The 57671-nt window shown below is 74.0% G+C and carries 43 protein-coding genes and 1 pseudogene (1 of these 44 only partly in view); 25 read left to right on the top strand and 19 right to left on the bottom strand.

Annotated elements, in window-relative coordinates:
- A protein-coding gene (gene hutI, locus MET2598_RS0119720) for an imidazolonepropionase (protein ID WP_018262054.1) crosses the window boundary here: on the bottom strand, positions 1-765 show its 5' portion. Its footprint begins 438 nt before the window's first position; the window shows 765 of its 1203 coding nt (coding positions 1-765); the start codon lies at positions 763-765; its stop codon lies beyond the left edge, outside the window.
- Positions 766-896: 131 nt separating this feature from the next.
- On the opposite strand from hutI, the gene MET2598_RS0119715 reads away from it, so the two are divergent.
- From MET2598_RS0119715 to MET2598_RS0119695, 5 genes are all read left to right on the top strand, one after another.
- Positions 897-2270 (top strand): formimidoylglutamate deiminase, encoded by a 1374-nt coding sequence (locus MET2598_RS0119715; protein WP_018262053.1) that lies wholly within the window; start codon positions 897-899, stop codon positions 2268-2270.
- The gene (gene hutC, locus MET2598_RS0119710; protein WP_012331560.1) at positions 2267-2974 is read left to right on the top strand and encodes a histidine utilization repressor; all 708 of its coding nucleotides are present in this window, start codon (positions 2267-2269) and stop codon (positions 2972-2974) included. Before MET2598_RS0119715 ends, hutC begins: the two co-directional genes overlap by 4 nt.
- 152 nt (positions 2975-3126) lie before the next feature.
- Positions 3127-3750 carry a uracil-DNA glycosylase gene (locus MET2598_RS0119705; protein ID WP_018262052.1) on the top strand — a complete coding sequence of 208 codons (624 nt, stop codon included), beginning with the start codon at positions 3127-3129 and terminating at the stop codon, positions 3748-3750.
- A gap of 161 nt (positions 3751-3911) precedes the next feature.
- The gene (locus tag MET2598_RS0119700; protein ID WP_012331562.1) at positions 3912-4982 is read left to right on the top strand and encodes a lysylphosphatidylglycerol synthase domain-containing protein; all 1071 of its coding nucleotides are present in this window, start codon (positions 3912-3914) and stop codon (positions 4980-4982) included.
- A gap of 92 nt (positions 4983-5074) precedes the next feature.
- Complete coding sequence (locus MET2598_RS0119695) at positions 5075-6376, top strand: ATP-binding protein (RefSeq protein ID WP_012331563.1); 1302 nt, start codon at positions 5075-5077, stop codon at positions 6374-6376.
- Between the two features lie 143 nt (positions 6377-6519).
- Here MET2598_RS0119695 and MET2598_RS0119690 read toward each other — a convergent pair whose 3' ends face one another.
- The gene (locus tag MET2598_RS0119690) at positions 6520-7218 is read right to left on the bottom strand and encodes a DUF1007 family protein (RefSeq protein ID WP_018262051.1); all 699 of its coding nucleotides are present in this window, start codon (positions 7216-7218) and stop codon (positions 6520-6522) included.
- A 188-nt stretch (positions 7219-7406) separates the two neighbouring features.
- Between MET2598_RS0119690 and MET2598_RS0119685 the strand changes: the two genes are divergently transcribed.
- Positions 7407-9869 carry a heavy metal translocating P-type ATPase gene (locus MET2598_RS0119685; RefSeq protein WP_018262050.1) on the top strand — a complete coding sequence of 821 codons (2463 nt, stop codon included), beginning with the start codon at positions 7407-7409 and terminating at the stop codon, positions 9867-9869.
- A 136-nt stretch (positions 9870-10005) separates the two neighbouring features.
- On the opposite strand, the gene MET2598_RS0119680 is transcribed toward MET2598_RS0119685, so the two are convergent.
- Both MET2598_RS0119680 and MET2598_RS0119675 read right to left on the bottom strand, forming a co-directional pair.
- A complete protein-coding gene (locus MET2598_RS0119680; protein WP_018262049.1) occupies positions 10006-10479 on the bottom strand; it encodes a PAS domain-containing protein in 474 nt (157 codons plus the stop codon).
- 66 nt (positions 10480-10545) lie between these two features.
- Positions 10546-11472, bottom strand: a complete 927-nt coding sequence (locus tag MET2598_RS0119675) for a pseudouridine-5'-phosphate glycosidase (RefSeq protein ID WP_018262048.1) — start codon at positions 11470-11472, stop codon at positions 10546-10548.
- Between the two features lie 117 nt (positions 11473-11589).
- On the opposite strand from MET2598_RS0119675, the gene MET2598_RS0119670 reads away from it, so the two are divergent.
- A complete protein-coding gene (locus MET2598_RS0119670) occupies positions 11590-12429 on the top strand; it encodes a universal stress protein (protein ID WP_012331568.1) in 840 nt (279 codons plus the stop codon).
- Between the two features lie 483 nt (positions 12430-12912).
- On the opposite strand, the gene MET2598_RS41350 is transcribed toward MET2598_RS0119670, so the two are convergent.
- From MET2598_RS41350 to MET2598_RS0119640, 5 genes are all read right to left on the bottom strand, one after another.
- Positions 12913-13671: a hypothetical protein gene (locus tag MET2598_RS41350; protein WP_157182212.1), complete on the bottom strand. Its 759-nt coding sequence runs from the start codon at positions 13669-13671 to the stop codon at positions 12913-12915.
- Positions 13672-13756: 85 nt separating this feature from the next.
- A complete protein-coding gene (gene nudC / locus MET2598_RS0119660; protein WP_018262046.1) occupies positions 13757-14674 on the bottom strand; it encodes an NAD(+) diphosphatase in 918 nt (305 codons plus the stop codon).
- Positions 14675-14755: 81 nt separating this feature from the next.
- Positions 14756-15169: an HIT domain-containing protein gene (locus MET2598_RS0119655; protein ID WP_012331571.1), complete on the bottom strand. Its 414-nt coding sequence runs from the start codon at positions 15167-15169 to the stop codon at positions 14756-14758.
- 28 nt (positions 15170-15197) lie between these two features.
- Complete coding sequence (locus MET2598_RS0119650; RefSeq protein WP_012331572.1) at positions 15198-15827, bottom strand: cyclic nucleotide-binding domain-containing protein; 630 nt, start codon at positions 15825-15827, stop codon at positions 15198-15200.
- A 243-nt stretch (positions 15828-16070) separates the two neighbouring features.
- Entirely contained in the window at positions 16071-16286 is a 216-nt protein-coding gene (locus tag MET2598_RS0119640) for a hypothetical protein (RefSeq protein WP_012331573.1), read from the bottom strand.
- Between the two features lie 157 nt (positions 16287-16443).
- Between MET2598_RS0119640 and MET2598_RS0119635 the strand changes: the two genes are divergently transcribed.
- The 8 genes from MET2598_RS0119635 to MET2598_RS0119600 all read left to right on the top strand — a co-directional run bounded on the left by MET2598_RS0119635 (position 16444) and on the right by MET2598_RS0119600 (position 24888).
- A complete protein-coding gene (locus tag MET2598_RS0119635; protein ID WP_012331574.1) occupies positions 16444-17535 on the top strand; it encodes a CgeB family protein in 1092 nt (363 codons plus the stop codon).
- 2 nt (positions 17536-17537) lie between these two features.
- Positions 17538-18341, top strand: a complete 804-nt coding sequence (locus tag MET2598_RS0119630) for a sugar phosphate nucleotidyltransferase (protein WP_012331575.1) — start codon at positions 17538-17540, stop codon at positions 18339-18341.
- Between the two features lie 15 nt (positions 18342-18356).
- Positions 18357-19436 (top strand): glycosyltransferase, encoded by a 1080-nt coding sequence (locus MET2598_RS0119625; RefSeq protein ID WP_018262044.1) that lies wholly within the window; start codon positions 18357-18359, stop codon positions 19434-19436.
- On the top strand, positions 19372-20439 hold the full coding sequence (locus tag MET2598_RS0119620; protein WP_012331577.1) for a GNAT family N-acetyltransferase: 1068 nt from the start codon (positions 19372-19374) through the stop codon (positions 20437-20439). Before MET2598_RS0119625 ends, MET2598_RS0119620 begins: the two co-directional genes overlap by 65 nt.
- Positions 20430-21311, top strand: a complete 882-nt coding sequence (locus MET2598_RS0119615; protein WP_018262043.1) for a class I SAM-dependent methyltransferase — start codon at positions 20430-20432, stop codon at positions 21309-21311. Before MET2598_RS0119620 ends, MET2598_RS0119615 begins: the two co-directional genes overlap by 10 nt.
- 299 nt (positions 21312-21610) lie before the next feature.
- The gene (gene crcB, locus MET2598_RS0119610; RefSeq protein ID WP_012331579.1) at positions 21611-21985 is read left to right on the top strand and encodes a fluoride efflux transporter CrcB; all 375 of its coding nucleotides are present in this window, start codon (positions 21611-21613) and stop codon (positions 21983-21985) included.
- Between the two features lie 65 nt (positions 21986-22050).
- On the top strand, positions 22051-22359 hold the full coding sequence (locus MET2598_RS0119605; RefSeq protein WP_012331580.1) for a SelT/SelW/SelH family protein: 309 nt from the start codon (positions 22051-22053) through the stop codon (positions 22357-22359).
- Positions 22360-22365: 6 nt separating this feature from the next.
- Complete coding sequence (locus MET2598_RS0119600) at positions 22366-24888, top strand: sensor histidine kinase (protein WP_026190824.1); 2523 nt, start codon at positions 22366-22368, stop codon at positions 24886-24888.
- Here MET2598_RS0119600 and MET2598_RS0119595 read toward each other — a convergent pair.
- From MET2598_RS0119595 to MET2598_RS42235, 3 genes are all read right to left on the bottom strand, one after another.
- A complete protein-coding gene (locus tag MET2598_RS0119595) occupies positions 24844-25281 on the bottom strand; it encodes an acyl-CoA thioesterase (protein WP_012331582.1) in 438 nt (145 codons plus the stop codon). The genes MET2598_RS0119600 and MET2598_RS0119595 overlap by 45 nt on opposite strands.
- A 175-nt stretch (positions 25282-25456) precedes the next feature.
- The gene (locus MET2598_RS42240) at positions 25457-25615 is read right to left on the bottom strand and encodes a hypothetical protein (protein WP_018262042.1); all 159 of its coding nucleotides are present in this window, start codon (positions 25613-25615) and stop codon (positions 25457-25459) included.
- Between the two features lie 124 nt (positions 25616-25739).
- Positions 25740-25883: a hypothetical protein gene (locus tag MET2598_RS42235; protein ID WP_012331584.1), complete on the bottom strand. Its 144-nt coding sequence runs from the start codon at positions 25881-25883 to the stop codon at positions 25740-25742.
- A gap of 364 nt (positions 25884-26247) precedes the next feature.
- Here MET2598_RS42235 and MET2598_RS0119580 point away from each other — a divergent pair, with 364 nt between their 5' ends.
- The 3 genes from MET2598_RS0119580 (at position 26248) to MET2598_RS0119570 (ending at position 30756) form a co-directional block, all read left to right on the top strand.
- Positions 26248-27690 carry an amidase gene (locus tag MET2598_RS0119580; protein ID WP_018262041.1) on the top strand — a complete coding sequence of 481 codons (1443 nt, stop codon included), beginning with the start codon at positions 26248-26250 and terminating at the stop codon, positions 27688-27690.
- A gap of 99 nt (positions 27691-27789) precedes the next feature.
- Positions 27790-29076 (top strand): PQQ-dependent sugar dehydrogenase, encoded by a 1287-nt coding sequence (locus MET2598_RS0119575; RefSeq protein WP_018262040.1) that lies wholly within the window; start codon positions 27790-27792, stop codon positions 29074-29076.
- A 243-nt stretch (positions 29077-29319) separates the two neighbouring features.
- Entirely contained in the window at positions 29320-30756 is a 1437-nt protein-coding gene (locus tag MET2598_RS0119570; RefSeq protein ID WP_020493664.1) for a phospholipase D-like domain-containing protein, read from the top strand.
- Here the strand turns inward: MET2598_RS0119570 and MET2598_RS0119565 are convergent.
- The 6 genes and pseudogenes from MET2598_RS0119565 to ligA all read right to left on the bottom strand — a co-directional run bounded on the left by MET2598_RS0119565 (position 30689) and on the right by ligA (position 38087).
- Positions 30689-31414 (bottom strand): endonuclease/exonuclease/phosphatase family protein, encoded by a 726-nt coding sequence (locus MET2598_RS0119565; RefSeq protein ID WP_018262038.1) that lies wholly within the window; start codon positions 31412-31414, stop codon positions 30689-30691. The genes MET2598_RS0119570 and MET2598_RS0119565 overlap by 68 nt on opposite strands.
- A 253-nt stretch (positions 31415-31667) precedes the next feature.
- Positions 31668-33050 carry a UDP-N-acetylmuramoyl-L-alanine--D-glutamate ligase gene (gene murD / locus MET2598_RS0119560; RefSeq protein ID WP_018262037.1) on the bottom strand — a complete coding sequence of 461 codons (1383 nt, stop codon included), beginning with the start codon at positions 33048-33050 and terminating at the stop codon, positions 31668-31670.
- 188 nt (positions 33051-33238) lie between these two features.
- On the bottom strand, positions 33239-33637 hold the full coding sequence (locus MET2598_RS0119555; protein ID WP_018262036.1) for an MAPEG family protein: 399 nt from the start codon (positions 33635-33637) through the stop codon (positions 33239-33241).
- A gap of 136 nt (positions 33638-33773) precedes the next feature.
- Complete coding sequence (locus MET2598_RS0119550) at positions 33774-34862, bottom strand: catalase family protein (RefSeq protein WP_018262035.1); 1089 nt, start codon at positions 34860-34862, stop codon at positions 33774-33776.
- 175 nt (positions 34863-35037) lie between these two features.
- Positions 35038-35571 (bottom strand): annotated as a pseudogene (locus MET2598_RS0119545) (3'-5' exonuclease); the annotation flags it as partial.
- A 32-nt stretch (positions 35572-35603) separates the two neighbouring features.
- Positions 35604-38087, bottom strand: a complete 2484-nt coding sequence (gene ligA / locus MET2598_RS0119540) for an NAD-dependent DNA ligase LigA (RefSeq protein WP_018262034.1) — start codon at positions 38085-38087, stop codon at positions 35604-35606.
- Between the two features lie 296 nt (positions 38088-38383).
- Between ligA and MET2598_RS0119535 the strand changes: the two genes are divergently transcribed.
- From MET2598_RS0119535 to MET2598_RS0119515, 5 genes are read left to right on the top strand one after another with little or no spacing between them, the layout of a single operon-like run.
- Positions 38384-39982 (top strand): ABC transporter substrate-binding protein, encoded by a 1599-nt coding sequence (locus tag MET2598_RS0119535; RefSeq protein WP_018262033.1) that lies wholly within the window; start codon positions 38384-38386, stop codon positions 39980-39982.
- Between the two features lie 45 nt (positions 39983-40027).
- Positions 40028-41038, top strand: coding sequence for an ABC transporter permease subunit (locus MET2598_RS0119530; RefSeq protein ID WP_012331595.1), 1011 nt, complete (start codon positions 40028-40030; stop codon positions 41036-41038).
- Between the two features lie 20 nt (positions 41039-41058).
- Entirely contained in the window at positions 41059-41970 is a 912-nt protein-coding gene (locus tag MET2598_RS0119525) for an ABC transporter permease subunit (RefSeq protein WP_012331596.1), read from the top strand.
- 4 nt (positions 41971-41974) lie between these two features.
- A complete protein-coding gene (locus MET2598_RS0119520) occupies positions 41975-42997 on the top strand; it encodes an ABC transporter ATP-binding protein (protein WP_012331597.1) in 1023 nt (340 codons plus the stop codon).
- The gene (locus MET2598_RS0119515; RefSeq protein WP_012331598.1) at positions 42994-43998 is read left to right on the top strand and encodes a peptide ABC transporter ATP-binding protein; all 1005 of its coding nucleotides are present in this window, start codon (positions 42994-42996) and stop codon (positions 43996-43998) included. The genes MET2598_RS0119520 and MET2598_RS0119515 overlap by 4 nt, the downstream gene beginning before the upstream one ends.
- 118 nt (positions 43999-44116) lie before the next feature.
- Here MET2598_RS0119515 and MET2598_RS0119510 read toward each other — a convergent pair whose 3' ends face one another.
- The gene (locus tag MET2598_RS0119510; protein ID WP_012331599.1) at positions 44117-45001 is read right to left on the bottom strand and encodes a LysR family transcriptional regulator; all 885 of its coding nucleotides are present in this window, start codon (positions 44999-45001) and stop codon (positions 44117-44119) included.
- A 348-nt stretch (positions 45002-45349) separates the two neighbouring features.
- Between MET2598_RS0119510 and MET2598_RS0119505 the strand changes: the two genes are divergently transcribed.
- Both MET2598_RS0119505 and MET2598_RS0119500 read left to right on the top strand, forming a co-directional pair.
- The gene (locus MET2598_RS0119505; protein ID WP_018262032.1) at positions 45350-51667 is read left to right on the top strand and encodes a LamG-like jellyroll fold domain-containing protein; all 6318 of its coding nucleotides are present in this window, start codon (positions 45350-45352) and stop codon (positions 51665-51667) included.
- A gap of 517 nt (positions 51668-52184) precedes the next feature.
- On the top strand, positions 52185-57653 hold the full coding sequence (locus tag MET2598_RS0119500) for a choice-of-anchor I family protein (RefSeq protein ID WP_018262031.1): 5469 nt from the start codon (positions 52185-52187) through the stop codon (positions 57651-57653).
- Positions 57654-57671 lie beyond the last annotated feature (18 nt).

Here is a 57671-nt window from a genome sequence, read left to right as displayed (position 1 = left end):
GAACCGCGCCGCCAGCGCCGCCCCGCCGAGATCGGAGAGCTGGTCGGCGTGCAGCTTCACCGGCAGGCCCGCCGCCCGCGCCGCCTCGAAGACCCGCGCGGTCTGGACGGGCGAGAAGGCGATCCCCTCGCAGAAGGCGTCGACCGCGTCGGCCAGCCCCTCCCGCGCCAGGGCGGGCAGCATCTCGGTGCAGACATGCGCGATGTAGCGGTCCTTGTCGGGCTCCTCCGGCGGCAGCGCGTGGGCGCCCAGGAAGGTCGTGGTCACGGTGACGTCGCGGCTCTCCCCGAGGCGGCGGGCCGCCCGCAGGCTCGCGCGCTCGGAGGCGACGGAGAGGCCGTAGCCGGACTTCACCTCGACCGCGGTCACGCCCTCGGCGATCAGCGCGTCGAGGCGCCGCAGCGCGCTCCCGACGAGCGCGTCCTCGCTCGCCGCCCGGGTGGCGCGCACGGTCGAGACGATGCCGCCGCCCGCCCGCGCGATCTCCTCGTAGCTGGCGCCGGCGAGCCGCGCCTCGAACTCCGCCGCCCGGTCGCCGCCGTGGACGAGGTGGGTGTGGCAGTCGATCAGGCCCGGGGTGATCCAGCGCCCCTCGCAATCGACCGTCTCGCGGGCCGCGAAGGCGGGCGCCGCCCGCGCCGGCCCCGCGTAGAGGATGCGCCCGTCGCGGGCGGCGATCAGCCCGTCCTCCACGAGGCCGAGCCCCGGCCCCCCCTCGGCCAGGGTGGCGAGCCGGGCGTTGCGCCACAGGCGGTCGCACAGCATGGGACGGCTCCTGGCGGGTGGAAGCGGCCCGGCGAATCGGCCGCCGGGTGGCGGTGCGCGCCGAGTATGTATAGACATAATCGGCCGCGCGGACCCTTGTCCACCCGTCCCGCGCGGGGGAGGGACCCGCGATGGCCCGGCTCTGGTTCCGCTCCGCCCTGCTGCCCGAAGGATGGGCGGAGGGCGTCGCCCTCGACGTCCGGGAGGGGCGCATCGCGGCGCTGGAGAGCGGCGTGCCGGCGCGGCCGGGGGACGAGACCGGCGGGATCGCGCTGCCCGGCCTGCCGAACCTGCACAGCCACGCCTTCCAGCGCGCCATGGCGGGGCTCGCCGAGTGCCGCAGCGGGCACGAGGACTCCTTCTGGACCTGGCGCGAGGTGATGTACCGCTTCGTGGCCCGGATGGCGCCGGAGGACGTCGAGGCGGTGGCCGCGCAGGCCTACGTGGAGATGCTGGAGGCCGGCTTCACCCGGGTCGGCGAGTTCCACTACCTGCACCACGCCCCGGACGGGCGCGCCTACGCGGACCCGGCCGAGATGGCCGGGCGGATCGCCGCCGCGGCGGCGGAGGCGGGGATCGGCCTGACGCTGCTGCCGGTCTTCTACGCCCATGGCGGCTTCGGGCCGGGGCAGGGGGCGCCCGCGCTGCCGCCGACCGCGGGCCAGCGCCGCTTCGTCAGCGACCCGGAGACCTTCGCGGCCGTGATGGCGGGCAGCCGCCGGGCGGTGGCGGACCTGCGGGATTGCGTGGTCGGCCTCGCGCCCCACAGCCTGCGGGCCGCGACCCTCGCGGAGATCGCCGCGATCCTGCCCCTGGCGGAGGGCGGCCCGGTCCACATCCACGCGGCCGAGCAGCTGCGCGAGGTGGAGGAGTGCCGGGCGGCGACCGGGGCGCGGCCGGTGGAACTCCTGCTCGACGCGGCGCCGGTCGACGCGCGCTGGTGCCTGATCCACGCCACCCACGTGACGCCGAGCGAGACGCGCGGGCTCGCGCGCAGCGGCGCGGTGGCGGGCCTCTGCCCGATCACCGAGGCCAATCTCGGCGACGGGCTGTTCCCGCTGGCCGCCTTCCAGGGCGCGGGCGGCCGGTTCGGAATCGGCAGCGACTCGAACGTGCTGATCGCGGCGGCCGAGGAGCTGCGCCTGCTCGAATACGGCCAGCGCCTCGCCGGGCGGGTGCGCGGCGTCGCGACCTCGGCGCGCTCCGCCTCGACCGGCCGCGCCCTGATCGAGGCCGCCCTCGCCGGGGGCGGGCAGGCCCTCGGCCGGCCCGCCGGCCTCGCGCCCGGGCAGCCCGCCGACATCGTCGCCCTCGATCCCGACCACCCGGCCCTGGCGGAGCGCTCCGGCGACGCGTGGCTCGACGGCTTCGTGTTCGCGGCCCGCGCCGGGGTGATCGACCGGGTCTGGCGCGCCGGGGCGCGCGTCGTCGCGCAGGGACGGCACCACCGGCGGGAGGCGGTGGCGGCGCGCTTCCGGGCCGCCCTGGCGAGGCTCGCCGCGTGACCGGGGGCCCCAGCCTGACGGCCCGGATCCGCAGCGAGATCGAGGCGCGGATCCTGTCGGGCGACTGGCCGCCGGGCCACCGCATCCCCTTCGAGTCGGAACTCTCGGCGCTCTACGGCTGCTCGCGCATGACCGTGAACAAGGCGCTCGCGGGGCTGGCGGCCGCGGGCCTGATCGAGCGCCGGCGCCGCGCCGGCTCCTTCGTGGCCGCCCCCGCCCGGCAATCGGCCGTGCTGCAGATCCCCGACATCCCGGCCGAGATCGCGGCGCGCGGGGCGCGCTACGGGCTGGTACTCGTCGCGCGCCGGGAGCGGCGGGCGGGGGCGGGCGACCCGCCGGGCGCGGGCTTCGCGCCGGGCCAGCCGCTCCTCGACCTCACCTGCCGCCACCTCGCGGACGGGCGTCCCTTCGCGCAGGAGGAGCGCCTGATCAGCCTCGCGGCGGTGCCGGCCGCGGCGGAGGTGGATTTCTCCGCCGTGCCGCCCGGCACGTGGCTGCTGCGGCACGTGCCCTGGACGGAGGCCTCGCACCGCATCACGGCGCTCAACGCGCCGGGCGCCCTCGCCCGCGCCCTCGACCTGCCGCCGGGGGGCGCCTGCCTCGCGGTCGAGCGCCGCACCTGGCGCGGGGAGGACACGGTGACCTACGTGCGCCAGATCTTCCGGGGCGACGCCTACAGCCTGGGGGCGCGGTTCTCGCCCTGACGGGGCGGGGCGCTCGACCACGAGACAGGCGCCGTGAGGCCGGGCCGCTGATCGGGACGGGCATGGTCCGCGCCCGGACCAACGGGGCGGCTCGTTCGTTCCTCGGCCTGCGACCGCTCCCGAAAGCCTCTCCCGTCAGCGAACACCGTCCCGTGACCGCGCCCACCACGCCCAAGACCCTCGCGGACCCGGCCGCGCTCGCGGCCAGGCGCGCCCTCCTCGGCGCGCCCCATCTCGCGCCGCTGCGCGCCTTCGCCGCCCGCATCGCCGCCGCGCAGGGCGCGCCGGTGCCCGAGCCCGATCCCCTCGACGGGGGCGCGGCGGCCCGGCTGCTCCTGCTCCTCGAGACGCCCGGCCCCGCCACCGGCCGCACCGCCTTCGTGTCGCGCGACAACCCGACCGGCACCGCCGCCAACCTGTTCGGGTTCCTGGCGCGGGCCCGGATCGCCCGCGCCGACACGCTGATCTGGAACGCGGTGCCCTGGGTCATCCACGCCCCCGGCGCCCGCAACCGCGCCCCGCGCCGGGCCGAGATCCGCGCCGCCGCGCCCTACCTGCCCGCCCTCCTCGACCTGATGCCCGACCTCGCCGTGGTGGTCCTGGCCGGCCGCGTCGCCCAGAGCCACGCCGCCGCCCTGCGCGCGCTGCGGCCCGACCTGCCGGTGGTCGGCGTGCCCCATCCGAGCCCGACCTTCGTCTGCACCAGCCCGGAGGTGCGCGAGCGGATCGCGGCCGGACTCGCCGAGGCGGCGGCGCATCTGCGCTTCTGCGCGTGAGGCCCGCTCCCGGGGCAAGACCCGGTCTCGTCTGGTCTTCCGGCGCCGGAGCGCCTACATGGCGGGCGCAAGCGGGGCTCGGTCGGAGTGCCGCCGAAGGTGCCGGGCCGGTGCCCGCGGGGGAGGCCGGTCGGCGGCCAGCGGAGTCGGACGCCGACGAGATGAACTTCGCCAGACAGGATACGCGGCTCGCGCGGGCCGAGCCGACCGCGGCGGGCCGGGACCAGGATCCCGCGCCCGAGGTGCCGGCCCTCGACCGCGCCGGCCGCCGCAAGCGGCGCTACGCCTGGATCGGCACCGCCGCGAGCGCGATCCTGTTCCTCATCTCGCTCGGCGTGCTCTACGAACTCGTCTCGACCGTGACCTGGTCGGAGCTGCGCGCCGCCTTCACGGCCGCCACCGGCGAGCAGGTGAGCCTCGCCGTGATGCTGGTGGCGGTGAGCTACCTGTTCCTCACCTGCTACGACGCGCTCGCCCTGCGCCAGCTCAGGATCAGGGTGCCGTACCGGACCACGGCGCTCGCCTCCTTCACCAGTTACGCGGTGAGCTTCAACCTGGGCTTCCCGCTCCTGACCGCCGGCACGATCCGGTACTGGATCTACTCGGGCAAGGGCCTGAGCCCCGGGCGGATCGCGGCGCTGACCATCGTGGCGGGCTTCACCTTCTGGCTCGGCATGGGGGCGGTGCTCGGCTTCAGCCTCGTGCGGGAGGCCGAGCCCCTGTCGCGCCTGACCTCGGTGAGCAGCGCCATCAACCGGGGCCTCGGCCTCGCGGCCATGGCCGGGGTGCTCGCCTATCTGGGCTGGGTGACGCTGAGGCGGCGCAGCGTGCGGGTGAGGGGCTGGCGGCTCGAATTGCCGGGCCTCGCCCTCTCCCTGAGCCAGATGCTGGTGGGCGCCTGCGACGTCTGCGCGGCGGCGGGCGTGCTCTACGTGCTGCTGCCGCCCGGCCACGGGGTGAGCTTCGAGGCCTTCGTGGCGATCTACGTGGTGGCGGCGATGCTCGGCATCGCGAGCCACGCCCCCGGCGGGCTCGGCGTCTTCGAGGCGACCGTGCTCCTCGCCCTGTCGGGGCTGCCGCGGGAATCCGTGCTCGGCGCGCTGCTCCTGTTCCGGGTCTGCTATTATCTGGTGCCCTTCGTGGTGGCGCTGGCGGCGCTCGGCGCCTACGAGATCGCCAAGCGCGTCAGGCTCACCCCCCGCGAGGCGCCCGAGGGCGACGAGGAGGCGTGACGCCGCCCGGCGCCGCGCCGCCGCCCGGGACCGCCGACGCGACCGTGCCGGGCATCGCGAACCCGTCACGCGATCGGCTTAGGGTTGCACCCATGCCTTCTCTCCCCTTCGACCCGCACAGGGCCGGCGCTGCCCGCCGGGCGGCGTGGCGGGCCGCCCTGATCGCCGCCCTGACGGTCGCCGGGGCGGCCGCCTGGGAGCGCGGCCCGGACCTCTGGCTCGGCCTCGGCACCGCCGCGGCGGTGCTGCTCGGCGGCTGGCTCGCCTCGCCGCGGGCGGAGGAACCGCTGCCCCGCCGGGAGGGCGCGTGCGAGGACCGCCCCAGCCTCGCCGAGGCCCTGCTCGCCAATATCCCGGACCCGGTCATCCTGATCGACCGCCGGGCCCTGGTGATCGAGGCCAACGCGGCGGCCCGCGCCCTGCTGCCGACGCTGCGGCCGAAATACCCGCTCTCCTTCGCGCTGCGCGATCCCGGCGTGCTCGACGGCATCGAGACCGTGCTGCACACGGGCGCGCCCCTCAAGACCCTCTACGCCCCGCGGGTCCCGACCGAGCGCACCTTCGAGGTCCAGATCGGCGCCATGAAGGGCTCGGCCGACGCGGGCGGGCAGCCGAACCTCGTCCTGTTCCTGCGCGACCTCACCTCGGCCAAGCGGCTGGAGACGATGCGGGTCGATTTCGTGGCCAATGCCAGCCACGAACTGCGCACGCCGCTCGCCTCGCTCCTCGGCTTCATCGAGACCCTGCAGGGGCCGGCCCGCAACGATTCCCTGGCCCGGGACCGCTTCCTCGCCATCATGCGCGAGCAGGCCCTGCGCATGACGCGGCTGATCGACGACCTCCTGTCGCTGTCGCGCATCGAGCTGCGCGCTCACGTGCCGCCGACGACCGTGATCGAGGTCGGGCCGCTCGCCCGCCAGATCGTGGATTCCCTCTCCCCCCTCGCCGAGGAGCGGGGCGTCGCGATCGCGCTGGAGGAGGGGCCCGCCCCGCTCGCGGTGCTGGGCGAGCGCGACGAGATCCTGCGCCTCGTGGAGAACCTCGTGGAGAACGCCGTCAAGTACGGCGGCGAGGGCGGGCGCGTGAGCGTGCGCGTGTCGGCCCTCGCGGCCGAGGCGGGCCGGCCGGCCCAGGTCGAGATCGCCGTCGCGGATGACGGCCCGGGCATCGCGCCCGAGCACCTGCCGCGCCTGACCGAGCGCTTCTACCGGGTCGACCCGGCCTCCAGCCGCCAGCAGGGCGGCACCGGCCTCGGCCTCGCCATCGTCAAGCACATCCTGAACCGCCACCGTGGCCGGCTCGTCGTGGAGAGCGAGCCGGGCCGCGGCTCGACCTTCCGGGCCTCGATCCCGGCCGCGGCGGGGGCGGGGCGCGAGGAGACGTCCCCGGGCTGAGCGCCCTTCGCCGACGTGCTCCGGCTCGGTGGACGGCGCGGGAGCGAGACTCGCAGCAGACCCGCTTGGGCTCGCGGCAGACCCGCTTGGGCTCGCGGCAGACCCGCTTGGGCTCGCAGCAGACCCGCTTGGGGCCGCTCCGCTCAGGGGCAGGCCACGAGCACGCGGCCCGTGTAGTCGGCCCCGGCGGCGGCCGCCGCGCCCGGGCGGACGAGCGCGTCCGAATCCGGGATCAGCTGCTCGCCGACCCGCGCCTCCTTGGCCGGATGCGTCACCTTGACGAGGCAGGCGGCGGGGCCCGCGACCCGCGCGGCCTCGTCGCCCGGGGCGAGGCCGAAGGCGACGTAGAAATCCGGATCGGCGGTCGTGACCACGAGGCTGCGCAGGGCGGCCGCGGGGGCGGCCGGCGCGAGGGTGAAGAAGAGGGTGAGCCGCCCGTCCCGGAACTCGGCCCGGGCATCCTGCGGGGCCGCGAAGGCGAGGAGGCGGCCGTTGAGCTTGGCCTGCACGTAGTAGCCGGTCTCGGCGAGGGCGGCGACGCGGGCGCGGGCGAGCTCGGCGAGCTTGTCGGGATCCGGGACGCCGTCGCGCCGCGAATCGAGGTTCAGCACCGCGAAGGCGGAGTAGTCGGGATCGAAGGTCCAGGTCAGGCGCAGGCCCTTGAGGGCGCGGGCCTCGTCGAGGACGATCTCGCTGCGCGCCTGCACCCAGACATGCGGGTGGGCCCGGGCCGCGGCGGGGGCCAGAGCCGACGCGAGGGCCAGCGCGACGGCGCACCCGGCGCGCGGGCGCGGCGAGGGCCGCCCGCCGGTCGGCCCGCTCCGATCTCGGTTGCTGCCCATCCCGTCCCCCGCCTGGTCCCGGCCGGGCCCCGCCCGGCGGAACGCCCCTGGCGCCCAAGCGCGGCGAAACCATGTTGCGGATGCAGGGCTGGCGCGAAGCGCGGCCCTATCACCGCCCGATCCGGCGAATCCCATATCCTGCCGGGAGCGCGGCGCGCGACGGCGGCGCGCTCCCGAGGAGTTCGGCCATGACCGCGACCGCCCGCCGCCTCACCCTGCCCGTGGAGGGCATGACCTGCGCCTCCTGCACGGGGAGGGTCGAGCGCGTGCTCAAGGCCGTGCCGGGCGTCACCTCGGCCTCCGTCAACCTCGCCACCCGCCGCGCCACCATCGAGCTTGCCCCCGACAACCATCCGGGCGCCCTGGCCGAGGCGATCGCGGATGCCGGCTACGCCGTCCCCGAGCAGACCTCGGACTTCCTCGTCGAGGGCATGACCTGCGCCTCCTGCGTCGGCCGGGTCGAGCGGGTGCTCAGGGCGGTGCCGGGCGTCACCGAGGCCAGCGCCAACCTCGCCACCGGGCGGGTCAGCGTGCGCCATCCCGGCGGGCTGGTGGAGGAGGCCGCCCTGGCCCGGGCCGTGGCCGCGGCCGGCTACGCGCTGCGGCCGCTGCCGGCCGCCGCGCCGGAGACCCCCGCCCTGCCCGAGGAGGCGGTCGGGCTGCGCCGCGACCTCGTCGTCGCCGCCCTGCTGGCGCTGCCCGTCGTGGTCCTCGACATGGGCGGCCACCTGATCGGCGCCCATCGTCTGCACGCCCTCGTGCCGGAGGGCTGGAGCAACGGCGTCCAGGCCGTGCTCGCCACGCTCGTCCTCGCGGGCCCGGGCCGGCGCTTCTTCCGGCGCGGCGTGCCGGGCCTGCTGCGCGGCCACCCGGACATGAACGCCCTCGTCGCCCTCGGCACGGGCGCCGCCTACGGCTTCTCGCTCGTCGCCACCCTGGCGCCCGGCCTGCTGCCGGAGGGGACGGCCCACGTCTATTTCGAGGCCTCGGTCCTCATCATCACCCTGATCCTGCTCGGGCGCTTCCTGGAGGCGCGGGCGAAGGGGCGCACCGGCGCGGCGATCGCGCGCCTCGTCGGGCTGGCGCCGCGGACCGCCCGGGTCATCCGCCCCGAGGGCGAGGTCGAGGTCCCGGTGGTGGACCTGCGCCCCGGCGACCGCGTGCGGGTGCGCCCGGGCGAGCGCCTGCCCGCCGACGGGCGCGTCGCCGCGGGCGCCTCCGCGGTCGACGAGAGCATGATCACCGGCGAGCCGGTGCCGGCGCGCAAGGAGGCCGGGGCGCCGGTCACGGGCGGCACCGTCAACGGCACCGGCAGCCTGGAGGTCGCGGTCGAGCGCGTCGGCGCCGACACGGTCCTCTCGCAGATCATCCGCATGGTCGAGGCGGCCCAGGGGGCCAAGCTGCCGATCCAGGCCCTCGTCGATCGGGTCACCGGCTGGTTCGTGCCGGCCGTGATGGGCCTCGCCGCCCTGACCTTCCTGGCCTGGCTGCTGTTCGGCCCCGCGCCCGCCCTGGGCCTCGCCCTGGTCAACGCCATCGCGGTGCTGATCATCGCCTGCCCCTGCGCGATGGGCCTCGCCACGCCGACCTCGATCATGGTCGGGACCGGGCGGGCGGCCGAGCGCGGCATCCTGTTCCGCAACGGCACCGCCCTGCAGGCGCTGGAGGGTGTGCGGGCCGTGGCCTTCGACAAGACCGGCACCCTGACCGAGGGCCACCCCGCGCTCACCGACCTGATCCCCGCCCCCGGGGACGCGGCCGAATCCGCCTTGGCCGAATCCGCCTTGGCCGAGACAGCCCTGGCGCACGCGGCCGCCCTGGAATCCCGCTCCGAGCACCCGCTCGCCCGGGCGATCGTCGCGGGGGCGCGGGCGCGGGGCCTCGCCCTTCCGCCGGTCGAGGCCTTCGAGGCGGTGCCGGGCTTCGGCCTCGTCGGACGGGCGGGCGGGCGCGCGGTCGCAATCGGCGCGGCGCGGCACTTGGCGAGGCTCGGCATCCCGGTCGCGCCCCTCGCGGAGGCGGCGGCCCGGCTCGGCGAGGCCGGCCGCTCGCCCCTCTACGTCGCGCTCGACGGCCGCCTCGCCGCCCTGATCGCGGTGGCCGATCCGGTGAAGCCGGGCGCCGCCGCGGCGGTCGCGGCCCTGCAGGGACGGGGCGTGGCCGTGGCGCTGGTGACCGGCGACGACCGGCGCACGGCCGAGGGCATCGCCCGCGAGCTCGGCATCGCCACGGTGCTGGCCGAGGTGCTGCCCGCCGACAAGCTCGCGGCGGTGCGGGAGATGCGCGCCGCCCACGGCCGCACCGCCTTCGTGGGCGACGGCATCAATGACGCGCCGGCGCTGGCCGAGGCGGATGTCGGCATCGCGCTCGGCACGGGCACCGACGTCGCGGTGGAGAGCGCCGACGTGGTGCTGATGGCGGGGGATCCCGGCGGCGTGGTCGAGGCGCTCCACCTCTCGCGCGCGGTGATGCGCAACATCCGCCAGAACCTGTTCTGGGCCTTCGCCTACAACGCCGCGCTGCTGCCGGTCGCGGCGGGCATGCTGCGCCTCTTCGGCGGCCCGCTCCTGTCGCCCGTCCTCGCCGCCGGCGCCATGGCCCTGTCGAGCGTGTTCGTGGTCGGAAACGCGCTGCGCCTTCGCCGCGCCTGAGGGCCGGCGCCCCGGCTCATCCGCCATCCGGTTGATGGCTTCGCCATCTCCCATGTCGGCCATGCGGATGTCGGCTTCGCTCAGGCGCCGCGCAGTCTCGTGAGACGGGACCCGCTTCGATCAAGCCGATCCCGGATCAGCCGAAGAGCGGCGTGTCGCCGGCCACCATCGGCAGGATCTCGGGGGAGATCGCGACCGGCCGGTAGCGCCCGGCCCCGCCCCGCGCGGGCCGCCCGCGGCGGCGGACCACCTCGCGCTCGAAGGCGATGAAGACCTCCGGGGTGCCGTCCCGGCGGCATACCGGCCGCACGTCGATCTCGCACAGGTAGGCCTCGCCGTCCTTGCGGTAGTTCTGCAGGCAGCCGAGGAAGCGCCCGCTCATCCGCAGCGCGCGATGCACCTGCCGCGTGGCCACCCGGCTGGTGGTCGGGCCCTGCAGCATGCGGGGCGATCGGCCGACGAGCTCGTCCTCCGCGTAGCCGGACATCCGGGCGAAGGCCGGGTTGGCGTAGAGGATCGTCGGTCCCGGCCGCTCGAGGTCGACGTCGGTGAGGACGACGGCGAGATCGAGGGGATCGGCGAAGAATTGAACGAGGCTGACGATGTCCATAGCGGTCTTCCCTAAGGACAGAAGTAAATCAGCATTCGTTAAGGCTTTCTGACCCGCCGCGGCCGGTCAGGGCGCGGGAGCCGGGGCGGCCAGGGCGGCGGCGAGGCGGGCCGCCAGGGCGGCGTTGTGGCGGATCAGCGCGATGTTGGTGGCGAGGCTGCGCCCGCCCGTGAGGGCGAGGAGACGCCCCAGCAGGAAGGGCGTCACCGCCTTGGCGGAGATGCCGGCCGCCCGCGCCTCCGCCACCGCCGTCTCGATCAGGCCGGCGATCTCGGCGGCCGGGATCTCGTCGGCCTCCGGCACGGGGTTGGCCACCAGGATCCCGCCGCCGAGGCCGAGCGCGGCCTTGGCCCGGATCAGGGCGGCGACCGCCTCCGGGGTGTCGAGGCGCAGCGGCGCGGGCAGGCCGCTGTCGCGGCTCCAGAAGGCCGGGAAGCGGTCGGTGCCGTAGCCCACCACCGGCACGCCCCTCGTCTCCAGGTATTCGAGGGTGCGCGGCAGGTCGAGGATGGCCTTGGCGCCGGCCGAGACCACCGCCACGGGGGTGCGGGCGAGTTCGTCGAGGTCGGCCGAGATGTCGAGGGTCTGCTCGACGCCCCGGTGCACGCCGCCGATGCCGCCGGTCGCGAAGACCCGGATCCCGGCGAGCGCGGCGCAGATCATCGTGGCGGCGACCGTGGTCGAGCCGGTGAGCCCCGCCGCCACCGCGTGCGGCAGGTCGGCGCGGCTGAGCTTCAGCACGTCCCGCGCGGCGGCGAGCCCCGCCAGGGTCTCGGCCGGCAGGCCGATCCGGATCCGCCCCGCCACGACCGCGATGGTCGCCGGCACCGCCCCGGCCTCGCGCACCACCGCCTCGACGGCCCGGGCCGTCTCGACGTTCTGCGGGTGCGGCATGCCGTGCGTGACGATGGTGGATTCGAGCGCCACCACGGGCGCGCCCGCCGCGAGGGCGGCCCGCACCTCCGGGGCGATGTCGAGCAGGGAAGGGGGCATGGCATTCCTCCCGCGCCGGCGGCGATCCCGCCGGTCTGGCAGATTTGCCGGGGCCTGGCGAGGGCGCGCCCCTGGACGGCGCAGCGGGGCCGTGGTGCAATCGCCCCGGAGGCCGCCATGAAGACCCTGCTCGTTCCGATCGCGCGCCACACGCTCCTCGATTCCGTGCTGGAGACCGCGCTCCTCACCGCCCGGCGCTTCGGATCCTGCGTGGAGGGGTTCGGCCTGCGCCCCGCCCTCGCCGAGTACGTCCCGGTCGACATGGTGGGCGGCATGACCTGGGTGCGCGACGAGGAGGCCGACCTCGCGGAGGCCCGCGGCTGCGGCAGCCAGTTCTCCACCTTCATGGAGCAGCACGGGGTGCCGCGGGATTCGGGCGAGGCGGATCCCTCCCGCCCGCGCTACCGCTGGCTGCCCGACGCGCCGCCGGGCGACGGGTTCCTGGCGCAATACGCGCGTCTGTTCGGCGCGACCGTGGTGGGACGGCCGGGCGGGGAGGGCGGCCCGCGCATGACGACCCTCGAAGCCGCCCTGTTCGAGAGCGGCCGGCCCCTCCTGATCGCGCCCCCGACCCCGCCCCAGAGCCTCGGCGAGACCGTGCTGATCGCCTGGAACGGCTCGACCGAGACCGCCCGCACGGTGGCCTTCGCGGGCCCGTTCCTGCGGCGGGCCGCCCGCATCGAGGTGCTGGGCGTCGATTCCGGCATGGTGCCGGGCCCGAGCGCCGAGCAGCTGGCGGCGGCGCTCACCCGCGAGGGCCTGACCGCGCGGGGCCGCACCCTGGCGGCGGGGCGGCGCAATCCCGGCGAGGTGTTCCTGGCCGAGGCCGCCGCGCTCGGCTGCGATCTCCTGGTCAAGGGGGCCTACACCCAGAGCCGCCTGCGCCAGATGATCTTCGGCGGCGCGACCAGCCACATCCTCGCCCACGCCACCATGCCGGTGCTGATGGCGCATTGACGGGCGCAGCTGCGGCTGCCGGAACTCCGCCCGCGCTCCGCCGAGGGCGCCGTCTCGGGCGACCGCCCCCGGCGCCGCGCCGGCCCGCGGACGGCCCGGCCGCGCTGCCGGGACCCGCGCATCGACGGCCCGATGCCGCGATTCGTGCCCAGATCACGCCGGTCTCGGCGCCCCGATCCCGCCTGGAATTCCCTGCGCTCCGCCGATCGTAGCGATTGCGCGTTCTCATGTCCTTACGTAATGAGGGAGACCGAGGCTTTCCGAGACTTCGGGAGGGTGATGCACCGGGCCTGCGCCCGCCACAGCCGTGAAGGCCCGCGGATCCCCGAGATGATACCACCGGTCATTTCTCATGACCGGTGGTGCGGCTCTCGAATTTTCGCCAAGCCTCTGGTTCGCCAAGCCTCTGGCTTGAAATCGAAAATTCGAGATGGAGCAACGGCTCGATGCGTCAGCATCCTGAGCCGTTGGTATGATTCATGTTCATGCGCTCATCGGATCGAGGACCGACGGCGCTCTCACGCCATTCGGCAGCGGAGGGAACCGCGGATGAGTTTGCATCAGCTGAGCGAGACGCCGGAGCTGTTCATCACCGACGAGGCTCTGGATCGCATCGAGACGTTCTTTCGATCGGTCGCCCGGATGTATGAACACAGGGGGATGAGGGCCAGCCTCCAGTTCGTGAAGGAGATCTACATCGTGCCGGCCGGCGACGCGCCAGCCAAGTATCCCAGCAAGGAGGAGATGGGCGACCCGGCGGCGTGCAAGGCCTGGCTGGCCGAGCACACCCTGAAGAAGATCAACAACGTCCAGGTCGGGGTCGATTTTCTTGACAAAAGCCCGTGGAGAAACAAGATCACCTTGCGGGGCTTCGATCTCGACCTGCTGACCGACACTTTCGACGATGAGTACGTGAGGACGTTCAACACGATCGATCTGAACGGCGACGGCAAGCTGGTGCTGCGATAGCGCGCATCGGCCCGGCGGACGGGCCGTCCCCGGGCGCGGGACCGGTTCCGCCGGCGGCTCATCCGCCATCCGGTTGATGGCTTCGCCATCTCCGATGTCGGCCATGCGGATGTCGGCTTCGCTCAGGCGCCGCGCGGGCTTGGCATGCGCCATCCGGTTGATGGCTTCGCCATCTCCGATGTCGGCCATGCGGATGTCGGCTTCGCTCAGGCGCCGCGCGGGCTTGGCATGCGCCATCCGGTTGATGGCTTCGCCATCTCCGATGTCGGCCATGCGGATGTCGGCGTCGCTCAGGCGCCGCGCTCAGGCGCCGCGCAGGCTCGCGATCCGGGATCGGCTTCATCAAGCCGATCCCGGATCAGAACCCGTCCGCGAAGCCCCGCACCAGGAGGTTGGCGATCGCCATCGGGGGCGGCGTGAGGAGGCCGTCCGGGTGGCGGCGCTCCAGCATCGCCCGCACCTCCTCGCGGGAGAACCAGCGGGCATCCTCCAATTCGTCGCGATCGAGGGTCAGGGCCTCGTCGAGGGCCTCGCCCTCGCAGCCGATCATCAGCGAGGAGGGGAAGGGCCAGGGCTGGGAGGCCCGGTAGCGCACGGCGCCGACCCGCAGCCCCGCCTCCTCGAAGGTCTCGCGGCGCACCGCGTCCTCGATCGTCTCGCCCGGCTCGAGGAAGCCCGCGAGGCAGGAATAGACGCCGGGGGCGAAGCGCGCCTGCCGCCCGAGCAGGCACCGGTCCCCGCACGTCACCAGCATGATCACCACCGGATCGGTGCGCGGGAAGTGCTGCGCCCCGCAGGCCGCGCAGTCGCGCCGGAAGCCGCCGCAGGAGAGCGCGGTCGGCGCGCCGCACTGGGCGCAGAAGCCGTGGCGGGCGTGCCAGTTCAGGAGCGACTTCGCGGTGGCGAGGAGGCCGAGTTCCGGCGCCGGCACCGCCCCCTCGACCGCGACCGCGCGCAGGTCGAGCAGGCGGTAGGCCGGATCCTCCGCGAAACCCGCGCCGGCCTCGGCCGGCAGGGCCCCGGCGAAGATCGGCCGCTCGCCGATCCGCCCCAGGAAGAGGAGCGGGGCCGGCGTGGGGACGCGCGCGGCGTCGGCGACCGACAGCACCGCGCTCGCCGCGGCCCCGGCCGCCCGCAGCACCGGCACCTCGCCCGCGAAGAGGAGCAGGCCGGCCTCCGGATGGTCGGCGAGCGTCGGGGTCGGGCCGGTGCGCTCGGCGGAGTGGCGCACGAGCAGGCTCTGGGCGAAGCCGAGGCGGTCGAGGGGCGTCGTCACGGGATCTCCTCAGGGCGTGATCCGGCGATGGGTCGACCGCATCGACGCGCACATTGCGGCGAAATCACAGAGGGGCGGCGCTCACGCGGCCGCGAACAGCGCCCGGGCGCGCTCGACGAGCTGCGCGGCGGCGTGGGGCGGGTAGGGCGCGCGGGTGCCGTGGCCCCAGACCGGGCCGGGCCAGGCCGGATCGGAGCGGAACCGCCCGACCACGTGGACGTGGAGCTGCGCCACCACGTTGCCGAGCGCCCCGACATTCACCTTGTCGGGCTTGGCGAGGTCCAGCATGACCCGGGTCGCGACCCGGATCTCCTCCATCAGGGCCGCCGCCTCCCGCGGGGCGAGGTCGGTGAGCTCGCTCACCGCCTCCCGGCGCGGCACCAGGACGAGCCAGGGGAAGCGGGCATCGTCGAGGAGGAGCACGCTGCAGAGCGGAAGGTCGCCCACCGCGATCGTGTCGGCGGCGAGCCGCGGGTCGAGGGTGAAATCCGACATCCAAACCTCTCTCGATGCGCCCCGTGGGTCAGGCGACCTCGGGCTCGGGCGTCGCCCCGCACGGCCCTCCCTGCCCGGTTCCCTGGAACAGCCGCTCGCTCGTCAGCTTCAGGAAATAGAACCCGAATTCGGGGTTCTGGTAGTAGAGCTGCTTGACCTCCGAATAGGGCACGCAGAGCGCGACCCCGTCCTCGGCGCAGACCACCGAGGCGGTGCGGACGTTGCCGGGCGAGAGCATGCCGAGTTCCCCGACGATCGCCCCCGGCGCGATGTCGATGCCGCGCTCCTCGATCCGGAAGCGGCCGCTCTCGACGTAGAACATCTCGCTCGCCGGATCGCCCATCCGGAACAGCACCTCCCCGGCCTTGAAGCGGCGCGAGGTGCCGAAGGGCTTGAGCCAGTCGAGGGAGAGGTCGCCCCCCGCGGCCTTCTCGACGTCCCTGACGAGCCGGATCATCTCGTAGAGGCGCCAGGCATTGAACGGGATCTGGATCACCTCGGTCAGCACCGTCGGCACGCTGCCGACGAGGCAGCCGTAGATGATGACCGCGATGCTGCTGAGGATCGAGACGATCCGCAGCGGGATCATCGTCGTCATCGCCGAGGAGGCCACCGTCAGGGCCGTGCCCAGGTAGCCGATCGCTTCCACCCAATCCATCACGCCCTCGCCCCGCAAAGCCTTGCCCGGCCGATGGCATTCCCGGCGAAGCCTGACAAGGGCGGGGATGGCGCAGGCGCGGCGGCGGCGCGTGATCTCCCGGGCGGGCGCGCCGCCCCTGCGGGAGCTCGCCCGCCGCCGCGCGGCGTGAGGTGACGGCCGGCTTGCCGATCCCGACGCGCGGCACGAGCCGACGCGGCCGCCCGGCCGGCGCGCCCGCGAAGGCGGGGCCCCGCCGCGGGCTCAGGCCGGATCGAGGATCAGCCCGAGCCGGTCCCCCTTGCGGACCATCCCGCCGTCCTCCGGCTCGACCACGTCGAGGATGCTGCGCGCCACCCCGCCCACCGTGACCGGGCCGCCGACCAGCTCGTCGAGGCCGTTCGGGAAGTCCCGCGGCGCCCGCACCCAGATCAGCCCCTGCGCATCCTCCGCCCCCCCGATCACTTCGGCTTCCCACACGGCGCATTCCTCCTCGTCGGTCCGGCCGCGGCTGTCGGGCAAAACCGGCCCGGTGGCAACCGTCGCGAGCGGGAACTCACCGCGGGCAGGAACTCACCCCAGGTATGTGGGTTGGGGTCGCGGCCGGGGCGGGATCCCGGCGGGGGGACGGGGCCTGATGCGGATCGTCGTGTTCGGACTGACCGTCTCGTCGTCCTGGGGCAACGGTCACGCGACGCTCTGGCGCGGGCTGTGCCGGGCCCTCGCGGCGGACGGGCACCGCGTCACCTTCTTCGAGCGCGACGTCCCCTACTACGCCGAGAACCGCGACCTCCACGCCCTGCCGGGCGGGGACCTCGTCCTCTATCCGGACTGGACGCCGGATCTCGCCGCCCGCGCCCGAGAGGCCGTGCGGGAATGCGACGCGGCGATCGTCACCTCCTACTGCCCGGACGCGGTGGCGGCGACCGACCTCGCCCTCGCCGCGCCCGTCAGCGTCTTCTACGACCTCGACACGCCGGTGACGCTGGCGCGGCTGGAGGCGGGCGAGGCGGTGCCCTATCTCGGCCCGCGGGGCCTGCGGGATTTCGACCTCGTGCTGAGCTACACGGGCGGGGCGGCCCTCGACGCCCTGCGCGCGCGGCTCGGGGCGCGGCGCGTGGCGCCCCTCTACGGCCACGTCGATCCCGACGCGCATCGGCCCGGCGCGCCCGCGCCGCACTACGCCTGCGACCTCTCCTACCTCGGCACCTACGCGGCGGACCGGCAGGCCGGGGTCGAGCGCCTGCTCGTCGCGCCGGCGCGCCTGCGCCCGGGGCAGCGCTTCCTCATCGGCGGGGCGCAGTACCCGGCGGATTTCCCCTGGGCGCCCAACATCTCCTTCGTGCGCCACCTGCCGCCGGCCGAGCACCCGGCCTTCTTCGCCTCCTCGCGCTTCACCCTCAACGTCACCCGGCAGGCCATGGCCGCGATGGGCTGGTGCCCCTCGGGGCGGCTGTTCGAGGCGGCGGCCTGCGGCACGCCGCTGATCACGGACGAGTGGGAGGGGCTCGACGCCTTCTTCGCGCCGGGCCGCGAGATCGTGGTGGCGCGCACCACCGCGGAGGCGGTCGCCGCCCTCGACATGGACGAGGCCGAGCGCCGGGCCCTGGCGGCCAGGGCCCGGGAGCGCACCCTCGACGAGCACGCATCCGCGCGGCGGGCCCGGACGCTCGTCGCCGCACTCGAACAGGCGGCGTCCGCGCGCGGCGCCGTCCCGGCGGAGGTCTGACGATGTGGGGCATCATTCCGGCGGCGGGCCTCGGCAGCCGCATCCAGCCGCTCGCCTTCTCGAAGGAGCTGCTGCCGGTGGGCAGCCGCCTCGATCACGGGATCGAGCGCCCCTGCGCGGTGAGCGAGTACCTCGTCGAGCGCATGATCCGCGGCGGCGCCGACCGGCTGCTGTTCGTCATCGCGCCGGGCAAGTCCGACATCCTCGACTATTACGGCGCCGCCTACGGCGAGGTGCCGATCGCCTACGCGGTCCAGCCCGCCGCGTCCGGCCTGTGCGACGCCATCTTCCGGGCCCTGCCCCTGATCGCCGAGGACGAGCCGGTGGTGGTGGGGCTGCCCGACACGGTCTGGTTCCCGGCCGACGCCCTGGCGCAATGCCCCGACGACGTCCTCTCCTTCCTGCTGTTCCCGGTCGAGCGGCCGGAATTCTTCGACGCCGTCGTGCTCGACGGCGACCGCGTGCGCGAGATCCAGGTCAAGCGGGCGGACGCGACCTCGTCCTGGATCTGGGGCGCCTTCAAGATGCCGGGCCGCACCCTGCGCGACCTGCACCGGCTCTGGCTGCAGCGGGGCCGGCGCGACGAGTACATCGGCACGCTCATCAACGCCCACCTGGCGGCGGGCGGCGAGGCGCGGGGCATCCGCGCCGGCACCGCCTACGTCGATGTCGGCACCCTGCACGGCTACCGGGCCGCGATCGGGCTCCTGGCCGAGGCGGCGGCGGGCGAGGCGGATGCGGGCGCCCGCGTGGCTTTGGGCTGGCCGGGCGGCCGCGCGCCGCTCCACGCCGTCCTGCGCGACTAGCCCCGCGACCCGGCGATGCCGCTCAGCATCCTCCACGTCGCCTATCCCCTCGCCCCGGTCGGGCCGGACGCGGCGGGGGGCGCCGAGCAGGTGCTGAGCGCCCTCGACGCCGCCCTGGTGGCGGCGGGCCACCGCTCCCTCGTCGTCGCCTGCGCGGGCTCGCGGGTGCGGGGCGAGCTGATCGCCCTGCCCCGGGAGACGGGGCCCCTCGACGAGGCGGCGATCGCCCGGGCGCGCCGGGCCCAGGCCGAGGCCGTGGCGGCCGCCGTGCGGGCGCGGCCGGAGATCGACGTCGTCCACATGCACGGCATCGACTTCCACGCCGCCCTGCCGCCGCCCGGCCCGCCCGTGCTCGCGACCCTGCACGCCCCCTTCTCCTGGTACGCCCCCGAGGCCCTGCGCCCGGCGCGCCCGCGCACCTTCCTGCACTGCGTCTCGGCTCACCAGCACGGGCTCGCCCCGCCGGGGCTCTCCCTCCTCGACCCGATCCCGAACGGCGTGCCGGCCGAGGCCCTGCGCGGGCGCTTCCCGCGCGGGCGCTTCGCCCTCTTCCTCGGCCGGATCGCCCCCGAGAAGGGCGTCGACCTCGCCCTCGACGCGGCCCACCGGGCCGGGATCCCGCTCGCCGTCGCGGGCGAACTCTTCCCCTATCCGGCGCACCGGGACTTCTTCGACCGCGCGGTGGCGCCGCGCCTCGACCGGCAGCGGCGCTTCCTGGGGCCGGTCGGGTTCCGGGCCAAGCGCCGCCTGCTCAACGCGGCGCGCTGCCTGCTCCTGCCCGCGCGGCTGCCGGAGACGAGCTCCCTCGTCGCCCGCGAGGCGATGGCCTGCGGCACCCCGGTGATCGCCGCGCCGATGGGCGCCCTCGCCGACTTGGTGGAGCCGGGCCGCACCGGGTTCCTGGCCGAGACTCCGGCGGAGATGGCCGCGGCGATCGCCTCGGTCGACCGGATCGACCGGGAGGCCTGCCGCCGGATCGCCGCGGGACATTCGGGCCTCGCCCCGATGATCGAAGGGTACTTTGCCGCCTATGAGAAGCTTCGCCGCGGCGCCGACCGGCCGGCCGCTCCCCATCGCCTCGCCGGCGCGGCGTGAGGCGCCGGCCCTCACCGCGTCCGTCCTCGCCGAGGCGGCCGACCTCGACCGGCTCGAACCCGACTGGTGGGACCTGTTCGGGCGCTGCCCCTCCGCGACGCCGTTCCAGTCCCCGGCCTGGCTCATCCCGTGGTGGCGCCAGTTCCGGCCCGGCGACCTCGCCGCGGTGGCGGTCCGGGCGGGCGGGCGCCTGGTCGGCCTCGCGCCGCTCTACGCGGAGGAGGGCGCGCGGGGCCGGCGCCTCCTGCCGCTGGGCATCGGGCCGAGCGACCATCTCGACCTCCTGCTCGACCCGGAGGCGGCCGGGGCGGGCGCGGCGCTGGCGGAGGGGATCGCGGCCGCGCGGGGCGGCTGCGCCACCCTGGACCTGGAGGACCTCGCGCCCGAGGCCGCCGCCTGGCAGCTCCCGGTGCCGGCGGGGGCCGCCGAGCGCGTCGAGGACCAGGTCGCCTGCCCGGTGCTGCTGCTGCCGCGCGAGGCCGCGAGCCTCGCCGACCTCTGCTCCTCGCAGAAGCGCCGCAAGATCGCGCTCGCCCGCAACCGCTCGCTGCGGCGCGGCGGCTTCCAGGTCGAGGCCGCCACCTCGCCCCGGGAGACGGCCGCCCTGTTCGAGCGCCTCGCGGCGCTGCACGCCGCGCGCTGGGAGAGCCGCGGGGAGGCCGGCGTGCTGGCGGACCCGGCCGTGCAGGCCTTCCACCGCGAGGCGGTGCCGCGCCTCGCGCGCGCCGGCCTCGTGCGCTTCCACGCGGTGCGGCTCGCCGGCGAGGTCGCCGGGATCCTGTACGCCCTGCGCGGCCGGCGGCGGGTCTACACCTATCTCAGCGGCTTCGATCCGGCCTTCGCCTTCGAGAGCCCAGGCGTGACGCTGGTCGCCGCCGCCCTCGACGCGGCCCGGGAGGAGGGCGCGCGCGCCTTCCACTTCCTGCGCGGCCAGGAGCCCTACAAGTACGAGTGGGGCGCGGTCGACATCTGGAACCGCCGCCGGAGCCTGCGATGGAGCTGAGCGGCGAGGCCGCGGCCTGGCTCGACTGGCTCGCCGCCGGCGAGGTGCCGCCCTCCGTCGCCCTGATGCACCTCGCGGCCGGGGCCCCGGGCCCGGAGGCGGTCGAGGCCGCGCTCGCGGCCGCGGCCGGCCCAGCCGACGCGGAGGCGAGGGGCCGGCTCGCGGCGGCGCGCGACCTCTGGCGGGCGAACCCGCAGGCGTGGGGAATCGTCCGGGAGGTGCTCGGCGGCGTCGATCACGGCGAGGAGCTGGAGGGCGCGCGGGCCGTCGCGGCGCTCGCCGCGGCCTTCGACCGGGCGGCGCGGGCCTCGCCCGAGGGCAGCGTCGCTCTCTACGCCCTCGGCAGCCCGGCGCTGCTGCGCGCCGCCACGGAGGAGATCGTCGCGGCGCTCGACGCCTGGGGCCTGCTGTCGCGCGAGGCGCGGCTCGTCGATCTCGGCTGCGGCATCGGCCGGGTCGCGGCGGCGCTCGCCCCCCGCGTCGCCGCGGTGACCGGGCTCGACATCGCGCCGGCCATGATCGCGGCGGCGCGGGAACGCTGCGCCGGCCTCGCGAACGTGGCGCTGCATCTCGGCAGCGGGCGCGACCTCGCGCCGGTTCCGACGGGGGGCGCCGACCTCGTCCTCGCGGTCGATTCCTTCCCCTACCTGGTCCAGGCCGGGCTCGCGGCGGACCACGTCCGCGAGGCCGCCCGGGTGCTGCGGCCCGGGGGCGACCTCGTCGTCCTGAACTACTCCTATCGCGGCGACCTCGCCCGCGACCGGCGCGAGGCGGCGGCGCTCGCCGCGTCCCACGGCTTCCGCCTGATCCGGGCCGGGACGGCGCCGTTCACGACCTGGGACGGGCGGGCCTTCCAGCTGCGCCGCCTGTGATCCGGGATCCGCTTGATCGAAGCGGATCCCGGATCACGCGCCTGAGCGCGGCGCCTGAGCGACGCCGACATCCGCATGGCCGAAATGCGAGATGGCGAAGCCACCAACCGGATGGCGGATGAGTTCGCCCGGCTTGCCCTGGCTTTCCGCCCTGCTCTTGCGTAAGGGCTCGACCCCGACGAGGCTGGCGCGGCGCTCCCCGCCCCGCGGGCCGGCGGGACTGGCGCTCCGCCCCGTCCGCCTCTCGCGCGGCGCCGGCCCGGCGCTTGCTTCTCCTCCCTCACGCGACGGATCGACGGATGCTCAACACGCTCGTGGTCTTCCTCGGGGCCGGCCTCGGCGGTGCGCTGCGGTACGGCGTCAACGTGAGTGCGGCCCGGCTCGGCGGCAGCTTCCCGGCCGCCACCATGATCATCAACGTCTCGGGCTCGCTCGCCATGGGCATCCTCGCCGGCTGGTTCGTGGTGCGGGCCGGCCTGCCCCAGAGCTTGCGCCTCTTCCTCACCACCGGCATCCTCGGGGGCTTCACCACCTTCTCGACCTTCTCGCTCGAAGCTTTCCTGCTGATCGAGCGCGGCGCCCTCGCGCAGGCGGTCCTCTACGTGATCGGGTCGGTGGCCGCGGGCATCGCCGGGGTCGCGGTGAGCTTCGCGATCATCCGCCATTTCGGGTAAGGGCGGGCCCGGGCGGGCGGGCGGCGGTTGACAAGCCGGCCCGAACGGTCCCGAGTCGGGGCACCATGACCGATGCCCCCACCGGCAAGCCCCGGGTCGCCATCACCTACTGCACCCAGTGCGGCTGGCTGCTGCGCGCCGGCTGGATGGCGCAGGAGCTCCTCTCGACCTTCAAGGACGGACTCGGCGAGGTCGCGCTGATCCCGGCCACCGGCGGGGCCTTCGCGATCACCTGCGGCGATGCGCTGATCTGGGAGCGCGTCCGCGACGGCGGCTTCCCGGACGTGAAGACCCTCAAGCAGCGGGTGCGCGACGTCGTCGAGCCGGGCCGCGATCTCGGCCACGTCGATCTCCCCCGCGGCGACCGGGGCTGAGGCGGCGTGGCCGGCCTGAGGACCCGGGTGGCGCGCCTGCGCGAGCGCGGCCTCTCCACGCAGATCTACCTCGTGGCGCTGGCCATCGCCCTGATCGGCCCGGGCCTCCTGTTCACCGCGATCCTGCTCGGGCGCTACGCCGCCCTGGAGCGGGCGCGCTTCGAGCAGGATGCCCGCGAGACCGTGCGCGGGATCGCGCTCACGGTCGACCGCGACACGGCCGGCCTGATCTCGGTGCTGCAGACCCTCGCCACCTCGCCGCGCCTGCGGCGGGCCGAGGAGGCGGCGAGCTTCGAGGACCAGGCCCGGGCGGTGACCGAGGCGACCCAGCTGATGCTGTCCCTGCGCCGGCCGGACGGCACCCAGCTCGTCAACACCGCCCTGCCGCGGGGCGCGCCGCTGCCCCAGGGCGCCCAGCCCTACGACGCCGAGGTGCTGGCGACGCGCGCTCCCCTGGTGACCGGCGTGCAGCCCGGCCCGCCGGGCCGGCCGCCGAGCTACGCGGTGGCGGTGCCGGTGGTGATCGACGGCGAGGCCGCCTTCGTCCTCAGCGCCACCGCCCCGGTCGAGCGCCTGCACCAGATCCTGCTGCGCGACCTCGCGGAGGGCTGGATCACCGCGCTCGTCGACCGCAACGGGCTCCTGCTCGCGCGCTCGCGGGACCACGCGGCGCTCGCGGGCGAGCCGATGCTGGAGGCCCTGCGCGGGCGCGAGGCCGGGACGCCGGGCCTGTGGGAGGGCCTCGACCGCCAGCACCGCCCGGTGCTGTTCGTCGAGACGCGCACGCGCATCACCGGCTGGACCGCCTCCGCCAGCATCCCCCGGGCCCTGGTGGAGGCCTCGCTGCGGCGCTGGATGGCGGCCTTCGGGGGGTTCGGCCTGCTCGCCCTCGCGGTGTCGTCGCTGCTCGCGGTGCGGCTGTGGTCGCGGGTCGCCGAGCCGCTGCGGCTCCTGGCGGCGGCGGGGGGGGCGCTCGGCCGGGGGCAGCCGGTGCCGCGGGTCTCGACCCCGATCCGCGAGATCCGCCAGGTCGCCGACGCGCTGGCGGACGCCTCGGAGACGCTGCGCCAGCGCATCGCGGAGCGCGACCGGGCCCTGGAGGAGCAGAGCCGCGGCCTCGTCGCCCTGCGCGAGAGCGAGGCGCGCTTCCGCCACATGGCCGATTCGGCGCCCGCCCTGATCTGGATGACCGACGAGGCCGGCGAGACCACCTTCGTCAACATGCACTACGAGTACCTGTTCGGCCGCCCCGCCGCGACGCTGGTGGGCCGCCGCTGGCGGGAGGTCGTGCATCCGGACGACGTCGCGGGCTTCGAGGCCGCCTTCGCGGCCGCCTTCGCGGCGCGCCGCCCGCTGCGGGTCGAGACCCGGGTGATCGACGGGAGCGGCGCGGTGCGCTGGCTCCTCTGCGAGGGCGTGCCCCGCCTCGACGACCGCCACCGCTTCCTCGGCTACACGGGCTGCAACGTCGACATCACGGAGGCCAAGCTCGCCGAGGCGGCCCTGCGCGAGAGCGAGGAGCGGCTGCGCCTCGCCCTCGCGGCCGGCCAGCTCGGCACCTGGGAGATCGACCTCGCCACGGGGCAGAACCGGCTCTCGGCCCGCTCGGCGGAGATCGTCGGGCTGCCGCCCCTGCCCGGGGGCTGGATGGGCGCGGTGCACCCGGCCGACCGGCCCGCCCTCGACGCCGCCCTGGCGGCGCTCATCGCCGGGGAGGCCGAGTACCGGAGCGAGTTCCGGGTGCGGCCGGTCGACGGGGTGCTGCGCTGGGTGAGCGCCGAGGCGGTGGTGCAGCGCGACGCGGGCGGGGCGCCGCGGCGGGTGATCGGCATCCACCAGGACGTGACCGAGCGCAAGCGCGCCGAGGACCACCTGCGGCTGCTGATCCACGAGCTGAACCACCGGGTGAAGAACACCCTCGCGACCGTGCAGTCGATCGCGATGCAGAGCCTGCGCCGGCTGCGCGGCCGCGAGGCCGAGGGCGCCCGCGACGCCTTCGTGGCGCGGCTGATCGCGCTCGCGCGGGCCCACGACGTGCTGACGCGGGAGAGCTGGGAGGGGGCGGAGCTCGCCGAGGTGGTGGCGGGCGCGGTGGCGCCGCTCGAAGGCCCCCGGGGCCGCCGCCCGCGCTTCAGCGTGGCCGGGCCGCCCCTGCGCCTGCCGCCCCGCATGGCGCTGTCGATCGCGATGGCGCTGCACGAACTCGCCACCAACGCGGTCAAGTACGGGGCCCTCTCGGCCGTGGACGGGCAGGTCTCGATCGCCTGGAGCGTCGAGGCGGGCCGGCTCACCCTGCGCTGGCAGGAGAGCGGCGGCCCGTCCGTGACCCCGCCCGAGCGGACCGGCTTCGGCTCCCGGCTGATCGGCCAGAGCCTCGCCCGCGACCTCGCCGGCGAGGTCAGCCTCGACTACCCGCCGGCGGGCGTGATCTGCACGATCGTGGCGCCGCTCGACGAGACGGAGGAGGCCCCGGCCGGGGAGGCTTCAGGCCCGCAGCGGCGCGAGCACCGCGCGCAGCGCGTCGGGTAGCGGCACCGGCCGGTTCGTGGCCCGATCGACGTAGACGTGGACGAAGTGCCCCTGCGCGGCGGCCTCGTCCTCGTCCTCGCGGAACAGGCCGACCTCGTAGCGCACGCTCGACCGACCCTGATGCGCCACCCGGAGGCCGGCCGTGACCTGGTCCGGGAAGGCGACGGAGCGGAAGTAGCGGCAGCCGGTCTCGACCACGAGGCCGATCACCGCGCCCGCGGCGATGTCGAGGGCGCCCTCCTCGATCAGGACGCGGTTCACGGCCGTGTCGAAGAACGCGTAGTAGACCACGTTGTTGACGTGGCCGTAGACGTCGTTGTCGCTCCAGCGGGTGGAGATCGGCACGAAGCGCCGGTAGGCGGCGCGGCGCTCGGGGGGAGGGCGGTCCGTCACCGGGCCGCCGGCCGCGGGGGCGTTGCGCGCGTCTCGACCATCGTGGTCTCCCTGGCAGTCCGATCCGGCTCGGATCGGCCATCGAGAGCCGATCATGAGGAAGGATCGGCGCGCCCTCGATCGCATGCCGTTCGGCGGCCGACGGTCGATCGGTGTCCGGCGGCCTGTCCGGTCCTCAGCGCGGGCGGTGCCGCGCGTGCCAGCGGGGGCCGGGACCGCGCATGTAGTGGAGTTCGGGCCGATAGGGGTCTGTCAGCGCCGCCACCGTCGCGCGCCACGCCTGGGCGGGAGCGTGCCACGCCCGGGCGAGGCGGCCGAGAAGGGCCATCAGCATCGCGTCGTCCTCCAGCCACGGATCACAACCGGGACGCACGGATCATGCCGAGTCTCGGGTTTCGGATCCGTTGCGCCAGGATCTCCGCGCCCGGGGGCGTTTCGAGGGCGGCGCGGCGGTGAGATCAGGGCAGGATCCCGGCGAGGGACAGGGCCCCGGCCAGGATCACGAACAGGGCGGCCGCGAGGCATTCGAGCGGCACGCTCTCCCACAGGGCGGGGGCCTCCGCGCGCCCCGGCGAGGCGCGCCCGCGGGCGATCGGCTTCATGGTCACCTCCTGCCGGCCCGTCCCGGGCCGGGACCGCCCGTTCCGGGCCGGGACCGCCGGTTCCAGGGCGGGATCGCCCGTCCCGGGCCGGGATTTCCTCGCGGGCGGCGCCTCTGTCGGGTTGCCGTCCCGCCCCCAGCCTAAGCATCATTCGCCGAAGGAGCCACCGGTTCGGCGGCAAGATTGATGCAAGACCAAGCATCATTCGCCGAAGTGACCACCGGGTCGGCGCCAGACAGGGTTCCGGACCAGGAGTTGAGCAGAGTTGCCCCGCGCAATTCTGCTGAGAGGCCGTGATGGCCCGGGGACAGGGTTGCGGACCGGGAGGCGCCGTGCTCCGCTGGCACGTCCCAGGACCGAGCCCATGTCCCTCTCCCCCGACCTCGTCTCGTCGCGCGCGACCGACCTCGCCCGGGCGATCCGCGACCGCACCGTGTCCGCCCGCGAGGTGATGCGGGCCCATCTCGACCGCATCGCGCGGGCGAACCCGGCGGCGAACGCCATCGTGGGGTTGCGCGACCCCGAGATCCTGCTGGAGGAGGCCGCCTGCGCCGACCGCGACCTCGCCGCCGGGCGCTGGCGCGGGCCGCTCCACGGGCTGCCGCACGCGGTGAAGGACACGTCCCCGGCCGCGGGGCTGATCTGGACGCAGGGCTCGCCCCTCTTCGCCGGCCGCGTCGCCGAGGCGGACGCGCCCCACGTGGCGCGGCTGCGGCAGGCCGGCGCGATCCTGATCGGCAAGACCAACGTGCCGGAATTCGGCCTCGGCTCGCACACGGTCAACCCGGTCTTCGGGGCCACCCGCAACGCCTACGACCCGGCCCGCAGCGCCGGCGGATCGAGCGGCGGCGCCGCGGTCGCCCTCGCCCTGCGCATGCTGCCGCTCGCGGACGGCAGCGACCATGCCGGCTCGCTGCGCAACCCGGCGGCCTGGAACGGCGTGCTGGGCCTGCGCCCCTCGCCCGGCCGGGTGCCCATGCGCACCGACGAGGTCTTCCTGCCCGACCTCACGGTGGCGGGCCCGATGGCCCGCTGCACCGCCGATCTCGGGCTGCTGCTCTCGGTCCTCGCCGGCCCGGATCCGCGCCTGCCCCACAGCCTGACCGAGGATCCCTCCGCCTTCGCCGCGCCGGCGCCCCTCGCGCTCGCGGGCCTGCGGATCGGCTGGCTCGGCGACCTCGGCGGCCACCTGCCGGTCGAGCCCGGCATCCTCGCCCTCTGCGAGCGCGCCCTCGCGGTTTTCGCCGGGGAGGGGGCCCGGGTCGCCCCCCTGGCGCTCGGCTTCGACGCCGAGGCGGTGTTCCGGGCCTGGCGGGTGCTGCGGGCCTGGCAGGCCGGGGCGGCGCTCGCCCCTCACGCGCGCGACCCCGCCGCGCGGGCGGCGCTGAAGCCCGACGCGCTGTTCGAGATCGACGAGGGGGCGCGGCTCGACGCCTACGCGGTGCAGGCCGCCAGCGCCCTGCGCAGCCGCTGGTTCGCCCACCTGCTCGACCTGTTCGCCCGGTGCGACCTGCTGGCGCTGCCCGCCGCGCAGGTCTTCCCCTTCCCGATCGGGGAGATGTGGCCGCGGGCGATCGCCGGGCGCCCCATGGACAGCTATCACCGCTGGATGGAGGTCGCGATCCCGGCCACGATGGGCGGCTGCCCGGCGATCAGCCTGCCGGCCGGCCGCGGCCCCGGGGGGCTGCCGATGGGCCTCCAGCTCATCGCCCCCCACCGGGGCGAGGGGAGGCTGCTCGCCGTCGCGGCCGCCTACGAGGCCGCGACCGGCTTCGACCGGGAGGCCCCCGCGATCACGGCCCTGTGATCGCACGCGCTTGCGCTTGCGGGCTCATCGGCGCGCCCCATACTCCCTGCGCCAACGAAGAGCGGTCGATCGAATCGGCCGCGGGCGAGGGAGGAGACCATGAGATCGGTTCTGAAGGCTGCGCTCCTGGGGAGCGCGGCGCTGGCCGCGGGTGCGTCGTTCGCCGCCGTGAGCCTCGCCCAGGAGGCCGGCGACACGAAGGCCAAGGTCGACAACCTGGAGAAGCTGCAGGGCTTCAAGAGCACCGGCGTGGCCGAGCCGCCGCCGGTGCCCCAGACCGGCCGCAAGGCCGACGCCATCACCAAGACCCTGCAGAAGATCAAGCTGCCGGACGGCTTCAAGATCGACCTCTACGCCATCGTGCCGGATGCCCGCGCCATGGCGGTCGGCCCGAATGCCGGGGTGGTCTTCGTGGGCACCCGCAAGTCCAAGGTCTACACCGTGACCGACCGCGACAAGGACCGGGTGGCGGACGAGGTCAAGGTCTTCGCTCCCGGCATCGACTTCAAGATCCCGAACGGCGTCTGCTTCTCGCGCGACGGCGTGCTCACCGTCGTGGAGCAGAACCGGGTGCTGGCGTTCCCGGCGGCCGAGTTCTTCTACGAGGGGCCGGACGTGGCGGCGGCCGTGGTGGTCAAGCAGGGCGAGCTGATCCCGGTCTCGGAGGAGAGCTACAACCACACCGCCCGGATCTGCCGCATCGGGCCGGACGGCAAGCTCTACATCTCGCTCGGCCAGCCCTACAACGTGCCGCCCAAGGAGAAGGCCGAGCTCTACGCGAAGACCGGCATCGGCGGCATCATCCGGATGGACGCGGACGGCAAGAACCGCGAGGTCTTCGCCACCGGCATCCGCAACTCGGTCGGCATGGACTTCGCCCCCGACAAGACGCTGTGGTTCACCGACAACCAGGTCGACGGGATGGGCGACGACCAGCCGCCCGGAGAGCTGAACCAGGCGACGAAGCCCGGCCAGAATTTCGGCTTCCCCTGGTACGGCGGCGGCGCCGTGCGCACGGCCGAGTACAAGAACGACGCGGTCCCGCCGGACGTGGTCCCGCCGAAGGCGGAGCTGCCCCCGCACGCGGCGGATCTCGGCATGATCGTCTACCGGGGCAAGATGTTTCCCGAGAAGTACCGGGGCGGCATCTTCACGGCCGAGCACGGCTCGTGGAACCGCACCACGCCGCTCGGCGCCCGGGTGATGTTCGTGCCGGTCAACAAGGACGGCGGCGCGGGCAAGCCCGAGCCCTTCGCGGAGGGCTGGCTCAACGAGAACGGCGAGTATCTCGGCCGCCCGGTCGACGTCGCGACGCTGCCGGACGGCTCGCTCCTGGTCTCGGACGATACGGCCGGCGCGATCTACCGGATCTCCTACGAGAAGTAGGGCAGCCGGCCCCGGCGCGTCCCGCCCCGGTCTCCGGGGGAGGGCGCGCCGGGAGGCGGGATCGTCCCGCGCGAACCTGCCGGGCGTGCCGCCTCCTCGCGGCCGGCGCGCCGGCCCCGGCGCGCCGCGCCGAGGTGGTGGCGAGGTGGTGGCGAGGTGGTGGCGAGGTGGTGGCGAGGTGGTGGAAAGAGCGGCCCTCTTCCCCTATCCGCACGGGAGCGTCGGCGTCGTGCGGGTGGTCAGGTGCAGGAACTGGTGAGCGCGTGGTTCGGGTTGCTGAGCGCGATCCGGGTGGAGGGGCTGGCGGCCCTCGGCTTCGTGCTGGCCCTCGCCGTGACCCTGCACGCCCTCCTCAACAAGCGCGAGGTCGCCGCCGCGATCGGCTGGATCGGCCTCGCCTGGCTCTCGCCGCTGGCCGGCAGCGCCCTCTACGCGCTCTTCGGGATCAACCGGGTGACCCGCCGCGCCCGCCGCCTGCCGGTGCTGCCGGTGCGCAAGCCCGGGGTGCCGCAGGCCGATCCCGTCACGGTGCCCGGCCCGTTCCTGCCGCTGGAGCAGGCCGGCGACCGGCTCACCGGCCTGCCGCTCACCGGCGGCAACCGCGTCGCGCTGCTGCGCCACGGGGACGAGGCCTATCCGGCGATGCTGGCGGCGATCGAGGGCGCCCGGGAGACCGTCGGCCTCTCCAGCTACATCATGCGCGACGACGTGAGCGGGGAGGCCTTCGTGGCGGCCCTCGCCCGGGCCAAGGCGCGGGGCGTCGCGATCTGCGTGCTGGTGGACGGCATCGGCAGCGGCTACTTCTTCCCGGCCATCTACCGGCGCCTGCGGCGGGAGGGCATCCCGGCCGGGCTGTTCATGCACTCGGCCGTGCCGTGGCGGATGCCGTTCCTGAACCTGCGCACCCACAAGAAGCTGCTGGTGATCGACGGGCGGACCGGCTTCGTCGGCGGGGTCAATATCGGGGACGAGAACCTCGTGTCGCGCCACCCGCCCGAGCCGGTGCGCGACACGCATTTCCTCCTCGAAGGGCCGGTGGTCGGCCAGCTCGCCCAGGCCTTCGCCCGCGACTGGTCCTTCGTGACGGGGGAGGATCTCGACGGGCCCGGATGGTTCCCGGCGATCCCGCCGGCCGGCGACACGCCCGCCCGGGTCGTCACCTCGGGGCCGGACGCGGATATCGAGAAGATCGAGTACGTGGTGCTGGCGGCCCTGGCGGTGGCGCGGCACTCGATCCGGCTCGCCACGCCCTACTTCCTGCCGAGCGAGATCCTGCTCACCTCGCTGGCCCTCGCCGCCATGCGGGGCATCGCGGTCGACGTGATCATCCCGCAGGCGAGCAACCACCGCATGGTCGATTGGGCGACCCGCGCCCACGTGGCGCCGCTGCTGCGCTCCGGCGTGCGGATCTGGCTCGACCGGCCGCCCTTCGACCACTCGAAGCTGATGGTGGTGGACGATGCGTGGTGCTTCGTCGGCAGCGCCAACTGGGACACGCGCAGCTTCCGGCTGAATTTCGAGCTCAACGTGGAGCTCTACGACGAGGCCTTCGCGGCGGAGCTGAACCGGCTCCTCGCCGCCAAGATGCAGGTGCCGCTGACCCTCGACGCGCTCACGGCGCGGGGGATGCCGGTGCGCCTGCGCGATGCCGGCGTGCGATTGCTGCTGCCATACCTCTGAGGTCGACCCGCTCGCGCAGATGCGCCATGCGGGTGCGGCCGGAGGGCAGGGGCGCCGGCTCGAGATGGACCACGATCGGCCGGTGGTCCGAGGCGCCCCGCGGCAGCACCGCCCGGTGGCGGCAGACGAGGCCGCGCACGAGGCAGCGGTCGAGGCGCAGCGGCACGAGGTCGACCATCGCGTGGGTCGGGTGGCGCGGCCCCACGTCCCGGAAGCCCGGCAGCAGGGCGGGGCCGACGAGGTTGTAATCCCCGAGCACCGCGGCCCGCGCCGGCAGGTGCTGCTCGATGCGGCGCAGCTGGCGGCGGTTCAGCACCTGGCCGTGCGAGAGATGCACGTTGGCGATGCCGAAGGCGCCGCAATCGAGCACCTGCGCGACCCGGTCGACCAGCGCCCCGGACGGGATCGGGATGCTGCGCGGGGGCGCCGGGAACGGGGCCGGGCTCCACATCGCGAGCCCGTGGATGCGCCGCGGCAGCGGCGCCCAGGCGTAGTACCCGCCGACGCGCTCCGGCAGCGCGGTGATCTCGGCGGTGGCCTCCTGCATCAGCAGAAGGTCGGGCTTCTCCTGCGCGATCAGGGCGGCGACCGCCTCGACCGTCGCGCCGGTGCGCCGCAGCAGGTTCCAGCTGATGATCTTGCGCGGCGGGCGGACCATGGGGACCTGGATCGGAGCCCCGCCCGCGGGCAGGAGATGGGGGTGAGTCGGCATGGCTCCATGCAGGCCGAAAATGCGCCACCACGATGGCGGATCGGGGCGGAAGCGTTGTGCGCGACGCAGGACCGCCGCGAACCCTACGCCGGGCGGGGGCCGGGCGGAACCCGGGGAGCGTCCGGGAGAACCGGTTCCCTCCCCGCCATCGCCCGGGCTCGGCCCCCGGGCTCAGCCCCCAGGGCTCAGCCCCCAGGGCTCAGCCCCCGGCGGGCACCAGCCCCGGCAGGGCCCGCACCATCGCCCGGAACTGGTCGCCGCGATCCTCGAAGCTGCGGAACTGGTCGTAGGAGGCGCAGGCGGGCGAGAGCAGCACCACCGCCTCGGGCTCGCCGGCCGCGTCCTCGGCCGCCCGCGCCACCGCCCGGTCGAGGGTGCCGCAGCGGGTGACGGGCGCGTGGCCCTCCAGGGTCGCCGCGAAGGCCTCGCTCGCCGCGCCGATCAGGTAGGCCCGCGCGATGCGGGGGAAATAGGCGCGCAGGCTCTCGATCCCGCCCTCCTTCGGCTTGCCGCCGAGGATCCAGTGCACCCGCGGGAAGGCGGCCAGCGCCTTCTCGGTCGAGTCGGCGTTCGTCGCCTTCGAGTCGTTGATGAAGAGCACGCTCCCGCGCCGCCCGACCTCCTCCATCCGGTGGGGCAGGCCGGGGAAGCTGCGCAGCGCCCGCGCGAAGGCGTCGGGCGCGACGCCGAGCCCGCGCGCCACCGCGTAGGCGACGGCCGCGTTCTGCCAATTGTGGGCGCCGCGCAGCGAGGCGATCCCGGTGAGGTCCGCGACCGGGGCGGGGGGCTCGGCGGTGCCGTCGATGAGCAGGCCGTGCCGGGCGAGGATGCCGGGCGCCTCAGCCCCCTCGCCGACATGGACCCGGGTGAGCGGGCCGTCGCGCCGCGCCGAGATGGCCCTGGTGTAGTCGTCGTCGACCCCGATCACCGCGTGGTCGGCCCCCGCGACCAGGCGCTCCTTGATGGCGGCGTAGTTCTCCATCGTGCCGTGGCGGTCGAGGTGGTCGGGCGTGACGTTGAGGAGCACGCCGATGCTCGGTGCGAGCGTCGGCGTCAGGTCGATCTGGAAGGACGACATCTCGATCACGTGGACCCGGTCGCGGGACGGGGGGGCGAGCGAGAGGATCGCGGTGCCGATATTGCCGCCCATCTGGACGTCGTGGCCGGTCTCCCGCAGCACGTGCGCGATGAGCGCCGTGGTGGTCGACTTGCCGTTGGTGCCCGTGATGGCGACGAAGGGCGCGTCGGGCGCGCTGGCGGCGCGCTCGCGGCAGAACAATTCGATGTCGCCGATCACCGGCACGCCGGCCTCGGCGGCGCGCTTGACGGTCCAGTGCGGCTCGGGATGGGTGAAGGGCACGCCGGGGGCGAGGAGCAGGGCCGCGAAATCCGCCCAGGCGGCCTCGCGCAGGTCGGCCGTGGCAATGCCCTGCGCGGCCGCTTCCGCCATCCGCTCCGGGTTGTCGTCGCAGGCGATCACCGCGGCGCCGCCGGCCCGCAGGCTGAGCGCGGTGGCGAGCCCCGAGCCTCCGAGGCCGAACAGGGCGAGTGTGCGGCCGGCGAAGGTGGTGCTGGGTGTCATCGGTCCCCTCGGTGAAGCCGCGCGACCCTAAGCATCATTCGCCGAACTGGCCACCGGTCCGGCGGCAAAAATGATGCGGGAGCGGGACCCCGAGCGGGCGCGCCTCGTGCAGCTCCGCGCGGGGGCCCGCTCCGGGGAGGACGCGGCCGGGCTCGCGCGCCTCGGGCGGGTGCGGGGCCGTTCGCCGCTCACGCCGCCCGCACCAGCAGCGCCAGCGCGGCGACCCCGATCACCGCGAGCGTCGCCAGGATTCCCCCGCCCCGGCAGGCGAATTGGCGGGGCGAGTTCTTCGGGGCGAGCATGCCGACCGGATGCAGCAGCCGGGCGACGAGGAGCACGATCAGCAGCCCCTGCACCAGGGCGTGGCGGGCGCCCCCGGCCTCCAGGAGGCCGATCAGCAGGAGCGCGAGGGGCACGTATTCCGAGAAATTGGCGTGCGCGCGGATGCGCCTCAGCAGCGTCCCGTTCCCCGCATCGCCGTGCAGGACCCCGGAGGCGACGCGCCCCGCGATCACCCATCCGGCGAGGCCCAGATAGGCCAGCGCCAGCAGGGCGGCGTAGACCGCCGTGGTGGCCGGGAAGATCATGCGGTGCTCCGGGCAAGGGGGGTCGTACGACGGATGGCTTCGCCATCTCCCCTTTCGGCCATGCGGATTTGGGCTTCGCTCAGGCGCCGCGCGGGCGTGTCAGACGCTGTCCGGACGTGATCGTCCGGAAAGCATCTCAGAGGCCCATCCGCGCGAGCGAGTCGGGCTCGCGGATCGGGCAGCCATTGTGCTCGGCGCGGAAGCGCGCGGAATGCGGGTAGACCGCGCGGCGCGCCCGCATGATGGAGCCGAGGGGCCGGTGCGCCGCGATCCCGTGCCAGGGGCTGAAGGCGAGACCGTCCTCGATCGCCCGCACCTTCTCGGGACTCCAGGTCTCCTGGGGCGGCACCGTGATCCGCGCCACGGTCCGGTAGGGGCTCTCCTCCTCCGGCCAGGGCACGGAGGCGTCCTCGATCGGCATCGTCTCGCGGTTCGTCCAGAGCTGCGCCCGCAATTCCCAGACCGCCTCGTTCTCCTCGAAGAAGGCCGAGACCGCCTCGCGCAGCCCGTCGGGCCGGCCGGTGACGGACAGGGAGGCGCCGGCGAGCGCCCGCAGGGCCGGCGAGGCGGGCGCCACCGCGACCTTGGCGACGTGATCGCCCCAGCGCAGGGGCGCCTGGCTGTAGAACGTCTCGCCGAGGATGTGCGTCTCGGGATGGCCGCCGAGGGCGATCACGGTCGGGCTCCCGGTGCCGAAGGTCTCCAGCACGGTCTCGACGCCCCGCAGCGTGGCCGAGAAGGCTTTCTTGAAGATCTGCGGCGTGTCGGTCGTGGCGGCCAGGAGCTTGAGGCTGCCCAGGAAGGCGGCCGCGTCCGGCGCCACGAAGGCCGGCGCGTCGGCCAGCACGAAATCCTGCGTCGTCCCCTCGGCGCCCGGCAGGCGCTCGCCCGCCACCTCCAGGATCTTCAGGGCGAGGCCGCGCGGGGTCGAGACGCTGTCGTCGAGGATGTCGCCCGGATTGGTCGAGAGGCGCAGCACCGCCTCGTGAGTCCCGGGCCGCGCGAAGGCGCCCTGCGCCAGGTCCGGCGGCAGCCCGGGCAGCACCTCCAGGGTGCCGGTGAGCAGCCCGTGGCACTTGGCGTGCACCCCGCGCACGGCCCGCCCGTAATCCTCCAGCGTCGTGCCCTGGATGCGCGCGAAGGCCGCGATCATGCCGGCCTGGACCGCCTCCTCGTCGGGCCCGATCACCTCGATCTCGGGCGTGTAGGGGAGCGGGTCGGGCATCGGAGGCCTCCGCGACAACGAGGCGAGGGTTGCGTCGCGGGGCGACGAGCCTCAAACACGGCGCCGCGGACCCGGTTCCGCAGCGCTGCCCCGCACTTGCCCGAGAGGCCCCGCACTTGCCCGAGAGATCATCCCGGCGGCCGCTCGGTCAAGCGGCCCCGGGCCGGTCCCGTCCGAGCCCGGTCCGGCGGGCGAGGGTGGCGAGGTCCGGCGCGCCGGCCTCGCGCATCGCCGCGAGGGCGATCTGCGCGCAGGCGAAGGCGTCCTCGCCGGCATCGTGGTGGCGCAGCGGGATGCCGAGCCGCTCGGCCAGGATCGGGAGCCGGTAGCGCGCCTCCCCGGGCCATTGCCGCCGGGCGAGCTGGACCGTGCAGAGGGAGGTGAAGCGCGGCCGCGGCAGCCCGCAGGCGGCGAGCGCCGCGCAGAGCACGCCGACGTCGAAGCTCGCGTTGTGGGCGAGGACCAGGGCGCCGGCGATCTCCGGCAGGAAGGGCGCCATCGCCTCCCCGAAGGGCTTCGCGTCCGCGACGTCCTCCGGCCGGATGCCGTGGACGCGGATGTTGAAGGGCGAGAAGCGCAGGTCGGGCGGCCGGATCAGGCGGGCCTCGCGGCGCACGACCCGCCCGTCCTCGATCCAGGCGAGGCCCACCGCGCAGGCGCTGTCCCGGCGCTCGTTCGCCGTCTCGAAATCGATCGCAAGCGTTCGCATCGGCGGCGGGTGGCGAGGAATTCCGCCGGATTTCAGGCGGCCTCCACCATCGCCAGCCACTCGGCCTCCGAGATGACGCGCACGCCGTGCTTCTCGGCGTCCTTCAGCTTCGTGCCGGCGCCCGGCCCCGCCACCACGAGGTCGGTCTTGGCCGAGACCGAGCCCGAGACCTTGGCGCCGAGGCGCTCGGCGGTGGCCTTGGCCTCGCTGCGGGTCATGCGCTCCAGGCTGCCGGTGAAGACCACGGTCCGGCCGCTGAACGCCGCCGCCGCGGCGGGCGCGGCGGCGCGCTCGGTCCGCACCTGCGCGAGCAGCGCCTCGACCGCCGCGACGTTGTGCGCCTCCGAGAAGAACTGGATCAGCGAGGCGGTCGTCACCGCCCCGATCTCGCTGTCGTCCGCGAGGTGGCGGTAGGCGTCGCCGGGGCGCTGGCGGCAGGCCCGCATCACGGCCGCGCGCACCCCCTCCGGGCTGCCATAGGCCTCGAGGAGCGCCTCCTTCTGGGCGGCGCTCAGCCGCGCCACGGTGCCCTCGGCGAGGAGGTCGGTCTCGCCGGCTTCCGCCGCGGCGAGAAGCCGCTCGCGCGTCGTCGGGCCGACCCGGTTGAGCGCGGCGAGCCCCACCCAGTCCGGCCCCGGCTGGTGCGCGGCCGCCGCCCGCACGCCCTCCATCAGGGCGGGCATGTCGGGGAAGTGCTTGGCGAGGGCCTTGGCGGTCGCCTCGCCGACCTGCTCGATGCCGAGCGCGAAGATGAAGCGGTTGAGGGGAACCACCCGCCGGGCCTCCACGGCGGCGAGCAGGTTCCTGATCGCCTTGTCCTCCTCGCTCGCCTTGGCCTTGGTCTTGCGGGCCTCGGGCGCCTTGCCGGAGGCGAGGGCCCGCTCCGCCGAGAGGGCTTGGCGGCGGGCGACGATCGCGGCCTTGAGCGGCGCGAAGTCCAGCCGGAACAGGTCGGCGGGCTGGCGCACCAGCCCGGCCTCGAACAGGGTGGTGATGGAGGTCTCGCCGAAGCCCTCGATGTCGAGGGCGTTGCGCGAGACGAAGTGCTTGAGCCGCTCCTGGCCCTGGGCCGGGCAGATCAGGCCGCCGGTGCAGCGGCGCACCGAATCGAGCTTGCCGGTGCGCGGGTTGTAGGAGCGGACGGCGTGGCTGCCGCAGGCCGGGCAGATCTCCGGGAAGCGGTAGGGGACCGCGTCCGCCGGGCGGCGCTCCAGGACGACGTCGGCGACCTTGGGGATGACGTCGCCCGCGCGCAGCACCACGACGGTGTCGCCGACCCGCACGTCCGAGCCCCGCGACAGGTCGATGTCGGTCCTGAGCGCGAACCCGTCCCAGATGTTGATGCCGCTGCGGATCGGGGTCCCGTCCGCGTCGATGCCGCGCACGTAATCCTCGTTGTGCAGGGTGGCGTTCGACACCACCACGCCCCCGACCGTCACCGGCCTGAGCCGCGCCAGCGGGTTGAGCGAGCCCGTGCGCCCGACATTGATCTCGATCGCCTCGATGGTGGTGACGGCGCGCTGGGCCGGGAACTTGTGGGCCAGCGCCCAGCGCGGCGCGCGCGCGACGAAGCCGAGCCGGCGCTGGAGGGCGAAGGAATCGACCTTGTAGACCACGCCGTCGATGTCGTAGCCGAGATCGGCCCGCTCGGTCTCGATGGCGCGGTAATGGGCGAGCATCTCGGCGACGGAGGTGCAGCGCGTCGTGCGCGGGTTCACCGGCAGGCCGAAGCGCCGGAAGGCCGCGATCAGCCCGCTCTGCGTCTCGGCCGGCCAGGTCGACATCTCGCCCGCCGCGTAGGCGAAGAAGCGCAGGGGCCGCGAGGCGGTGATGCTCGGGTCGAGCTGGCGCAGCGACCCCGCCGCGGCGTTGCGCGGGTTGGCGAAGAGCGGCTTGCCCGCCTCCTCCTGGCGCGCGTTGATGGCGGCGAAATCCGCGTGCGAGAGGTAGACCTCGCCGCGCACCTCGCAGATCTCCGGCACGTCGGGGCCGGCGAGCCTCTCCGGGACCTCGCGGATGGTGCGGACGTTGGCGGTGACGTCCTCGCCGACCTCGCCGTCGCCGCGGGTGGCCGCCGTGACGAGGCGCCCGCCCTCGTAGCGCAGGGACAGGGAGAGCCCGTCGATCTTCGGCTCGGCCGTGACCGCGAGGGGCTCGGAGGCGGGCAGGCCGAGGAAGCGGCGCACGCGCTCCACGAATTCCTCGATCTCCTCGTCCGCGAAGGCGTTGCCGAGGGAGAGCATCGGCACGGCGTGGCGGACCTTGGCGAACTTGTCGGAGGCCTTGGCGCCGACGCTGGCCGAGGCCGCGCCCGTGCCGGCGAGGTCGGGGAAGCGCTCCTCGATCGCCTCCAGGCGGCGGCGCAGGGAATCGTACTCGGCGTCCGAGATGATCGGCGCGTCCTCGCCGTGGTAGCGGCGGTCGTGCTCGGCGATCTCGGCGGAGAGCGCCTCGTGCGCCGCGCGCGCCTCCTCGGCGGTGATCTCTTCGACGGGGCGGGTCGTCTGTGCGGCCATGAGCAACCGGGGTCGATGGGGCTGGGCGGAGGCTGGGCGGAGTCTAGCGCTGCTCCGGTTAACGCCCAGGGGCAGGGCAGGGCAGGGCAGGGCAGGGCAGGGCAGGGCAGGGCGCCGGCGCCGGATCGTACTCCGTGGCCGCCCCATCGACCGGCCGCTCCACCCCCACCCCGTGGGCGCCCGCGGCCTTTATCAATGTTCGCGGGGCCTCGCGCCCGAAACCGATGCGGCATGCCGGTTGCTCTCCTGACCGGGCGCGCTACCCTCGTTCTCGATCCAGGAAAGAGACCACGTCCGTGACCGCCAAGCCCCTGCTCGCCGCCCTCGCCGGTGCGGCCCTGCTCGCCGCCAGCCCGCTCCAGGCCAAGACCCTGGTCTACTGCTCGGAAGGCTCGCCGGAGAACTTCTACCCCGCGGTCAACACCACGGGCACCACCTTCGACGCCAACGCCCAGATCTACAACAACGTCGTCGAATTCGAGCGCGGCGGGACCAAGGTCGTGCCCGGACTCGCCGAGAGCTGGGACGTCTCGCCGGACGGCACCGTCTACACCTTCCACCTGCGCAAGGGCGTCAAGTGGCACAACACCAACCGCGCCTTCAAGCCGAGCCGGGACTTCAGCGCGGACGACATCATGTTCTCGATCGAGCGGCAATGGAAGGAGGATCATCCCTTCTACAAGGTGACCAGCTCGAACCATTCCTATTTCAACGATATGGGACTGGCGAAGCTGCTGAAATCGGTCGAGAAGGTCGACGATCACACGGTGCGCATCACCCTCACCCGGCCCGAGGCGCCGTTCCTGTCCGACCTCGCCATGTCGTACGCGGCGATCCAGTCGAAGGAATACGCCGACGCCATGCTGAAGGCCGGCACGCCTGAGAAGATCGATCAGTCGCCGATCGGCACCGGGCCGTTCTACCTCGTCCAGTACCAGAAGGACGCGATCATCCGCTACAAGGCCTTCCCCGAGTACTGGGGCGGCAAGGCCAAGATCGACGACCTCGTGTTCGCCATCACGCCCGACGCCTCGGTCCGCTGGGCCAAGCTGCAGAAGGGCGAGTGCCACGTGATGCCCTACCCGAACCCGGCCGACCTCGACGCCATCCGCAAGGACCCGGCCGTGCAGGTGCTGGAGCAGCCGGGGCTGAACATCGGCTACCTGTCCTACAACGTCACCCGCAAGCCGTTCGACGACGTGCGCGTGCGCAAGGCCTTCAACATGGCCATCAACAAGAAGGCCATCATCGACGCGGTCTACCTCTCGACCGGGATCGCGGCCGTGAACCCGATCCCGCCCTCGATGTGGTCCTACGACAAGGACGTCAAGGACGACCCCTACGATCCGGAGGCGGCGCGGAAGCTGCTCGCCGAGGCGGGCTTCCCGAACGGTCTCGAGACCGACATCTGGGCGATGCCGGTGCAGCGGCCCTACAACCCGAACGCCCGACGCATCGCCGAACTCATGCAGGCCGACCTTGCCAAGGTCGGCGTGAAGGCGGAGATCAAGTCCTACGAGTGGGGCGAGTACCGCAAGCGCATGCAGGCGGGCGAGCACCAGACCGGCATGCTCGGCTGGACCGGCGACAACGGCGACCCGGACAACTTCCTGCACACGCTGCTCGGCTGCGACGCCGCCAAGAACAACGGCGGCAACACGTCGAAGTGGTGCGACAAGACCTTCGACGACATCGTGGTCAGGGCCAAGACCCTGACCGACCAGGCCGAGCGCACCAAGCTCTACGAGCAGGCGCAGGTCCGGTTCAAGGAGGAGGCGCCCTGGTTCACCATCGCGCACGCGGTGCAGCTGAAGCCGGTGCGCAAGGAGGTGATCGACTTCAAGCTCTCGCCCTTCAGCCGCCACGTCTTCTACGGCGTGGACATCAAGGGCTGAGCCGACGGGCGGCGCCCCCGGCGCCGCCCGCCGCCCGCCGCGCCGATGCTGCGCTTCCTCCTCACCCGCCTGGGCCTGATCGTGCCGACCTTCATCGGCATCACGCTCGTGGCCTTCTTCCTGATCCGTCTCGTGCCGGGCGACCCGATCGAGACCATGGCGGGCGAGCGGGGCATCGACCCCGCCCGCCACGAGGCCCTGCGCCACGAACTCGGCCTCGACCGGCCGGTCCTCGTCCAGTACGGCATCTATCTCGGGCGCCTGCTCCACGGCGACCTCGGCAAGTCGATGATCACGCAGGAGAGCGTGATCACCGAATTCGCCAGCCTGTTTCCGGCCACCGTCGAACTCGCCCTCTGCGCCATCGCGTTCGCGATCCTGCTCGGGGTCCCGGCCGGCATCCTGGCGGCGGTCAAGCGCAACTCGATCTTCGACCACGGCCTGATGGGGCTGTCGCTCGCCGGCTACTCGATGCCGATCTTCTGGTGGGGGCTGCTCCTCATCCTGCTGTTCTCGGTGCAGTTCGACCTCACCCCGGTCTCGGGCCGCATCGCCGTGCAGTACTACGTCGAGCCGGTGACGGGCTTCCTGCTCGTCGACAGCCTGCTCTCGGACGACAGGGGCGCGTTCGGATCGGCGCTCGCCCACCTCGTGCTGCCGACGGTGGTGCTCGGCACGGTGCCGCTCGCCGTCATCGCCCGCATGACCCGCTCGGCCATGCTGGAGGTGCTGGGCGAGGACTACATCCGCACCGCCCGCGCCAAGGGGCTGTCCTCCCTGCGGGTGGTGGGGCTGCACGCGCTGCGCAACGCGCTGATCCCGGTCGTCACCGTGATCGGCCTGCAGGTCGGGGTGCTGTTCACCGGCGCGATCCTCACCGAGACCATCTTCTCCTGGCCGGGGATCGGCAAGTGGCTGATCGAGGCGATCGGGCGGCGCGACTACCCGGTGCTGCAGGGCGGGATCCTGCTGATCGGGGCGGTCGTGATGACCGTGAACCTCCTCGTCGACCTCGCCTACGGGGTGATCAACCCCCGCATCCGGCACACCCGATGACGGATCCTGGAGGAGCGCCGATGAGCGTCGAGGTGATGGAGACCCCCGCCGCCGCGGCGCCGAGCGGCGCGCCGCCGCATCCCCTGCGGGAATTCTGGACCGCGTTCCGGGCCAATACCGGGGCGGTGATCGGGCTCGCGGTGATCGTGGCGGTGCTGCTGCTCGCCGCGCTCGCCGACGTGGTGGCGCCGCATTCGCCGACGCTCACCGACAACGCGATGTTCCTCAAGCCCCCCTTCTGGCAGCAGGGGGGCTCGCTCGCCTACCCGCTCGGCACGGACGCGATCGGGCGGGACATCCTCTCGCGGCTCATCCACGGGGCGCGGCTGTCGCTGGCCATCGGCATCGCGGTGGTGGGGCTCTCGATCCTGGTCGGCACCGCGCTCGGCCTCGCGGCGGGCTATTTCCGCGGCATCGTCGACATCGCGATCATGCGGGTGATGGACATCATCCTGACCCTGCCGAGCCTGCTGCTCGCCATCGTCATCGTGGCGATCCTGGGCCCCGGCCTGATGAACGCGATGCTGGCGGTCGCCGTGGTGGTCCTGCCGCACTACGTGCGCATCGCCCGCGCGGCGGTGCTGGCGGAGGCCTCGCGCGACTACGTCACCGCCGCGAAGGTCAGCGGGGCCGGCACGCTGCGGGTGATGCTCCGCGAGATCCTGCCGAACTGCGCCGCGCCGCTCATCGTGCAGGCCTCGCTCGGCATCTCGACCGCGATCCTCGACGCGGCGGCGCTCGGCTTCCTCGGCCTCGGCGCCCAGCCCCCGTCGCCCGAATGGGGCACGATGCTGGCCGATGCCCGCGAATTCGTCCTGCGCGCGTGGTGGGTCGTCACCTTCCCGGGGCTGATGATCCTGATCACCGTGCTGGCCTTCAACCTCCTGGGGGACGGGCTGCGCGACGCCCTCGACCCCAAGCTGAAACGGTAGGCCCGTGTCCCTGCTCGAGATCGACAACCTCACCGTCGAGTTCCCCAGCGCGGGCGGCGTGATGCGCGCCGTCGAGGGCGTCTCGCTGCGCCTCGACCAGGGCGAGGTGCTGGGCGTCGTCGGCGAGTCGGGCTCCGGCAAGAGCGTGACCATGCTGGCGCTGATGGGCCTCGTCGGCTATCCGGGCCGGGTCCGCGCCGACGCCCTGCGCTTCGAGGGCCGCGACCTCCTCGGCCTCTCGTCCCGCGAGCGCCGGAAGCTCACCGGCAAGGACGTCGCGATGATCTTCCAGGAGCCGACGACGAGCCTGAACCCCTGCTTCACGATCGGGTTCCAGCTCGCCGAGACCCTGCGCCTGCACGAGGGGCTGGGCCGGCGCGCCGCCCGCGACCGGGCGGCGGAGCTGCTGGGACAGGTCGGCATCCCGGCCCCGGGCAGCCGGCTCGACGCCTACCCCCACCAGCTCTCGGGGGGCATGAACCAGCGGGTGATGATCGCCATGGCGATCGCCTGCAACCCGAAGCTCCTGATCGCCGACGAGCCGACCACTGCCCTCGACGTCACCATCCAGGCCCAGATCCTCGACCTGCTGCTCACCCTGCAGAGGGAGCGCGGCATGGCGCTCGTCCTCATCACCCACAACATGGGCGTCGTCGCCGAGACGGCGCAGCGCGTGATGGTGATGTATGCCGGGCAGGTGATGGAGGAGCAGCGGGCCGAGACGCTGTTCTCCGCCCCCCAGCACCCCTACACGGCGGCCCTGCTGGCGGCGCTGCCCGAGCGCAGCGAGGGCGGGCGGCTCGCCACTATCCCGGGCGTGGTGCCGGGGCTGCACGACCGGCCCGCCGGCTGCCTGTTCTCCCCCCGCTGCGCCTTCGCGACCGAGCATTCGCGGCGGGTCCGCCCCGATCTGCGCGACGTCGGTGCGGGGCGGGTGCGCTGCCACTACCCCCTGGGCGATCCCGGGCGCGCGGACCGCATCGCCGCGGACGGGCCGGTCGGCGCCACCGCGGGGGCCGCCTCGTGAGCGCCCCCGTCGTCGAGGCGAGGGACCTCACCCAGATCTACGAGATCCGCCGCGGCCTGTTCCGGGCGCCCGCCCGGCTCCAGGCGGTGGGCGGCATCTCCTTCACGGTCGAGCCCGGGCGCACGCTCGCGGTGGTGGGCGAATCGGGCTGCGGCAAGTCCACCCTCGCCCGGATGGTGACGCTGATCGAGCCTCCCACCGCCGGCGCCCTCACCCTCGACGGGATCGACGCCGTCGCGCCGCCGCCGGAGGCGCGGTCGCGCCTGCGCCGCAGCGTCCAGCTCGTCTTCCAGAACCCCTACGGCTCGCTCAACCCGCGCCGCAAGGTCGGCACCATCCTGGAGGAGCCGCTCGCCATCAACACCGACCTGCCGCGGGCGGAGCGCACCGCCCGGGCCCGCGCCATGCTGACCAAGGTCGGCCTGCGCCCGGAGCATTACGGGCGCTACCCGCACATGTTCTCGGGCGGCCAGCGCCAGCGCATCGCCATCGCGCGCGCCCTGATGCTCAACCCCAGGCTCGTCGTGGCGGACGAGCCGGTCTCCGCCCTCGACGTGTCGATCCAGGCCCAGGTGCTGAACCTGCTCGCCGACCTGCAGCGGGAGCTCGGCCTCGCCTACCTGTTCATCTCGCACGACCTCGGCGTGGTGCGCCACATCGCCCACGACGTGATGGTGATGTATCTCGGCCTCGTCATGGAGCAGGGCGAGAAGGAGCGGATCTACGCCGCGCCGCTCCACCCCTACACGCAGGCCCTGCTCGGGGCGACGCCGGGCCTCGCGGGGGCACCCGGCGCCGCCGGCGCGGCGCGCCGGCGCGTCCTGCTGCGGGGCGAGCTGCCCTCGCCCCTCGACCCGCCGCGGGGCTGCGTGTTCTCCACCCGCTGCCCGCACGCCACCGACCTGTGCCGGGCGGAGCGCCCGCCCCTGCGTCCGGTCGGCGGCCGGCGCGTCGCCTGCCACTACGCCGAGACGTTCCTGGCCGAGGCCCCGGCCGCCTGAGCCGCGCGGCGCCTCATCCGACATCCGGTTGATGGCTTTCGCCATGCGGATGTCGTCCTCGCTCAGGCGCCGCGCAGGCGCGTGATCCGGGATCCGCTTGATCAAAGCGGATCCCGGATCAGCCCATCTCGGGCAGGGCGCGGCTCCAGCGCTGCGCCCCGTCGAGGAAGGCGCGGACGAGGGGCTGGTTGCGCCGCTCGGCCGGCGCGATCGCGTACTCGTCGATGGCGAGGCGGGCGTCGGTGATCGGCACGTAGGCGAGGCGCGAATCGTGCCCGAATTCCCGGTCGGCGACCACCCCGCAGCCCAGCCCGCCCGCCACCGCCTCGCGGACCCCGTCCCGGGTCGAGATCTCCAGGATCGGCCCGGGGACGACGCCGTGCTCGGCGAGGTTGGCCTCGAGCACCGCGCGGGTGCGGGATCCGCGCTCGCGCAGGACGAGGGCGAGGCCGGCGAGGTCGCGCATCGCCACGCGCCGCCCGGCGAGCCGGTGGCCGCGCGCCACGCAGAGGCCGACCCGCATCGACATCAGGTAGGTGGCGTGGATCTGGTCGGTGTCGGGCCGGCTCGCGGTGACGCCGACATCGGCCCGGAAGTTCTGCACCTGCTCGATCACGCGGTCGGAATTGTCGATCACCAGCGAGAAGGTCAGCCGCGGGCGTTGCTGCTGCAGCGTCCGCAGGATGCCGAGCGGCAGGACCGGCCCGTCCCCGGCCACCCGCAGGTGGCCGGCCTCGCCGTCCGGCGGCGCCCGGCGCAGGAAGCGCTGCGCCTCGGCCTCCGCCTCGAACAGGCGCGTCGTGATGGCGAAGAGCCCGCGCCCCTTCTCGCTGAGCTCGGCCCCCCGCGGCTTGCGGTCGAAGAGGTGGACCCCCGAGGCGGCCTCGAGGTCGCGGACCTGCCCGGACAGGCTGGACTGGCTGACGGAGGCCTGCCGCGCCGCCTGGGTGAAGCCCCCCGCCATGGCGACCAGGTGGAAGGCTCGCAACTTGCTGATCGACATGGCTGCCGCCCGTTCCGTCGCGTGACGCCGGATCCGCGCCGACGCCGCCGGGCGCTGCCGCGCAGCCGCGGCCCTGCCGCCGGCCGGGCTCCCGCGGCGCCCGACCCGCGGCCGCCCCCCGGGACGGAGCCGGATCCTCGCGCGCCGTGCTAGGATGTGAACTGCAACACGCTGATGACGCAAGCTGATCCGCGCCATCCATCATCCCGGGCGATGGCCCGCATCGAGAACCGGGATGGAACGACGTTCGATTTCTTGCGGGATTGTCACAGGCCGGTTCGGCTTCGCTTGCTAGCCGCTGCGTCAGGCGGGGCCTGAGCCCCGATGACCTTGCGGCGAGGCGCGACCATGGCGACGACCAATCCTGCGAACGACGCGGACCAGACCACCGACTGGATGCTCCGCATCCCGAAGGCCGACCGGGACCAGGGCCTCCTGGTGACGCCGGGCGGCAGCGGCAAGGCGACGGCCTACTCGCTCGTCTACGACGTCTACGTCCCGGCCGCGACCGCCGGCGGCTGGCTCCCGTTCCTCCAGACCGACCCCGACAATGCCGGCGACGCGGACCTGTTCGGCAAGATCGCCGACGGCAGCTACGGCGTCGGCATTGCCAGCGATTACAAGGGAGAGGCCAAGCTCGACGCCTGGAACCGCGTCGCCTTCACGGTCGAGATCGTGGACGGGAAGGTCACCCTCAACAAGTACGTCAACGGCGAGTGGGTCGGCAGCCAGAAGTCGGACGAGGCGGACCGCTACACGATCGACAAGGCCAAGGGATTCCTGATCTTCTCGGACGAGGACGGCGAGACCTCGCCGGCCTACCTGTCGAATTTCGCCTATGCGGAGAAGGCGCTGACCCCGGCCGAGATCGCCGGGCTCGGCGGGGCCAACCGCGAGGGCGTCTTCTCCGGCGCGCTGCGGACCGCGGTCCGGGCCGCGAACGGCAGCGAGTTCCGCTTCGCCGAGAATTCCCTGGCGCCGGAATTCGGGGACGTGACCCTGACGTCCCGCAACCTGTCGGCGCCGGTCGTGACCGCCGACCAGGCCGGCATCCCGCCCGCCCCGCCGCCGGATTGGATCATGACGGTCCCGGCCGGCGCGCGGAGCCAGAAGCTGCACCTGAAGCCGGGCGGCAGCGGGACCGCCACTTCCTACAGCATCGCCTTCGACGTCTACGTGGCGGCCGCCGACGCGACCAGCGGCTGGATCCCCTTCCTTCAGACCGATCCGGCCAACGGCAACGACGCGGACCTGTTCGGCAAGGTCTCGGGTGATCATTACGGCATCGGCATCGGCGGCGACTACGCGGGTTCGGCCAAGCTCGACGCCTGGAACCGGATCGCCTTCACGGTCGAGACCCGCAACAACGAGGTGGTGATCAGCAAGTACATCAACGGCGAACAGGTCGGCGTCCAGACCGTGTCGGACGCGGCCCGCTACGCGTTCGACAAGGCGGCGGGCGTGCTGATCTTCTCCGACGAGGACGGCGAGTCCTCGCGGGTCCATGTCAGCAACGTGGCCTTCATCGAGGCGCCCCTGAGCGACGCGCAGGTCAAGGCGCTCGGCGGCCCGAGCGCGGCCGGGATCGTGCCGCCGTCCCTCGAGCAGACCTTCACGGGCGCCAACGGCAGCGAGTTCCGCTTCGCCGCGCAGTCGCCCCTGGCCGCGACCCTCGGCAAGGGGGTGATCGAGGCCGAGAACGCCGACCTCGTGGTCGAGACCACCGGCGCCGCGGGCCTCCCGGCCGTCGCGCCGGCCCCGACCGGCCCGACCGCGCCGAAGCCCGTCCAGCTCCGCGCGATCAAGGACATGATGGTCACGCCGGATGCCGGCACTCTGACCGTCGATCTCGACCAGTACTTCACCGCCTCCGGCCTGCGCGACTTCAAGGCGACGAGTTCGGACGGCAAGGTGCTGGCCAGCCGCCTCGACGGCCGCAAGCTCCTGCTCGACGTCGGGGCGCTCGGCTTCTCCGACGTGCACGTGCAGGCGGCCGATGCCGAGGGGAAGGTCTACACGGATGATTTCCGCGTCCGGGTCGCCGGCCCGCGCGCCTACACGATCGTGGCGGTCCCGGACACCCAGGACTACGCCTATCCGGGCGAGCGCCGGAAGACTTTCGACGGGATGACGCAGTGGGTGGCGGACAACGCCAAGGCGCTGAACATCCGCTTCGTGACGCAGACCGGCGACATCACCAACGACAACAGGGCGGATCAGTGGACGGTCGCCAAGGAGGCGATGGCGCGGCTCAACGGCGTCGTCCCGTACTCGACGCAGCCCGGCAACCACGACCTGACCGGTAACGCGAAGGACTACAAGTCGCTGCAGTCGCAGTATTTCTCGATCGATTACATGCGTCAGAACTCGACGCTGGGCGGCGTCTACGATCAGGAGCCCGGCGAAACCCAGAACGCGTGGTACACGTTCGAGGGCGCCGACGGCACCAAGTGGATCGCGCTGTCGCTCGAATTCGGCCCGCGCGACGACGTCCTGCGCTGGGCCGGCGAGGTGCTGGACGCGCACCCGGATTACCGGGCGATCCTGACGACCCATCACTACACGAACATGGGAACCCGCGCCGACAACCTGTCCGGCCCGCTCTTCGGCGAGGGCACCGGCAAGGATTACGGTACCGGCAAGAGTCCCGAGAACCCCAACAACGGCGAGGACATGTGGCAGAAGCTGGTGTCCAAGCACACCAACATCAGCTTCGTGTTCTCGGGCCACGTGTTCGGCGACGGCGCCGAGACCATCGTCAGCTACAATGACGCCGGGCAGCCCGTCTACCAGATGCTCGTGAACTATCAGGACGGCGTCTCGACGGAGATCACCGGGAACGGCAACCCGGCCCGGGGCGGCAACGGCGGCAATGGCGCGCTCCGCCTGATCACCATCGATCCGGACAACAACCGGGTCGACACCGAGACCTACCTGTCGGCCTTCGACGAGTATCTCACCGGCTCGCGGGGTGATCCCGAGCCCTCGCGCGACGGCAAGGGCGGCGCGCCCGCCCCGGGCGGCGGCGCGATCCAGCCCGTGACCTTCGGCCGGGACATTGTCGGGGACGGGCCGAGCGGCGTCATCGCCGTGCCGCGCTTCAATCCCCTCAACGGCCTCAAGGTCACGCCGGGCTTCGCGCCCTCCGACGGCGGCAGCACCTTCGGCGCCTACACGCTGATCTACGATCTCAAGCTGCCGGCCGAGGGCCACCTGTCCTCGCTGTTCCAGGGCGATCTCGACAACCTCACGGACGGGGACCTCTGGCTCAACTTCCGCGACGGGTACGCGCTGATCGGCACGGGCGGCCATGACGAGGGCCGCGTGCCCCTCGACAAGTGGACCCGCCTCGCGATCACGGTGGAGCGGGCGGGTGCCGGCTACACGATGGGCAAATACGTCGACGGCGTGCTGCAGGCCACCCAGACCGTCGGCTCGCCCTACGACATCGGCGCCTCCGGCTTCCTGATCTTCGCCGACGACAGCAGCGAGACGATCGCGGCCTCGCTCTCCTCCTTCGCCTTCATCGAGAAGGCGCTGAGCGGCGACGAGGTGGCGGCGCTCGGCGGCCCGAGCGCCGCGGGCCCGCTGCGCGCGCCGCTCGCCGGCGTGAACGCGGTGCAGTTCGACTTCACGGACGGCACCTTCGCGCCGACGATCGGTCACGGCAGCATGTCGCAGACGATCGCCAGCAATGCGGGCGGCCCGCAGCTCACGGGAGCGTTCCGCGAGCAGCAGGAGACCCTCGCGAATACCGATCTGAGCGCGCCGAAGGTGCAGTTCGTCGCCCATGCGGGGGCCGACCAGACCGTCTCGGCCGGCCCGGCGACGCGGGCGAGCGTCCGCCTCGACGGGAGCGGGTCGACCGATCCGCAGCACCAGATCGCGCGCAGCGACTGGCTGAACGCGGATGGCGAGGTGATCGCCGCCGGGGCGGTGGCGAATGTCGAGCTCGGTGCCGGCGTGCACCGCCTGACCCTGCGCGCCACCGGGGCGAACGGCACGACCAGCCTGGACCAGGCGACCGTCGCGGTTGTCGACGCCCGGACCCTGCTGCAGGAGGATTTCAACGACGGGAAAGCCGAGGGCTGGGCGGCGCCGAGCGAGCGCTGGCAGGTTGCCGGCTCGGTCGCCTCGCGCCGCCAATCCGTCCCCGGCATCGCTCCTCCCGAGGGCGCGCTGCGGGCCTCCAAAGACGCCTCCGGGATCATGACCTGGACCGGGGAGGGCAGCCAGGATTGGTCGGGCTACACGGTCTCGGCCACCCTGAAGGCCGAGGACGACAAGGCGCTCGGCCTCGTCGCCTACTGCAAGGACCCCAACACCTACTACGCGGTGACCTTCGACAACGCGAAGAACCAGCGCCTCCTGGTCAAGCGAAGCGCCGGGGTGGAGACGGTGCTCGCCCGCGAGAGCGGTCCGAGCCCCTACGACCGGCCCTTCCGGGTCGCACTGGCCGTCGAGGGCGGGAAGCTGCTCGCCACCCTGGACGGCGAGGCGCTGTTCGGCGGCGCGGTCGCGGATGCGAGCGCGCCGCTCGCCGGCGGCACCGTCGGCCTCTTCACGGAGGGGCAGCGCGGGGTGGTCTTCGACGACGTCTTCGTCGAGAAGGGCGTGCTCGTCGCGGATGCCGGCAAGGCCCAGCGCGTCATCGACCGGGACGGCGACGCCGTCGCCGCCGTCGACCTGTCGGGCCGCACCAGCTTCGGGGTCGCGGACGGCGCCCGCGCGCAGTGGAGCGAGAACGGCAAGGTCCTGGCGAGCGACCTCGACGCCCGCCTCGCCCTGGGGACCGGCGCGCATCTCCTGCGCCTCGACCTCGACGGCCCGTCCGGGCGGACGAGCGACACGGTCCGGGTCGAGGTGGTCGCGGCCCGGGATCTCCTCCTCGACGAGGATTTCTCCGCCGGCGCGCGGAACTTCCGCTTCGTGGACGAGGGCGAGATCGGCAAGGCGGCGGCGTGGTCGGTCTCCGACGGCGTCCTCCGGCAGGCGTCCGACCGCTACAGCCGCGAACTCGGCGGCAGCGGCGACACGGCGCCGAGCGCGCAGTGGAAGCTCAACTGGAGTCCGCTCGGCGACGGGGTGCACGCCCTGCGCAAGGGCACCTACGCCGTCTACGACGGCCCGGGCGCCTCGGAGTGGAAGGATTACAGCGTCGAGACCGATTTCACCGCTGCGCGCGGCGGGGTCGGCCTGCTCCTGCACTACCAGGACGACAAGAACTACTACAAGATCGAACTCGACGACACGACCGGTCTGGCGCAGCTGTTCAGCCTGAAGAACGGCATCGAGCAGACCCTGTGGCAGGGACCGATCCGCTACGACGCGGCCGGCCCGAACCACCTGCGCGCCGACATCGTCGACGGCAAGCTGCAGGTCTGGCTCGACGGCACTGCCCTCTTCACGCAGCCGGTGGCGATCCACGACACCGAGAAGGGCACCTTCGCGCTCTACAACTGGCACGGCGGGGGCGGCGTCACCTACGACAACGTCCGCGCGGTCGCCCTGGGCACCGGCGAGGCTCCGGTCGGCAAGACCCTGGTCGGCGGCGCCGGCGACGACGCGCTCACGGGCGGCGCCGGGGCGGACTCGATCATGGGCGGCGGCGGCAATGACACCCTGAGCGGGCTGGCGGGCAACGACGTGCTGGCGGGCGAGCAGGGCGACGACCAGCTCATCGGCGGCGACGGGGACGATTCCCTCGACGGCGGCGACGGCGCCGACCTCCTGTGCGGCAATGACGGCGCGGACGGGCTCTGGGGCGGGGCCGGGAAGGACCAGCTCTACGGCGGCGCCGGCGCCGACACGCTCGACGGCGGCGACGGGGCCGACACCCTGTTCGGCAACGAGGGCGCGGACTGGATGGCCGGTCAGGCCGGGGACGACGCGCTGGTCGGCGGCGAGGGGAGCGACTCGCTGTTCGGCGGGGCCGGGAATGACTGGCTGGTCGGCGAGGCCGGGGACGACGTCCTGGTCGGCGGCGAGGGCACCGACTCGCTGTTCGGCGGCGACGGGGCCGACTGGCTCGCCGGCGAGGCCGGGGACGACGCGCTGGTCGGCGGCGAGGGGAGCGACTCGCTGTTCGGCGGCGTCGGGAACGACTGGCTCGCCGGCGAGGGTGGCGACGACCTGCTGATCGGCGGCGAGGGGAACGACTCGCTGTTCGGCGGCGCCGGCGCGGATTGGCTCGAGGGCCAGGCCGGGGACGACGCGCTGGTCGGCGGCGAGGGCGACGACGTGCTGCGCGGCGGCGAGGGCAATGACTGGCTCGACGGCGAGGCCGGGAACGACGTGCTGGTGGGCGGCGCGGGCAATGACGGGCTGCGCGGCGGCGACGGGGCCGACTGGCTCGTGGGCGAGGCGGGATCCGACACGCTGAGCGGCGGGGCGGGCGACGACGTGCTGTTCGGCGGGGCCGGTCCGGACACGGTCCAGTACGCGAGCGGCGAGGGGCGGGACGTGGTGCGCGACTTCGTGACGGGCGGGGCGGAGCGGGACGTGATCGCGTTCGGCCCCGGCCTGTTCGGCTCCTTCGCGGCCGTGCAGGCGGCGACGCAGCAGGTGGGGGCGGACGCGGTGATCACCGCCTCGGCCGGCAACACGCTGACGCTCCAGAACGTGCAGGCCTCGAGCCTCTCGGCCGAGAACTTCACCTTCGCCTGATCCCGACGGCCCGGGACGCCGACGCCCCGGGCCGTCGACCCTCTCGCATCGTCGGCGCGAGCCGATGGCTCGGCGAAACTGCGAGAACGCACCCAACGGTCATGACACCCGACCGTTGGGACGAGGCGGCGCCCGCTGCGCCGCGCAAGGTCCGGCAATCGGCCCCGGGGCCGATTGCCGGACCGCGTCGGTCTCGGGCGTGCCCTCGTCGGCGGTCCGATGTCGCGCCGCGCCCGGCGCAATCGCCGCGCGAAACGTTTCCCCGTCGGAGGATGGGGCAATGACCGGAAGAATTCGGCGTCGATCTCCGCAGATGTGCCTCACCGGCGTTGGCGGATCTGCTTTCCGGTGACCGGCGGGTTGTGGCTCGCCGAGATCGGTTTGGACCGCGGGGGACGCGTTCTTCATCGCGCTGTCGCAGAGCGACGCTATCGCTCCCGCCGCGGCGGCCCGGCAACGACACGCCCGCGCGACAGCGGGGGCCGGCCCGTTCGCGCCACGCCTCCCGGAGCGACTGATGACCGCGGTCCCGCACGTGCTCGCCAACGGCGACTTCGCACAGACCTGGAACGATCCCGGCCTGATCACCGCCGACGACGACTGGTCCGGGGTGCCGAGCATCGTGGGCTATCGCGGCGACGACATCACGAGCGTGGTCGGGGCCGACCCGCAGGCGCTCACGGGCGACGGCGCCGTCACGGCCGACGTCAACGCCAACCGGACCAACCCGAACGGCCTCACCGCCGGCGGCGTCGCCGAATTCGCCCTCGCCGACCCGGCGGTCGCGCTGCAGGGCTCGGGCGCCGCGGACGCCCCGAACCTCGTCCTGTTCCTCGACGCGACCGGCCGCCGCGACGTGACCGTGTCCTACCGCCTGCGGGACCTGGAGGACGGGGCGGACAACGCCGTCCAGGCGGTGGCGCTGCAGTACCGGATCGGACCGGCGGGCGCCTGGACCAACGTGCCGGCCGCCTTCGTGGCGGATGCCACCGCGGGGCCGGGCAGTTCCGGCCCGGATATCCGCGTGCGGGCGGTGCTGCCGGCGGCCGCCGACGGCCAGGCCGGGCTCCAGGTCCGCATCATCACGGCGAACGCCGCCGGCAGCGACGAGTGGGTCGGGGTCGACGATATCGCGGTGACGAGCCAAGCCGCGGGCCCGGTGCCGGCGGCGCCGACGCTCCTGGACCCGGCTCCCTCGCTGGCGGGCGCCGCCGACGCCCCGGTCGGGACCGGCAGCCAGGTCGTGACCCGGCTCGGCGCGATCGAGGCCTCCGGCACCAACGGCGTCGAGGGCGGCGCGGAGGTCGTCTCCTTCGATCCCGCGACCGCGCAGCTCTTCACGCTCAACGCCCGCGACGGGCGGATCGACGTGACGCGGATCGGCGCGGACGGGGCGCTCACCCGCACCGGCAGCATCGCGCTCGGCGACCTGCCCGGCTTCGGCACGGCCAACACCGTCGCGGTGAGGAACGGCGTCGTGGCGGTCGGCTACCAGAACGCCGATCCGCGCCAGAACGGCGCCGTCGCGTTCTTCGACGCGCGCAGCCTCGCCGCCCTGCGCGCGCCGCTCACGGTCGGCAACCAGCCCGACCAGCTCAGCTTCAATCAGGACGGCACGAAGCTCGTGGTCGCCAATGAGGGCGAGCGGGCGACGGTCGCCGGCACGGCGGTCAATCCGAGCGGCTCGGTCTCGCTCGTCGACCTCTCGGCCGGCCTCGCCGGCGCCTCCGTGGCGACCTACGATTTCGCCAGCCTCGCCGGCCAGGAGGCGGCCCTGCGCGCCGCGGGAATGCGCCTGCCCCCGGGCGCGGGCGCCGTCGCGGATATCGAGCCCGAATACACGGCGATCAGCGGCACCACCGCCTACGTCACCCTTCAGGAGGCCAACACCGTCGCGGTCTTCGACATCGCCGGCGCCGCGCCGGTGCTGAAGGCCCTGAAGCCGCTCGGCGCCATCGACCGGTCCCTGCCCGGCAACGAACTCGACGCCTCCGACGACGGCGCGCCGACCCCGGCCGCGATCCGCATCCGCAGCGAGCCCGTGTTCGGCCTGCCGATGCCGGACGCGATCGCGACCTTCACGGCGCCGGACGGCCGGGTCTACGTCGTCACCGCCAACGAGGGCGACGCGCGCAGCGACGACAGCGACGTGGCGCGCCTCGCGACGCGCAGCCTCGACCCGACCGCCTTTCCCGATACCGCGACCCTGAAGCAGAAGTCCGAACTCGGCCGCCTCAACGTCTCGACCATCGACGGCGATACCGACGGGGACGGCGACCTCGACCGGATCTACACGTTCGGCGGGCGCGGCCTCTCGATCTTCCGCCAGGAGGCGGACGGCACCATCACCAAGGTCCGCGAGACCGGCGGCGAATTCGAGAAGATCATCGCGCGGGACTTCCCCGCCCTCTTCAACCAGAACCAGGGCAACGGGCAGGTCGACGACCGCTCGGACGACAAGGGTCCGGAGCCCGAGGGCGTGACGATCGGCACGGTCGCGGGCCGCACCTACGCCTTCGTGGGGCTGGAGCGGGTCGGGGGCGTGATGGTCTACGACGTCACGGTGCCGGCCGAGGCGGCCTTCGTGGCCTACCAGCCGCCCGCCGCGGGCCGCACGGACGCGGGGCCCGAAGTGCTGACCTTCATCGCGGCCGCCGACAGCCCGACCGGTCAGGCCCTGCTCGTGACCGCCAACGAGGTCGGCAACACCACGACCGTCTACCAGCTCGCCCCGCCGCAGACCGCGATCTCCCGGATCCAGGCCAGCGGCGACGCCTCGCCGCTGGCCGGCCGGACGGTCACCACCTCGGGCATCGTCACCGCGGTCGCCGGCAACGGCTTCTACCTGCAGGATCCGACCGGCGACGGCGACGCCGCCACCTCGGACGGGATCTTCGTCTTCACGGGCGGCCAGCCGCCTGCGGCGGTCGGCGACGCCGTCGAGGTCAGCGGCGAGGTCCGGGAATTCGTCCCCGCGCGGGCGGCGCGCGGCGCGCTCCCGGTCACCGAGATCGCCGGCTCGGTCACGGTGACGGTCCGCTCCAGCGGCAACGCCCTGCCGGAGGCCGTGCGGATCGGCGGCCCGGGCGGGCTCGCGCCGCCGACCGAGGACCTCGCGGCGGGCAGCGCCTTCTGGGAGAGCCTGGAGGGCATGCGCGCCACCGTGGCGGCCCCCCTCGCCACCGGCCCGACCAACGCCTTCGGCGAGATCTTCGCGGTGGCGGACGGGGGCGCGGGCGCCACCGGCCTCAACCCGGACGGCAACCTGCTGATCCGCGGCGGCGAGTCGGTCCTCGGCGCGGCCAACAGCCGGGGCGGCGACTTCAACCCCGAGCGGATCCGCCTCGATCCCGGTCTCGGCGTCACCCTGCCGAAGGTGAATACGGGGGCGCGGCTCGGCGACGTCACCGGCATCGTGACTTACAGCTTCGGCAGTTACGAGGTCGTGGCGACGAGCCCCGTCACCGTGACGGCGCCGAGCCCGCGGGTGAAGACCGGCGGCAGGCTGGCGGGCGACGCGGATCACCTGCTGGTGGCGAGCTACAATGCCGAGAATCTCGACCCGACGGACGGGGCGGCCCGCTTCGCCGCCATCGCCTCCGAGGTGCTGGGCAGGCTCAACACGCCCGACGTGATCGCCCTGCAGGAGGTGCAGGACGATGACGGGCCGGGCAACACCGCCTCGACCGTCACCTCGGCGGGGCGCACGCTCCGGCTCGTCGTCGAGGCGATCCGGGCGGCGGGCGGGCCGGACTACGCCTTCATCGACAACCCGTATATCGGCGACGACACCAACGGCGGCGAGCCGGGCGGCAACATCCGCACGGCCTTCCTGTACCGGACCGACCGGGTGAGCCTCGCACCGAACGCGGTGCGCAGCATCGCGCCCGATGGCAGCTCGATCACCGCGGGCCCTTCCGCCGACCAGCAGACCAACCCCGACAATCCCTTCTACGCGTCGCGGCTGCCGCTCGCCGCGGATTTCGTCTTCAACGACGAGACCGTCACGGTGGTGAGCAACCACTTCACCTCGAAGGGCGGCAGCGGCGCGCTGTTCGGCTCCGAGCAGCCGCCCTTCGACGCGGGTCAGCTGGCGCGGGCCGCCCAGGCCCAGGCGGTCAACAGCTTCGTGGACGGGATCCTGGCCGCCAGCCCGCGGGCGCGGGTCCTGGTGGCGGGCGACCTCAACGATTTCGGCTTCGAGGAGCCGCTCAGCGTGCTGAAGGGCGAGGCGACGCTCGCCGGCTACACGCGGGCCGGAACCGGCGTCACCTTCACCCGCGGCGGCACCGCCGTGCTCTCCGACCTGCAGGACACGCTGCCGGAGGGCCAGCGCTACGACTACGTCTTCGAGGGCAATTCCGAGACCCTCGACCACGTGCTGGTGACGGACGCGCTCGCGGCCGGTGTGCAGTTCGAGCCCGTGCACATCAACGCGGACTTCTTCGACCAGACCAGCGATCACGACCCGCTGCTGGCGCGCTTGGCCATCCCGGTCGTGGGACGCCTGCTCACCGGCACCGCGGCGGGTGACACGCTGACCGGCGGGGCGGGCGAGGACACGATCCTGGGCGGGGCAGGCAACGACTTCGCGTCGGGTCGGTCCGGGAACGACAGCGTGAGCGGCGAGGCCGGCGACGACCTCGTCTTCGGCGACGAGGGCGACGACGTCGTCGACGGCGGCGAGGACAACGACCGCGTCTCCGGCGGCGCCGGCGCCGACCGGGTCTTCGGCTCGGCCGGCAGCGACCTCGTCTTCGGCGAGCAGGGCGACGACGTCGTGGGCGCCGGCGAGGGCAACGACTTCGCGTCGGGCGGCGCCGGGAATGACAGCGTGAGCGGCGAGGCCGGCGACGATTACGTGTTCGGCGATGAGGGCGACGACCAGCTCTCCGGCGGCGAGGGCCGCGACAGCCTCTACGGCGGGCTGGGCAACGACGTCCTCACCGGGGATGCGGGCCACGACGTGCTGCTCGGCGAGCAGGACGACGACCAGCTCATCGGCGGCGACGGGGACGATTCCCTCGACGGCGGCGACGGCGCCGACCTCCTGTGCGGCAATGACGGCGCGGACGGGCTCTGGGGCGGGGCCGGGAAGGACCAGCTCTACGGCGGCGCCGGCGCCGACACGCTCGACGGCGGCGACGGGGCCGACACCCTGTTCGGCAACGAGGGCGCGGACTGGATGGCCGGTCAGGCCGGGGACGACGCGCTGGTCGGCGGCGAGGGGAGCGACTCGCTGTTCGGCGGGGCCGGGAATGACTGGCTGGTCGGCGAGGCCGGGGACGACGTCCTGGTCGGCGGCGAGGGCACCGACTCGCTGTTCGGCGGCGACGGGGCCGACTGGCTCGCCGGCGAGGCCGGGGACGACGCGCTGGTCGGCGGCGAGGGGAGCGACTCGCTGTTCGGCGGCGTCGGGAACGACTGGCTCGCCGGCGAGGGTGGCGACGACCTGCTGATCGGCGGCGAGGGGAACGACTCGCTGTTCGGCGGCGCCGGCGCGGATTGGCTCGAGGGCCAGGCCGGGGACGACGCGCTGGTCGGCGGCGAGGGCGACGACGTGCTGCGCGGCGGCGAGGGCAATGACTGGCTCGACGGCGAGGCCGGGAACGACGTGCTGGTGGGCGGCGCGGGCAATGACGGGCTGCGCGGCGGCGACGGGGCCGACTGGCTCGTGGGCGAGGCGGGATCCGACACGCTGAGCGGCGGGGCGGGCGACGACGTGCTGTTCGGCGGGGCCGGTCCGGACACGGTCCAGTACGCGAGCGGCGAGGGGCGGGACGTGGTGCGCGACTTCGTGACGGGCGGGGCGGAGCGGGACGTGATCGCGTTCGGCCCCGGCCTGTTCGGCTCCTTCGCGGCCGTGCAGGCGGCGACGCAGCAGGTGGGGGCGGACGCGGTGATCACCGCCTCGGCCGGCAACACGCTGACGCTCCAGAACGTGCAGGCCTCGAGCCTCTCGGCCGAGAACTTCACCTTCGCCTGATCCCGACGGCCCGGGACG

The sequence above is a fragment of the Methylobacterium sp. WSM2598 genome, from assembly GCF_000379105.1.
Classification (GTDB): Bacteria; Pseudomonadota; Alphaproteobacteria; order Rhizobiales; family Beijerinckiaceae; genus Methylobacterium.
Note: the sequence above shows the minus strand (reverse complement) of the source record. Positions and strands in the feature narration are given on the sequence as shown.

Bases quoted from the DNA above. Each gene is read 5' to 3' on its own strand.
- MET2598_RS0119580 (WP_018262041.1), top strand. From the start codon at position 26,248: ATGTCCCTCTCCCCCGACCTCGTCTCGTCGCGCGCGACCGACCTCGCC.
- MET2598_RS0119615 (WP_018262043.1), top strand. From the start codon at position 20,430: ATGGAGCTGAGCGGCGAGGCCGCGGCCTGGCTCGACTGGCTCGCCGCC.
- MET2598_RS42240 (WP_018262042.1), bottom strand. From the start codon at position 25,615: ATGCTGATGGCCCTTCTCGGCCGCCTCGCCCGGGCGTGGCACGCTCCC.
- MET2598_RS0119575 (WP_018262040.1), top strand. From the start codon at position 27,790: ATGAGATCGGTTCTGAAGGCTGCGCTCCTGGGGAGCGCGGCGCTGGCC.
- MET2598_RS0119675 (WP_018262048.1), bottom strand. From the start codon at position 11,472: ATGCCCCCTTCCCTGCTCGACATCGCCCCGGAGGTGCGGGCCGCCCTC.
- MET2598_RS0119685 (WP_018262050.1), top strand. From the start codon at position 7,407: ATGACCGCGACCGCCCGCCGCCTCACCCTGCCCGTGGAGGGCATGACC.
- MET2598_RS0119525 (WP_012331596.1), top strand. From the start codon at position 41,059: ATGAGCGTCGAGGTGATGGAGACCCCCGCCGCCGCGGCGCCGAGCGGC.
- MET2598_RS0119680 (WP_018262049.1), bottom strand. From the start codon at position 10,479: ATGGACATCGTCAGCCTCGTTCAATTCTTCGCCGATCCCCTCGATCTC.
- MET2598_RS0119565 (WP_018262038.1), bottom strand. From the start codon at position 31,414: ATGGTCCGCCCGCCGCGCAAGATCATCAGCTGGAACCTGCTGCGGCGC.
- MET2598_RS0119510 (WP_012331599.1), bottom strand. From the start codon at position 45,001: ATGTCGATCAGCAAGTTGCGAGCCTTCCACCTGGTCGCCATGGCGGGG.
- MET2598_RS0119695 (WP_012331563.1), top strand. From the start codon at position 5,075: ATGCCTTCTCTCCCCTTCGACCCGCACAGGGCCGGCGCTGCCCGCCGG.
- MET2598_RS0119715 (WP_018262053.1), top strand. From the start codon at position 897: ATGGCCCGGCTCTGGTTCCGCTCCGCCCTGCTGCCCGAAGGATGGGCG.
- murD (WP_018262037.1), bottom strand. From the start codon at position 33,050: ATGACACCCAGCACCACCTTCGCCGGCCGCACACTCGCCCTGTTCGGC.
- MET2598_RS0119630 (WP_012331575.1), top strand. From the start codon at position 17,538: ATGTGGGGCATCATTCCGGCGGCGGGCCTCGGCAGCCGCATCCAGCCG.
- MET2598_RS0119625 (WP_018262044.1), top strand. From the start codon at position 18,357: ATGCCGCTCAGCATCCTCCACGTCGCCTATCCCCTCGCCCCGGTCGGG.
- MET2598_RS42235 (WP_012331584.1), bottom strand. From the start codon at position 25,883: ATGAAGCCGATCGCCCGCGGGCGCGCCTCGCCGGGGCGCGCGGAGGCC.
- MET2598_RS0119550 (WP_018262035.1), bottom strand. From the start codon at position 34,862: ATGCCCGACCCGCTCCCCTACACGCCCGAGATCGAGGTGATCGGGCCC.
- MET2598_RS0119555 (WP_018262036.1), bottom strand. From the start codon at position 33,637: ATGATCTTCCCGGCCACCACGGCGGTCTACGCCGCCCTGCTGGCGCTG.
- crcB (WP_012331579.1), top strand. From the start codon at position 21,611: ATGCTCAACACGCTCGTGGTCTTCCTCGGGGCCGGCCTCGGCGGTGCG.
- ligA (WP_018262034.1), bottom strand. From the start codon at position 38,087: ATGGCCGCACAGACGACCCGCCCCGTCGAAGAGATCACCGCCGAGGAG.
- MET2598_RS0119530 (WP_012331595.1), top strand. From the start codon at position 40,028: ATGCTGCGCTTCCTCCTCACCCGCCTGGGCCTGATCGTGCCGACCTTC.
- MET2598_RS0119635 (WP_012331574.1), top strand. From the start codon at position 16,444: ATGCGGATCGTCGTGTTCGGACTGACCGTCTCGTCGTCCTGGGGCAAC.
- MET2598_RS0119655 (WP_012331571.1), bottom strand. From the start codon at position 15,169: ATGTCGGATTTCACCCTCGACCCGCGGCTCGCCGCCGACACGATCGCG.
- MET2598_RS41350 (WP_157182212.1), bottom strand. From the start codon at position 13,671: ATGGCCGACATCGGAGATGGCGAAGCCATCAACCGGATGGCGCATGCC.
- MET2598_RS0119500 (WP_018262031.1), top strand. From the start codon at position 52,185: ATGACCGCGGTCCCGCACGTGCTCGCCAACGGCGACTTCGCACAGACC.
- MET2598_RS0119605 (WP_012331580.1), top strand. From the start codon at position 22,051: ATGACCGATGCCCCCACCGGCAAGCCCCGGGTCGCCATCACCTACTGC.
- MET2598_RS0119650 (WP_012331572.1), bottom strand. From the start codon at position 15,827: ATGGATTGGGTGGAAGCGATCGGCTACCTGGGCACGGCCCTGACGGTG.
- MET2598_RS0119670 (WP_012331568.1), top strand. From the start codon at position 11,590: ATGAAGACCCTGCTCGTTCCGATCGCGCGCCACACGCTCCTCGATTCC.
- MET2598_RS0119505 (WP_018262032.1), top strand. From the start codon at position 45,350: ATGGCGACGACCAATCCTGCGAACGACGCGGACCAGACCACCGACTGG.
- MET2598_RS0119700 (WP_012331562.1), top strand. From the start codon at position 3,912: ATGAACTTCGCCAGACAGGATACGCGGCTCGCGCGGGCCGAGCCGACC.
- MET2598_RS0119690 (WP_018262051.1), bottom strand. From the start codon at position 7,218: ATGGGCAGCAACCGAGATCGGAGCGGGCCGACCGGCGGGCGGCCCTCG.
- MET2598_RS0119620 (WP_012331577.1), top strand. From the start codon at position 19,372: ATGAGAAGCTTCGCCGCGGCGCCGACCGGCCGGCCGCTCCCCATCGCC.